Origin of the sequence: Microbacterium sp. (assembly GCF_035556355.1) — a bacterium.
Classification (GTDB): domain Bacteria; phylum Actinomycetota; class Actinomycetes; order Actinomycetales; family Microbacteriaceae; genus Microbacterium.
In genome coordinates this window covers 1-57,067 of the sequence record NZ_DATMFG010000025.1, presented here as the reverse complement: position 1 = coordinate 57,067, position 57,067 = coordinate 1, and the positions used below count along the sequence as shown (strand labels likewise).

Annotated in this window: 55 protein-coding genes and 2 tRNA genes (1 of these 57 cut by a window edge); 40 read left to right on the top strand and 17 right to left on the bottom strand. The window is 70.3% G+C overall.

Annotation, left to right across the window (positions count from 1 at the left end; translation table 11 throughout):
• The 7 genes from VNR19_RS07800 to hisS all read left to right on the top strand — a co-directional run.
• Positions 1-1,859 carry the 3' portion of an amylo-alpha-1,6-glucosidase gene (locus VNR19_RS07800; RefSeq protein ID WP_325725530.1) on the top strand. 229 nt of this gene lie to the left of the window's left edge, so 1,859 of the gene's 2,088 nt are visible here — the last part of the coding sequence; its start codon lies off the left edge, out of view; its stop codon occupies positions 1,857-1,859.
• Positions 1,859-2,188: a MerR family transcriptional regulator gene (locus VNR19_RS07795; protein ID WP_325725528.1), complete on the top strand. Its 330-nt coding sequence runs from the start codon at positions 1,859-1,861 to the stop codon at positions 2,186-2,188. The genes VNR19_RS07800 and VNR19_RS07795 overlap by 1 nt, the downstream gene beginning before the upstream one ends.
• Positions 2,189-2,253: 65 nt before the next feature.
• A complete protein-coding gene (locus VNR19_RS07790; protein ID WP_325725526.1) occupies positions 2,254-2,853 on the top strand; it encodes a gamma carbonic anhydrase family protein in 600 nt (199 codons plus the stop codon).
• Positions 2,854-2,859: 6 nt separating this feature from the next.
• Positions 2,860-4,437, top strand: coding sequence for an alanine/glycine:cation symporter family protein (locus tag VNR19_RS07785; RefSeq protein ID WP_325725524.1), 1,578 nt, complete (start codon positions 2,860-2,862; stop codon positions 4,435-4,437).
• Positions 4,438-4,551: 114 nt separating this feature from the next.
• Positions 4,552-5,895, top strand: coding sequence for a Na+/H+ antiporter NhaA (gene nhaA / locus VNR19_RS07780; RefSeq protein WP_325725522.1), 1,344 nt, complete (start codon positions 4,552-4,554; stop codon positions 5,893-5,895).
• Positions 5,896-5,948: 53 nt separating this feature from the next.
• A complete protein-coding gene (locus VNR19_RS07775; RefSeq protein ID WP_325725520.1) occupies positions 5,949-6,623 on the top strand; it encodes a nucleoside triphosphate pyrophosphohydrolase in 675 nt (224 codons plus the stop codon).
• 31 nt (positions 6,624-6,654) lie between these two features.
• Entirely contained in the window at positions 6,655-7,911 is a 1,257-nt protein-coding gene (hisS, locus tag VNR19_RS07770) for a histidine--tRNA ligase (protein ID WP_325725589.1), read from the top strand.
• A gap of 9 nt (positions 7,912-7,920) precedes the next feature.
• On the opposite strand, the gene VNR19_RS07765 is transcribed toward hisS, so the two are convergent.
• Positions 7,921-8,433: a VOC family protein gene (locus tag VNR19_RS07765; RefSeq protein ID WP_325725518.1), complete on the bottom strand. Its 513-nt coding sequence runs from the start codon at positions 8,431-8,433 to the stop codon at positions 7,921-7,923.
• Positions 8,434-8,507: 74 nt separating this feature from the next.
• On the opposite strand from VNR19_RS07765, the gene VNR19_RS07760 reads away from it, so the two are divergent.
• The 3 genes from VNR19_RS07760 to VNR19_RS07750 all read left to right on the top strand — a co-directional run bounded on the left by VNR19_RS07760 (position 8,508) and on the right by VNR19_RS07750 (position 11,124).
• Entirely contained in the window at positions 8,508-9,293 is a 786-nt protein-coding gene (locus VNR19_RS07760; RefSeq protein WP_325725516.1) for a helix-turn-helix domain-containing protein, read from the top strand.
• 68 nt (positions 9,294-9,361) lie between these two features.
• A complete protein-coding gene (locus VNR19_RS07755) occupies positions 9,362-10,960 on the top strand; it encodes a sodium-dependent transporter (RefSeq protein ID WP_325725514.1) in 1,599 nt (532 codons plus the stop codon).
• Positions 10,957-11,124: a methionine/alanine import family NSS transporter small subunit gene (locus VNR19_RS07750; RefSeq protein WP_325725512.1), complete on the top strand. Its 168-nt coding sequence runs from the start codon at positions 10,957-10,959 to the stop codon at positions 11,122-11,124. The genes VNR19_RS07755 and VNR19_RS07750 overlap by 4 nt, the downstream gene beginning before the upstream one ends.
• 1 nt (position 11,125) lies before the next feature.
• On the opposite strand, the gene VNR19_RS07745 is transcribed toward VNR19_RS07750, so the two are convergent.
• Positions 11,126-11,587, bottom strand: coding sequence for a DUF4442 domain-containing protein (locus VNR19_RS07745; RefSeq protein ID WP_325725510.1), 462 nt, complete (start codon positions 11,585-11,587; stop codon positions 11,126-11,128).
• Positions 11,588-11,663: 76 nt separating this feature from the next.
• Between VNR19_RS07745 and VNR19_RS07740 the strand changes: the two genes are divergently transcribed.
• From VNR19_RS07740 to VNR19_RS07690, 11 genes are all read left to right on the top strand, one after another.
• Positions 11,664-12,020: a GntR family transcriptional regulator gene (locus VNR19_RS07740; RefSeq protein WP_325725508.1), complete on the top strand. Its 357-nt coding sequence runs from the start codon at positions 11,664-11,666 to the stop codon at positions 12,018-12,020.
• On the top strand, positions 12,010-13,014 hold the full coding sequence (locus tag VNR19_RS07735; RefSeq protein ID WP_325725506.1) for a DUF1648 domain-containing protein: 1,005 nt from the start codon (positions 12,010-12,012) through the stop codon (positions 13,012-13,014). Before VNR19_RS07740 ends, VNR19_RS07735 begins: the two co-directional genes overlap by 11 nt.
• A 58-nt stretch (positions 13,015-13,072) precedes the next feature.
• Positions 13,073-13,759 (top strand): O-methyltransferase, encoded by a 687-nt coding sequence (locus tag VNR19_RS07730; protein ID WP_325725504.1) that lies wholly within the window; start codon positions 13,073-13,075, stop codon positions 13,757-13,759.
• Positions 13,760-13,854: 95 nt separating this feature from the next.
• The gene (gene eno, locus VNR19_RS07725; protein ID WP_325725502.1) at positions 13,855-15,135 is read left to right on the top strand and encodes a phosphopyruvate hydratase; all 1,281 of its coding nucleotides are present in this window, start codon (positions 13,855-13,857) and stop codon (positions 15,133-15,135) included.
• A gap of 91 nt (positions 15,136-15,226) precedes the next feature.
• The gene (locus tag VNR19_RS07720) at positions 15,227-15,694 is read left to right on the top strand and encodes a DUF6790 family protein (protein WP_325725501.1); all 468 of its coding nucleotides are present in this window, start codon (positions 15,227-15,229) and stop codon (positions 15,692-15,694) included.
• A 128-nt stretch (positions 15,695-15,822) separates the two neighbouring features.
• Positions 15,823-16,365 carry an FtsB family cell division protein gene (locus tag VNR19_RS07715; RefSeq protein ID WP_325725500.1) on the top strand — a complete coding sequence of 181 codons (543 nt, stop codon included), beginning with the start codon at positions 15,823-15,825 and terminating at the stop codon, positions 16,363-16,365.
• 60 nt (positions 16,366-16,425) lie between these two features.
• The gene (locus tag VNR19_RS07710; RefSeq protein ID WP_325725498.1) at positions 16,426-16,956 is read left to right on the top strand and encodes a DUF501 domain-containing protein; all 531 of its coding nucleotides are present in this window, start codon (positions 16,426-16,428) and stop codon (positions 16,954-16,956) included.
• 110 nt (positions 16,957-17,066) lie between these two features.
• On the top strand, positions 17,067-18,311 hold the full coding sequence (locus VNR19_RS07705) for a S8 family serine peptidase (RefSeq protein WP_414684131.1): 1,245 nt from the start codon (positions 17,067-17,069) through the stop codon (positions 18,309-18,311).
• Positions 18,312-18,345: 34 nt separating this feature from the next.
• Complete coding sequence (locus VNR19_RS07700) at positions 18,346-19,743, top strand: NAD(P)/FAD-dependent oxidoreductase (RefSeq protein ID WP_325725587.1); 1,398 nt, start codon at positions 18,346-18,348, stop codon at positions 19,741-19,743.
• Between the two features lie 73 nt (positions 19,744-19,816).
• A tRNA-Leu gene (locus VNR19_RS07695) sits at positions 19,817-19,890 on the top strand.
• Positions 19,891-19,926: 36 nt separating this feature from the next.
• Positions 19,927-20,958, top strand: coding sequence for a zinc-binding alcohol dehydrogenase family protein (locus VNR19_RS07690; RefSeq protein WP_325725494.1), 1,032 nt, complete (start codon positions 19,927-19,929; stop codon positions 20,956-20,958).
• A 24-nt stretch (positions 20,959-20,982) separates the two neighbouring features.
• Here VNR19_RS07690 and VNR19_RS07685 read toward each other — a convergent pair whose 3' ends face one another.
• Positions 20,983-21,597 carry a TetR/AcrR family transcriptional regulator gene (locus VNR19_RS07685; protein ID WP_325725492.1) on the bottom strand — a complete coding sequence of 205 codons (615 nt, stop codon included), beginning with the start codon at positions 21,595-21,597 and terminating at the stop codon, positions 20,983-20,985.
• A gap of 96 nt (positions 21,598-21,693) precedes the next feature.
• On the opposite strand from VNR19_RS07685, the gene VNR19_RS07680 reads away from it, so the two are divergent.
• From VNR19_RS07680 to VNR19_RS07650, 7 genes are all read left to right on the top strand, one after another.
• On the top strand, positions 21,694-22,431 hold the full coding sequence (locus VNR19_RS07680; protein ID WP_325725490.1) for an SDR family oxidoreductase: 738 nt from the start codon (positions 21,694-21,696) through the stop codon (positions 22,429-22,431).
• Positions 22,432-22,455: 24 nt separating this feature from the next.
• Entirely contained in the window at positions 22,456-23,625 is a 1,170-nt protein-coding gene (locus tag VNR19_RS07675; protein ID WP_325725488.1) for a PQQ-dependent sugar dehydrogenase, read from the top strand.
• A 106-nt stretch (positions 23,626-23,731) separates the two neighbouring features.
• Positions 23,732-24,961 carry an alanine racemase gene (locus VNR19_RS07670; protein ID WP_325725585.1) on the top strand — a complete coding sequence of 410 codons (1,230 nt, stop codon included), beginning with the start codon at positions 23,732-23,734 and terminating at the stop codon, positions 24,959-24,961.
• A complete protein-coding gene (locus VNR19_RS07665; RefSeq protein ID WP_325725486.1) occupies positions 24,958-26,271 on the top strand; it encodes a D-arabinono-1,4-lactone oxidase in 1,314 nt (437 codons plus the stop codon). The genes VNR19_RS07670 and VNR19_RS07665 overlap by 4 nt, the downstream gene beginning before the upstream one ends.
• 80 nt (positions 26,272-26,351) lie before the next feature.
• Positions 26,352-26,921 (top strand): LemA family protein, encoded by a 570-nt coding sequence (locus VNR19_RS07660; RefSeq protein ID WP_325725485.1) that lies wholly within the window; start codon positions 26,352-26,354, stop codon positions 26,919-26,921.
• A gap of 3 nt (positions 26,922-26,924) precedes the next feature.
• A complete protein-coding gene (locus tag VNR19_RS07655) occupies positions 26,925-27,812 on the top strand; it encodes a M48 family metallopeptidase (RefSeq protein WP_325725483.1) in 888 nt (295 codons plus the stop codon).
• 40 nt (positions 27,813-27,852) lie between these two features.
• Complete coding sequence (locus VNR19_RS07650; protein ID WP_325725481.1) at positions 27,853-28,950, top strand: DNA glycosylase AlkZ-like family protein; 1,098 nt, start codon at positions 27,853-27,855, stop codon at positions 28,948-28,950.
• On the opposite strand, the gene VNR19_RS07645 is transcribed toward VNR19_RS07650, so the two are convergent.
• Positions 28,951-29,874, bottom strand: coding sequence for a hypothetical protein (locus tag VNR19_RS07645; protein WP_325725479.1), 924 nt, complete (start codon positions 29,872-29,874; stop codon positions 28,951-28,953).
• A complete protein-coding gene (locus VNR19_RS07640) occupies positions 29,871-31,157 on the bottom strand; it encodes a winged helix-turn-helix domain-containing protein (RefSeq protein WP_325725476.1) in 1,287 nt (428 codons plus the stop codon). Before VNR19_RS07640 ends, VNR19_RS07645 begins: the two co-directional genes overlap by 4 nt.
• Before the next feature lie 85 nt (positions 31,158-31,242).
• On the opposite strand from VNR19_RS07640, the gene VNR19_RS07635 reads away from it, so the two are divergent.
• A complete protein-coding gene (locus VNR19_RS07635) occupies positions 31,243-32,436 on the top strand; it encodes an AI-2E family transporter (RefSeq protein ID WP_325725474.1) in 1,194 nt (397 codons plus the stop codon).
• Positions 32,433-33,659 (top strand): threonine ammonia-lyase, encoded by a 1,227-nt coding sequence (gene ilvA, locus VNR19_RS07630; protein ID WP_325725472.1) that lies wholly within the window; start codon positions 32,433-32,435, stop codon positions 33,657-33,659. Before VNR19_RS07635 ends, ilvA begins: the two co-directional genes overlap by 4 nt.
• Here ilvA and VNR19_RS07625 read toward each other — a convergent pair.
• From VNR19_RS07625 to VNR19_RS07600, 6 genes are all read right to left on the bottom strand, one after another.
• Complete coding sequence (locus VNR19_RS07625) at positions 33,656-34,651, bottom strand: IS481 family transposase (RefSeq protein ID WP_325725470.1); 996 nt, start codon at positions 34,649-34,651, stop codon at positions 33,656-33,658. The genes ilvA and VNR19_RS07625 overlap by 4 nt on opposite strands.
• Before the next feature lie 116 nt (positions 34,652-34,767).
• Positions 34,768-34,968, bottom strand: coding sequence for a hypothetical protein (locus VNR19_RS07620; protein WP_325725468.1), 201 nt, complete (start codon positions 34,966-34,968; stop codon positions 34,768-34,770).
• Positions 34,969-35,019: 51 nt separating this feature from the next.
• Positions 35,020-36,294 (bottom strand): alpha/beta fold hydrolase, encoded by a 1,275-nt coding sequence (locus VNR19_RS07615; protein WP_325725467.1) that lies wholly within the window; start codon positions 36,292-36,294, stop codon positions 35,020-35,022.
• Between the two features lie 41 nt (positions 36,295-36,335).
• Positions 36,336-38,117 carry a S8 family peptidase gene (locus VNR19_RS07610; RefSeq protein WP_325725465.1) on the bottom strand — a complete coding sequence of 594 codons (1,782 nt, stop codon included), beginning with the start codon at positions 38,115-38,117 and terminating at the stop codon, positions 36,336-36,338.
• Between the two features lie 93 nt (positions 38,118-38,210).
• Positions 38,211-39,164: a hypothetical protein gene (locus VNR19_RS07605; RefSeq protein ID WP_325725463.1), complete on the bottom strand. Its 954-nt coding sequence runs from the start codon at positions 39,162-39,164 to the stop codon at positions 38,211-38,213.
• A gap of 89 nt (positions 39,165-39,253) precedes the next feature.
• Entirely contained in the window at positions 39,254-39,946 is a 693-nt protein-coding gene (locus VNR19_RS07600; RefSeq protein WP_325725461.1) for a phosphocholine cytidylyltransferase family protein, read from the bottom strand.
• A 213-nt stretch (positions 39,947-40,159) separates the two neighbouring features.
• On the opposite strand from VNR19_RS07600, the gene VNR19_RS17290 reads away from it, so the two are divergent.
• From VNR19_RS17290 to VNR19_RS07585, 3 genes are all read left to right on the top strand, one after another.
• Entirely contained in the window at positions 40,160-41,848 is a 1,689-nt protein-coding gene (locus tag VNR19_RS17290) for an ABC transporter ATP-binding protein (RefSeq protein WP_414684129.1), read from the top strand.
• A gap of 8 nt (positions 41,849-41,856) precedes the next feature.
• Complete coding sequence (locus VNR19_RS07590) at positions 41,857-43,389, top strand: hypothetical protein (protein WP_325725459.1); 1,533 nt, start codon at positions 41,857-41,859, stop codon at positions 43,387-43,389.
• 77 nt (positions 43,390-43,466) lie between these two features.
• Positions 43,467-43,733 (top strand): DUF3039 domain-containing protein, encoded by a 267-nt coding sequence (locus tag VNR19_RS07585; protein ID WP_325725457.1) that lies wholly within the window; start codon positions 43,467-43,469, stop codon positions 43,731-43,733.
• A gap of 4 nt (positions 43,734-43,737) precedes the next feature.
• Here the strand turns inward: VNR19_RS07585 and VNR19_RS07580 are convergent, their stop codons facing one another.
• Positions 43,738-45,075, bottom strand: coding sequence for a nicotinate phosphoribosyltransferase (locus tag VNR19_RS07580; protein WP_325725455.1), 1,338 nt, complete (start codon positions 45,073-45,075; stop codon positions 43,738-43,740).
• A 43-nt stretch (positions 45,076-45,118) separates the two neighbouring features.
• On the opposite strand from VNR19_RS07580, the gene murI reads away from it, so the two are divergent.
• The 4 genes from murI (at position 45,119) to VNR19_RS07560 (ending at position 48,501) form a co-directional block, all read left to right on the top strand.
• Positions 45,119-45,964, top strand: a complete 846-nt coding sequence (gene murI, locus VNR19_RS07575) for a glutamate racemase (protein ID WP_325725453.1) — start codon at positions 45,119-45,121, stop codon at positions 45,962-45,964.
• An 83-nt stretch (positions 45,965-46,047) separates the two neighbouring features.
• A complete protein-coding gene (gene rph / locus VNR19_RS07570; RefSeq protein ID WP_325725581.1) occupies positions 46,048-46,821 on the top strand; it encodes a ribonuclease PH in 774 nt (257 codons plus the stop codon).
• A gap of 17 nt (positions 46,822-46,838) precedes the next feature.
• Entirely contained in the window at positions 46,839-47,489 is a 651-nt protein-coding gene (gene rdgB / locus VNR19_RS07565) for an RdgB/HAM1 family non-canonical purine NTP pyrophosphatase (protein ID WP_325725579.1), read from the top strand.
• Between the two features lie 91 nt (positions 47,490-47,580).
• On the top strand, positions 47,581-48,501 hold the full coding sequence (locus VNR19_RS07560) for a cation diffusion facilitator family transporter (protein ID WP_325725451.1): 921 nt from the start codon (positions 47,581-47,583) through the stop codon (positions 48,499-48,501).
• Positions 48,502-48,506: 5 nt separating this feature from the next.
• On the opposite strand, the gene VNR19_RS07555 is transcribed toward VNR19_RS07560, so the two are convergent.
• Complete coding sequence (locus VNR19_RS07555) at positions 48,507-51,065, bottom strand: ATP-dependent DNA ligase (RefSeq protein WP_325725449.1); 2,559 nt, start codon at positions 51,063-51,065, stop codon at positions 48,507-48,509.
• Complete coding sequence (locus tag VNR19_RS07550; RefSeq protein ID WP_325725447.1) at positions 51,062-53,896, bottom strand: cation-translocating P-type ATPase; 2,835 nt, start codon at positions 53,894-53,896, stop codon at positions 51,062-51,064. The genes VNR19_RS07555 and VNR19_RS07550 overlap by 4 nt, the downstream gene beginning before the upstream one ends.
• 113 nt (positions 53,897-54,009) lie before the next feature.
• Between VNR19_RS07550 and ku the strand changes: the two genes are divergently transcribed.
• Entirely contained in the window at positions 54,010-54,954 is a 945-nt protein-coding gene (gene ku / locus VNR19_RS07545; protein ID WP_325725445.1) for a non-homologous end joining protein Ku, read from the top strand.
• Positions 54,955-55,019: 65 nt separating this feature from the next.
• Here ku and VNR19_RS07540 read toward each other — a convergent pair whose 3' ends face one another.
• The 3 genes from VNR19_RS07540 to VNR19_RS07530 form a co-directional block, all read right to left on the bottom strand.
• Positions 55,020-55,796 carry a DedA family protein gene (locus tag VNR19_RS07540; protein ID WP_325033623.1) on the bottom strand — a complete coding sequence of 259 codons (777 nt, stop codon included), beginning with the start codon at positions 55,794-55,796 and terminating at the stop codon, positions 55,020-55,022.
• Between the two features lie 57 nt (positions 55,797-55,853).
• Positions 55,854-55,935: transfer RNA gene (locus tag VNR19_RS07535), tRNA-Leu, on the bottom strand.
• Positions 55,936-56,004: 69 nt separating this feature from the next.
• Positions 56,005-56,217 (bottom strand): PLDc N-terminal domain-containing protein, encoded by a 213-nt coding sequence (locus VNR19_RS07530; RefSeq protein WP_325725443.1) that lies wholly within the window; start codon positions 56,215-56,217, stop codon positions 56,005-56,007.
• Between the two features lie 110 nt (positions 56,218-56,327).
• Here VNR19_RS07530 and VNR19_RS07525 point away from each other — a divergent pair, with 110 nt between their 5' ends.
• The gene (locus tag VNR19_RS07525; protein WP_325725441.1) at positions 56,328-56,594 is read left to right on the top strand and encodes a hypothetical protein; all 267 of its coding nucleotides are present in this window, start codon (positions 56,328-56,330) and stop codon (positions 56,592-56,594) included.
• 106 nt (positions 56,595-56,700) lie between these two features.
• Positions 56,701-57,067: hypothetical protein (locus VNR19_RS07520; RefSeq protein ID WP_325725439.1), on the top strand; the 367-nt coding region annotated here is incomplete at its 3' end.

Here is a 57,067-nt window from a genome sequence, read left to right as displayed (position 1 = left end):
TGGGCCGTGCCCCCGTGCGGCCGGGCCAGGTCGAGCCGACCGTCGTCGTGGAGCGCCACCGCTACGTGGGCTCGGGCATGCGCGAGGACATCACCTTGCGCAACTACGGGCAGGAGCCGGCCGGTGTCGAGGTGCGCCTTCTCGTGGACTGCGACTTCGCCGATCTCTTCGAGGTCAAGGAGAACAGACCGGTTCCCGGACGCGACGTCCGGCGGCGCCCCGTCGGATCCGACCTGCTCGTGTGGACCGAGCACGGCGACGGACGGGGCATCCGTGTCAGCGCGCCCGACGCGACGGCGACCGAGCACGGTCTGCGGTTCACGACCGTCGTGCCGGCGCACGGTTCGTGGTCGACGCGGATCGAGATCGTCGCGAGCGTGAGCGGCGACGAGATCGACGCGCCGTTCCCGCTCCACACCGCCGTCGAGCAGACAGCGCCCGCTCGGCGCATGCAGGGGTGGCGCGACTCGATCCCCGACATCAGCGTCGAGGATCCTGCGCTCTCCCGCGCGCTCTCCCGCAGCGAGGAAGACCTCGGTGCGCTGCGCATCGTCGATCCCGAATACCCCGACGACGACGTCGTGGCGGCGGGCGCTCCGTGGTTCATGGCGCTCTTCGGACGCGACTCGCTCCTCACCGGCTGGATGACGATGCCGTTCTCGCCCGACCTCGCGATGGGCACCTTGCGCACGCTCGCGCGGATGCAGGGGACCAAGCTCGACGCGTTGAGCGAGGAGGAGCCGGGCCGCATCCTGCACGAGGTGCGTCGCGGTGCCGACCGGTCGCTCGCCCTCGGCGGCAACAGCGTCTATTACGGATCCGTCGACTCGACGCCGCTGTTCCTGATGCTGCTCGGACACGCCGTGCGGTGGGGTGTCCCGTGGGAGCAGATCGCCCCGCTGATGGGCGCCGCCGAGGCCGCCGCCCGGTGGATCGTCGAGTACGGCGATCGCGACGGCGACGGATTCGTCGAGTATCAGCGCACGTCCGATCGCGGCCTGCTCAACCAGGGCTGGAAGGACTCCGTCGACTCGATCTGCTTCGCCGACGGACGGCAGGCACACGGACCGATCGCGCTCGCGGAGGTGCAGGGCTACTGCTACGCGGCGCTGCTCGCGATGGCTCACCTCGAGGAGCGCCGCGGCGACGGTGCTGCGGCCGATCGATGGCGGGACCATGCCCAGCGGCTGCGCGAGCGCTTCCACGAAGCGTTCTGGATGCCCGAGCAGCAGTACTACGCCCTCGCGCTCGACGGCGACAAGCGGCAGGTCGACGCGATCGCGTCGAACGCCGGGCACTGCCTGTGGACCGGCATCGTCCCCGACGAGGCGGCCGCACCGGTTGCGGAGCGGCTGCTGAGCCCGGAGATGTTCACCGGGTTCGGGGTGCGGACCCTCGGCACGTCGAACGCGCGGTACAACCCGGTCAGCTACCACAACGGGTCGGTCTGGCCGCACGATTCGGCTCTCGTCGCGTCGGGACTCGCGCGGTACGGGTTCCGTGAGCACGCCCAGCGCATCAGCGACGGGCTGCTCGACGCGGCGACGGCGTTCGACGGGCGACTTCCCGAGCTGTTCTGCGGCTTCGACCGCTCCGAGCAGCCCGTGCCGGTGCGCTACCCGACGTCGTGCTCGCCGCAGGCGTGGGCGGCCGCTGTGCCGTTCGAGCTGCTGCGGATCGCCCTCGGGCTCGAGCCCTCGGGTAACGGACTCGACGTCGGCGCGACACCGCAGCGCGTCGGCTCGGTGTCGATCGACAAGCTCCGCTTCGAAGAGCGCTCCCACAGCGTGCGCGCCGACCGCAGCAGCGGCACGGTGACCCGAGAGCTCGACGCGGAGCACGACCAGGAGGAGCCATGATGACCGAGGTCGACGCGCGCGCGGCGCCGGAGGAGGGTGAACCCGTCACCGGTTCCGACGTGCCGTTCTACACGATCGGGCAGGTGGCCGAGGTGCTCGGCGTGCCGGTGGCTCACCTGCGGCGGCTGGACGACCTCGAAGTCGTCCAGCCGAGCCGCTCGCAGGGCAACCAGCGTCGGTACACGCAGAACGAGATCGCACGGCTGCGCGAGGTCATCGACCTGACGAACGACGGCGTCTCGCTCCCCGGTGCCCGAATGGTCATCGAGCTGCGACGACGCGTCGAGGACCTCGAGGCCGAGGTCGCGAGGCTGCGCGCGGATCGCTGAGCGGACGACAGAGGCATCCATCCGCGCTCGGCGGCGCTACGCTGGCGCTGACCGAGGGAGGAACAGTGCGGTTCGAGCACCTGGGGGCGCAGCCCCGCATCCATCCGGAGGCCGTCGTGGCCCCCACGGCCGTCGTGAGCGGCGACGTCCGGATCGGCCCCGGCTGCCAGGTGCTGCACGGCGCCGTGGTGACGAGCGAGGGCGGCGGGATCACCCTCGGCGAGAACGTCGTCGTGATGGAGAACGCGCTCATCCGCGCCACCTCGGTCAACCCCGTGCACATCGGATCGCACGTGCTCGTGGGTCCCATGGCGAGCATCAGCGGCGCGACGATCGCCGACGAGGTCTTCCTCGCGACGGGAACGCGCGTCTTCAACGGCGCGCGCATCGGCGAGCGCAGCGAGGTGCGCATCAACGCGGTCGTGCACCTGCGCACGGTGCTCCCGCCCGAGACGGTCGTGCCGATCGGGTGGGTCGCCGTCGGCGACCCGGCGCAGATCCTCTCACCCGACCGTCACGACGAGATCTGGGCCGCGCAGCGAGAGCTCGACTTCCCGGGTTACGTGTTCGGACTCGACCGTGACACGCCCGATCTCATGGTGCAGCTCACCGAGCGCTACGCCGCGAGCCTGGCACGACACTCGGGCGATCGACGGCTCGACTGAACCCGGATGCCGCGCACCCCCTCGCGCGGCGACCGCGGCCTCGCCATACTGTCGCGCATGGACGCGGTCAACGAATGGCTTCTGACCTGGGGCGACAACTTCTGGACGTGGGTCGTCCTGCCGGTCGTCGTCCTCCTCGGTCTGTACTTCACGATCCGCTCGGGCGTCGTGCAGTTCCGGCTGATTCCGGAGATGTTCCGCACGCTCACCGACAAGACGCCGAGGAAGGAGTCGGGCGGGCCGCAATCCGTCTCCGCGTTCCAGGCGTTCACGATCTCGGCAGCCTCGCGCGTCGGGGTCGGCAACATCGCCGGCGTCGGCACCGCGATCGCGATCGGCGGGCCCGGCGCGGTGTTCTGGATGTGGCTCATGGCCTTCGTCGGCGGAGCATCCGCATTCATCGAGTCGTCTCTCGCGCAGTTGTTCAAAGTGCGCGACGAGGAGGGCTTCCACGGGGGGCCTGCGTATTACATGCAGAAGGGGCTCGGCGCGCGGTGGATGGGCATCGTGTTCGCGATCATCCTCATCATCTGCTTCCCGATCGCGTTCAGCTCACTGCAGGCGAACACGATCCAGGCGACCATCTCGGGCAGCTTCGGGGCCGACTCGGCGGTGTGGCTGCCGTGGCTCATCGGCGGAACGCTCTCCGTGCTGATGGCGCTCGTCATCTTCGGGGGCGTGCGCCGCATCGCATCCGTGACTCAGACGCTCGTGCCGATGATGGCGTTGCTCTACCTGCTGCTCGGACTCGTCATCGTCGCCCTCAACATCGAGCGGCTCCCCGAGGTGTTCGCCGCGATCTTCACGCAGGCGTTCGGCGTCAACGAGGTGCTCGGAGCCTCACTCGGCTACATCATCCTCACGGGCGTCAAGCGCGGCATGTTCTCGAACGAGGCCGGGCTCGGGTCCGCTCCCAACGCCGGAGCGACGGCGGCGGTGACGCATCCGGTCAAGCAGGGCCTCGTGCAGACCCTCGGGGTCTACTTCGACACGTTCCTCGTGTGCTCGATCACCGCGTTCATCGTGCTCGTCTCGGTCCCCGATCTCGCGAACGCCGAGCGCGGCATCAGCCTCACGCAGGGCGCGATCGTCGGCTCGCTGGGCGAGTGGTCGAACGTCCTCCTGAGCATCATCATCTTCCTGCTCGCTTTCAGCTCGATCCTGGGCAACTACTATTACGGCGAGGCGAACATCGAGTTCATCACGCCCCGGCGCACGGCCGTGCTCGTCTACCGGATCTTCGCCGTCATCGCGGTCTTCCTCGGCGCGATCGTGTCGGCCGACCTCGTGTGGAATTTCGCCGACGGCGCGATGGGCTTCATGGCGCTCGTCAACCTCATCGCGATCGCGCTGCTGTCGGGCATCGCGATCCGCCTGCTGAAGGACTACACGCTGCAGCGGCGCGAGGGCCGAGACCCCGTCTTCACGCGGGATCGCCTGCCCGACGTGCGCGGGATCACCGTGTGGGAGGACGAGCTCACCGTGACGGGCCCGATCGACCTCATCACCAAGCGGCGACAGGCTCAGAAGCACCGCGACCACCTGCACGAGACGGATGCCGCGGCCCGCCGTCAGAACGAGTAGGACGCCCGCTCGGCGGGACGCGCGCCGACCGGCGCGCCTGACGCGGCTTGTAACCTGGAGGTGGTGGTTCGGCGCGCTGGGTCGACACCGTTCGTCGACCGATTCGGAGCGTGAATGACCTCAGCCGACCCCGACCGCGGCCCCGCTCAGGCGCCCAGCTTCCCGCAGCGGGGCAGCTATGCGGAGTCACTGCGCATCCTGCGCGTTCTGCGCAGCGAGACGGTCGGCGGCGCGCTCCTGGTCATCATGGCCGCGATCGGCATCGCGTGGGCGAACTCGCCGTGGGCGGACTGGTACTTCCGGTTGCGCGACCTCGAGATCGGGTACGCGCCGTGGCACCTCGAGCTCACCGTGGGGCAGTGGGCCTCCGATGGGCTGCTCGCGATCTTCTTCTTCCTCGTCGGACTCGAGCTCAAGCGCGAATTCGTAGCAGGGGATCTCCGCCGCATCGGCACCGCGATCGTGCCCGTGCTGGCAGCGGCGGGCGGCGTCGCCGTCCCCGCGCTGTTCTACGTGCTCATCACGTTCCACGACCCTGAGCTGCTGCGCGGCTGGGCGATCCCGACCGCGACCGACATCGCCTTCGCGGTCGCGGTGCTCGCCATCATCGGCTCGCACCTGCCGAGCCCGCTGCGCATCTTCCTGCTCACGCTCGCGGTGGTCGACGACCTCATCGCGATCGCGATCATCGCGATCTTCTACACCGAGTCGATCGAGGTCGTCCCGCTGCTGCTCGGGCTCCTCACGATCGCCGTGTACGGCGTGATCGCGCAGCGGTACCGGCAGTTCTTCCACCTCAAGCCCGCCGCCGCGTGGCTCATCCTCCTGCCGATCGGCGTCGTCGCGTGGGCGTTCGTGCACGCATCCGGGATCCACGCGACCATCGCGGGCGTGCTCCTCGGCTTCACGATCCCGGTGCTCCACCGCAAGCGCGACGACGTGCCCGAGGACGAGCCCGGCCTCGCCGAGGTGTTCGAGCACCGCTTCCGACCCTTGTCTGCCGGGTTCGCGGTGCCCGTCTTCGCGTTCTTCTCCGCCGGGGTCGCGATCGGCGGTGCGGAGGGTCTCATGTCCGCGCTCGCCGACCCGGTGCTCGTCGGGGTCATGATCGGGCTCATCGTGGGCAAGCCGATCGGGATCGTGGCCACCACCTGGATCGCGACGCGGGCACGCCACGCGCGTCTCGATCCGGCGGTCACGTGGATAGACCTCTTCGGCGTCGGTCTGCTCGCGGGTATCGGGTTCACGGTGTCGCTGCTGGTGACCGAACTGAGCTTCGATGAGGCGGACGCCCACCACGACCATGCGAAGGTCGGGATCCTCCTCGCGTCGATCGTCGCCGCCGCGCTCGCCTCGGTCCTCCTGGGCGCCCGCAACCGCCGATACCGCAGAATCGAACAGGAGGAGTCGGCCGACGAAGACGGCGACGGCATCCCCGACGTCTACCCGACGCCATGACGGATGCCGCGGCCCTCCGGCTCCACACCTCACCGACCGCCAGGGAGCGCCCGATGGCCGACACCCACCCCGACCCGCTGCGCGAGGCCGCCCACGTCATGCGCACGGTCCGAGACCGCTGCGTGTGGACGCAGCGGATCGACCATCGCGACCTCGTGCCGTACCTCGTCGAGGAGAGCGCCGAGCTCATCGACGCCGTCGAGACGGGCTCGCGCGGCGAGCTGCGCGAAGAGCTCGGCGACCTGCTGTGGCAGGTGCTTTTCCACGCCGAGATCGCCTCCCGCGACCCCGACGACCCGTTCGACATCGACGACGTCGCGCGAGGGCTCACCGAGAAGATGGTGCGGCGGCATCCGCACGTCTTCGGCGACGCCGTCGCGAACACGCCCGAAGAAGTGCTCGTGCACTGGAACGCGGCGAAGGCGCTCGAGAAGCACGAGCGACGGTCGGTGCTCGACGGCGTGAGCGAGCGGATGCCGAGCCTCGCGCTCGCGCAGAAGCTGCTGGGTCGTGCGGCGGGGACAGCCGATGCCCGGGCGTTGGGCGAGCGCAGCGAGACGGAACGCGCGCCCGCCACCGAAGCGGAGCTCGGCGATGCGCTCCTCGCGCTCGTCGCGACGGCACGTGAGAACGGCTGGGACGCGGAGCGCGCGCTGCGCGAGCGCGTGCGCCGATTGCAGGACGAGGTGCGGGCGGCGGAGGCATCCGGGTCGGATCTGGAAAACTAGGCGGGTGGCTTCCGTCAATCCGCCGCGCGGCATGCGCGACTTCCTCCCCGCCGACAAGGCCCGTCGCGAGCGTGTGCTCGCCGTCATCCGCGAGCGGTACCGCGCACACGGGTTCGATGAGATCGAGACGCCCGTCGTCGAGGATTACGACCGCCTGCATGCCGGCATCGGCGGCGACAACGAGAAGCTCGCCTACAACGTGCTCAAGCGCGGCCTCGATGCCGACGCGATCCGTGCGGCCGCCGACGACCCTCGCGCACTGTCCGATCTCGGGCTCCGGTACGACCTGACGGTTCCGCTCGCACGCTTCTACGCGAGCCACCGCGCCGAGCTGCCGACGGTGTTCCGCGCGATCCAGATCGCGCCCGTCTGGCGGGCGGAGCGGCCGCAGAAGGGCCGCTACCGCCAGTTCATGCAGTGCGACATCGACATCATCGGCGACGCCTCCCCGCGCGCCGAGGCCGAGCTCGTCGTCGCGACGCTCGACACGCTCGACGCGCTCGGGCTCGAGGGAGGCAGCGTGCGCATCAACGACCGGCGTGCGCTGGATTGGATGCTCGACACGTTCGGATTCGCGTCCGATGAGCGTGCGGGTGTTCTCATCACGATCGACAAGCTCGACAAGATCGGCCCCGACGGGGTCGTCGCCGAGCTCCGCGAGCGCGGTGCCACGGCATCCGCGGTCGACGCGTTCGAGGCCTTCCTCAAGCGCCCGCAGACCCGCGAGTTCCGGCCCTACGGTGAGCGTCAGATCCGCAAGGCGCTGCCCGAGGGCGCACCCGACGACGTCGTGGCGCACCTCGTGGGCATCGGCGAGGCGGTCGCGGCGGCGCGCGGCGGAGGCGACATCCCGCTCGTGTTCGACGCGTTCCTCGTGCGCGGCATGGGCTACTACACGGGCACGATCTTCGAGCTCGCGCACCCCTCCGTGACGTACTCGCTCGGGGGCGGCGGCCGCTACGACGGCATGATCGGCCGTTTCCTCGGTCAGGACGTCCCCGCGGTCGGCTTCTCGATCGGCTTCGAGCGCATCGTCGACCTGGTCGAGGCGAAGACGGACGCCGACGAGCGCGCCATCGTGCTCGTGCACGACCGCGACGTGCCGCTCACCGAGCTGCTCTCGCTCAAGAGCGCGTTCGTCGCGGACGGCCTGCGCGTTCGCCTCGAGCAGCGCACCAAGAACCTCAAGGCACTGCTCGACCGCGCCGCCGCGGACGGGTACACCGCGTTCGCGACGGTCGCGGCCGGAGCCGGCATCGACGACCTCGAGGTCAAGCCGCTGTCGTGAGGGCGTGCGTCAGCTTTCGCCGCCCGACCCGAGCTGCGCCGCCCACTCGGCGACGCGCCGTGCGCTGTCCTCTTCCGAGAGGTCCTCGACGCGCGTCATGATCGACCACCGCACACCGAACGGGTCGCGGATGCTCGAGAACCGGTCGCCCGACACGAACGTGGTCGGAGCTTCCCGGATCGTCGCACCGGCCTCCGCCGCGCGCTCGGTGAGCGCGTCGACGTCGGGGCAGTACAGCCCCATCGAGTAGCAGTCGTCCTCGCCCTCGGGCGGCGGGACGAGGTGGTAGTCCGCGACGGGCTCGCCGAGCTGCAGGTGCCCGTTCCCGAAGTCGAGCTGCGCGTGGAACACGACGCCGTCGGACTCCGTCACGTCGACGACCCGTGCGCCGAACACGTCGCGGTAGAACGCGATCGCCTCCTTCGCGCGCGGGATCGCGAGGAACGGGGTGAGGCTCGTGAGCCCGTGCGGGATGCCGTTCGTCGTGTGGCGGCCGCTCGCCGCCGTTGTCGTCTTCTCCATGTCCGGCACGCTACGGATGCCGCACCCGCCTGCGCTTGGAGATACGCGACACGTCCGCGCCTACTCTGAAGAGCATGGATCCGACGCGAGGAATCCTGTACCCCGCTCGGCTGCCGCGCCTCACGCGCGTGCCGCCGGCCGCCGAGGCGACGGACCTCGTGGAGTGGTTCTGGATCCCCGAGTGGGATATCGCGCCCGGCCGCTCGTCACGGCAGGAGATCGTCGCGTACCCCGCGTCCAACCTCGTCGTGGAAGGCGGCGACGTCGGCCTCTTCGGACCGACGACGCTCCGCTCCCACCGCGACCTCACGGGGCGCGGCTGGGCGGTGGGTGCGCTCCTGCGGCCGGCGGCGCTCGGGGCGCTGACGGCGGATGCGGCGGCATTGGTCGATGCATCCGTCTCGATCGACGCCCCGGAGCTGGTTCGCGCCGTCTCCGAGGCGATGGGCGACCCGGATGCCGCGATCCGCCACGCGCGGGCCGTCGAGGCGTTCTCGTCGTGGCTCGCGCGGAGGGTCGGCGCACTCGACGACGAGCAGCGCCTCGCTAACGACGCGGCTGCGCTGCTCATGACGGACCCCGAGATCCTGCGCGTCGAGGACGCCGCGGCGCGACTCGCGGTCTCGGTGCGCACGCTCCAACGGCTCGCACGAAGGTACGTCGGACTCACTCCGTCGGCGATGATCCGCAGACGGAGGCTGCAGGAGGCGGCGCAGCGCGTGCGCGACGATCCCGACGCCGATCTCGCGGCGATCGCGGCCGAGCTCGGCTACGCCGACCATGCCCACCTGACCAACGACTTCCGCACCGTGCTCGCGTTCACACCGAGCTCCTATCGACACGCGACGACCCTCTCGTGAACGTGCGGCGGTACTGCTAGCGTGCCGAGCACCGAGCACCTTTGCCGACGCAGCCGAAGGGAGCCCCCGTGACCGACGCAGCAACGAATGCGCCCACAGGACCCAGCTCGACCAAGCCCCGCGAGGAGTGGACCGGACAGATCGGATTCATCCTCTCCGCCATCGGGTCGGCGGTCGGGCTCGGCAACATCTGGCGGTTCCCGGGTGTGGCGTATGAGAACGGCGGGGGTGCGTTCCTCATCCCGTATCTCGTCGCGCTCATCACCGCCGGCATCCCGATCCTGTTCCTCGATTACGCGATCGGTCACCGCTTCCGTGGTGCCGCGCCGACCGCGTTCCGTCGGCTCGGCGGCCCGCGCGGGCGATGGCTCGAGACGCTCGGATGGTTCCAGGTCGCGATCGCGTTCGTGATCGCGATCTACTACGCGGTCGTGATCGCGTGGGCGCTGAGCTTCTTCGTCTTCTCGTTCGACCTGCGCTGGGGCGACGATCCGGCCGGGTTCCTGCTCGGCGATTACCTGCGCGTGGGCGACCCCGGAGTGAGCTTCGAGTTCGTGCCCGGCGTGCTCATCCCGCTGCTGATCGTGTGGGTCGCGACGATCGTCGTGCTCGCCGCCGGCGTCGCGAAGGGGCTCCAGCGCGCGAACGTCATCGCGCTGCCGGTGCTGCTCATCGCGTTCCTCGTGCTCGTCGTTCGTTCACTGTTCCTCGACGGGGCGGCCGAGGGCCTCAACGCCTTCTTCACGCCGAACTGGGAGGCGCTCGGCAACCCGAACGTGTGGATCGCCGCGTACAGCCAGATCTTCTTCTCACTGTCGATCGCGTTCGGCATCATGATCACCTACGCCTCCTACCGGCGCCGCCGCGCGAACCTGACCTCTCCCGGACTCGTCGTCGCATTCGCGAACTCGTCGTTCGAGCTGCTCGCCGGCATCGGCGTGTTCGCGACGCTCGGCTTCTTCGCCTTCCAGCAGGGCATCCTCGTGGGCGAGCTCGAAGGCCTCACGGGCGTCGGCCTGTCGTTCATCACGTTCCCCGCGATCGTGGCCCAGATGCCGGGAGGGCCGATCTTCGGATGCCTGTTCTTCGGGTCGCTCACGCTCGCGGGCTTCACGTCGCTCATCTCGGTGCTGCAGGTCGTGTCGGCGGGCATCCAGGAGAAGTTCCGGCTCACGCCGCGTGTCGCCGCCATCATCCTGGGCGTCGTGTGCACGCTGCTCTCGGTCCTGCTGTTCTCGACGACGACGGGGCTGATCGCGCTCGACGTGACGGACCAGTGGGCGAACAACATCGGCATCGTGGCATCGGCGGTGCTCATGTCGATCTTCGTCATCTGGGTGTTCCGTCGCGGACCCGAGCTGCGCCACCACTTGAACGCGGTCTCCACCTTCAAGGTCGGGCGCATCTGGGTGCTGCTGGTCGGCCTCGTGGCACCCGTCGTGCTGGGCTACATGCTCATCTCGCGCATCATCACGCTTCTCGTAGACGGATACGAGGGGTACCCGGCGTGGTATCTCGGCCTCTTCGGATGGGGCACCGTCGCCCTCATCGTGGTCCTCGCGATCGTGGCGTGGCTCATCCCGTGGCGTGAATCGCCGGACGACTTCGCGCCGTGGCCACCGCTTCCCGAGGCATCCGCCGATACGCGCACGGAGGTGACACGATGACCGGTCTCGCGATCTTCTTCCTGATCCTCGCGATCCTGCTCGTGTGGGGAGGGCTCGTCGCCAGCGCGATCTACCTCGCACGGCACCCCGAAGTGGCGTCGTACCCGCCGGGCGGGACCGATGACCACCGCGAGGACGCGGGGATCATCGAGCACGACACGTGAGTCAGGCGGCGGCCCGCCGCTTCTCGCGCACGTAGACCTCGCGGCGCACGCGGGCGACGACGTCGCCCGAGGCATCCGTGATCTCGGTCTCGAACCATTCGCGCACCGGCGCGCCGCCCTTCGCGCGCTCGCGCAGCTCCTGCGCCTTCTCGCGCGGGACCTCGAAGTGCGCGGTCAGCACGCCGCGACCGGGCTTGACGAACGCGATCTCGCCGCGCGTGTCCCACACGATGTAGTCGCGCCCGAGCTGGTGCATCACGAGCATGAAGTAATACGGGTCGGTCATGGCCGACATCGAGCCGCCGAACGCGGTCTTGACGTAGTTGCGCGTGAAGACGTTGACGTGCAGCTCGACGGTCGCGCTCGTCCAGTCATCGGCGAATCTCTTGACGCGGATGCCGCTGAAGAGGTTCGGAATCCACAGGCTCATGCCGATGGCGAGACGTCGCGGGGTCATGCGCATGGGTCACAGTGTCGCGCGTGCGCCGGGGAGTGGGCGAATCGGCGCCCCATATTTCTATTTGTCATAGAATAATGGCGTGCTGTTGAAGGTCGATGCAACCAGCGACGTGCCACTGTTCGCGCAGATCGCCGCGTCGGTGCGTGCGGATGCCGCAGCCGGCCGCCTGCGCGCGGGCGACAGGCTTCCGCCCGCGCGCGAGATCGCCGCGGTCGTCGGGGTGAACCTGCACACCGTGCTGAGGGCGTACGCCGACCTGCGCGATGAAGGTCTGCTCGACCTGCGTCGCGGACGCGGGGCGGTCCTCACGGATGCCGCCGCGCGACTGTCCGACGTGCGCGACGAGGTGGCCGCCCTCGTGCGCACCGCCCGAGATGCCGGCCTGTCGGCCGATGCGCTCGCCTCTCTCGTGAAGGAGACCTGGAATGCCGAATGACCGTGCCGCTCACGCTGTGCGCCAGTTCGTGTGGTGCGCGATCGTCGCGCCCCTCGTGCTGACGATCGTTTCCGTGGCGGTGCAGCTCGCGATGCTGCCGCGCCTGCCCGAGCCGATCGCGATCCATTGGGATGCCGCGGGCATCGCGAACGGCTTCGCGCCCGCGTGGGTGCAGACCCTCGCGACGGTGGCTCTGGGGCTCGGCATCCCCCTCCTCATCGCGCTGACGGCCTTTCCCGGTCTGCGACGCGGCGACCGCGGCGGGTCGTACCGGTTCATGGGCGCGCTCGCGTGTGCGGTGTCCGCGCTCGTGGCGCTCCTCATGACGGGCACGCTCCTCGGGCAGGTCGGCCTCGCGAGTGCGGAGGACGCGCCATCCGTCGTGCCGGTCCTGATCGCCGGCTTCGGCGCCGCGATCGCCGTCGGCGTCGTCGCATGGTTCGTCCAGCCGGCAGAGAAGCCGCTGCGCACGGACGTCGACCGCGTGCGTCCGCTCGAGCTCGCACCGGGTGAACGGGCCGTGTGGTTCGGATCGTCCACGATCGCGCGGCCCGCGCTCATCGCGGTGACCGTGGCGTCCCTCGTCATCTCGGCCGCGGCGGTTGTGGTGTGGTTGAGCGGCGATGCTGTCGCCGCGGCGATCGCCACGTTCGTCGCCGTGGTCGTCGTCGCGCTCGCGATCACGACGACGGCGTTCCGGGTGCGGATCGACGACAGCGGCCTCACGGTGACGTCTGTCGCGGGCATCCCGCGATTCCACGTGCCGACAGACGACGTCGTCTCGGTCGCCGTGCGCGATGTCACCCCGATGGGCGAGTTCGGCGGGTGGGGGATGCGCTCCGTGCCCGGTCGGTTCGGCGTGGTGATGCGCACCGGCCCCGGTCTGGACATCGAGCGACGCTCCGGTCGCCGGTTCGTGGTCACGATCGACGAGGACGCCGTCACCGCGGGGGCACTCCTGGCGGCGCTGACCCAGCCGGTCGGCCGCCGCTGACGATCTCCTGAGCCGGGTGCGGCTTGACGGGCCGGATGCCCCTGGCAAGGCTGGCCGTGTGACCCAGCAGCCCACACCCGAGACTTGGCGTCGCGTCGACGCCTACTTCAGCGAGACGCTCGTCGGCCACGACGAGGCCCTCGAGTCGGCCGTCGCCGATCAGAACGCGGCGGGACTTCCGGCGATCGAGGTCGCCCCGGTCAACGGCAAATTCCTGCACCTGCTCGCACGGATGAGCGGGGCGCGCCGCGTGCTCGAGATCGGCACGCTCGGCGGCTACTCGACGATCTGGCTCGCGCGCGCGGTCCCCGACGACGGACGCGTCGTGACGATCGAGGCGGAGCCGCGCATCGCCGAGGTCGCGCGCAAGAACTTCGACCGTGCCGGCGTCGCGCACAGAATCGACGTGCGCGTCGGGCGCGGTGAGCACGTGCTGCCGACGCTCGTGGACGAGGAGCCGTTCGACTTCGTGTTCATCGACGCCGACAAGGAGTCCAACACGCTCTACCTCGACTGGGCCGCGCGCCTCGGGCACCCCGGAACGGTCGTCGTCGTCGACAACGTGGGCCGCGGGGGAGAGGTCGCGAATCCCGCGACGACGGTGTCCAACGTGATCGGCACGCAGCGCGCACTCGAGATGCTCGGGCGCGATCCGCGCTTCGATGCGACGGCGCTGCAGACCCTCGACGCGAAGGGGTGGGACGGCGTCGCGATCGCGCTCGTCACGGGCGAAGGCGACAGATGACGGATGCCTCTGGCAGCCGCTTCCGCGGTCACTAGACTCGGGGGCGGACCGACGGCGCTCCGCAGAACCACCCTCCACGAAACAAGGAGTCCCCTGTGGCACTTATCGAGGCAGTCAACGCGCGCGAGATCCTGGATTCGCGCGGCAACCCGACCGTCGAGGTGGAGGTGCTCCTCGACGACGGCATCGTGCAGCGCGCCGCCGTGCCCTCGGGCGCGTCGACGGGGGCGTTCGAGGCGTACGAGCTGCGTGACGGCGACAAGGGCCGCTATGGCGGCAAGGGCGTGCTGAAGGCCGTCGCCTCGGTCGTCGACGAGCTCGGACCCGCCGTCGAGGGCGTCGAGGCGAGCGAGCAGCGCATCGTCGACGAGATCCTCATCGAGGCGGACGGCAGCGAGAACAAGTCGCGCGCGGGTGCGAACGCGATCCTCGGCGTCTCGCTCGCCGTCGCGAAGGCCGCCGCCGACAGCGCGGATCTGCCCCTCTTCCGGTACCTGGGCGGCCCCAATGCGCACGTTTTGCCCGTCCCGCTCTTCAACGTCATCAACGGGGGCGAGCACGCCGACAACGGCATCGACTTCCAGGAGTTCTTCCTCGCGCCCATCGGCGCCGACACCTACCGTGAATCGCTGCGCTGGGGCACCGAGGTGTACCACGTCCTCAAGGGAGAGCTGAAGGCCGCGGGCTTCGCGACCGGCCTGGGCGACGAGGGCGGCTTCGCGCCCGACCTCCCCAGTAACCGCGAGGGCCTCGACTTCCTCATCCAGGCGATCGAGAAGGCGGGCTTCACCCCCGGCAAGGACATCGCGGTGGGCCTCGACGTCGCGGCGACCGAGTTCTTCGACGACGGCGTGTACACGGTCGAGGGCAAGGCCTGGTCGGCCGAGAAGCTCACCGACTACTTCGCGGATCTCGTCGACAGTTACCCCATCGTCACGATCGAGGACGCCCTCGCCGAGGACGACTGGGACGCGTGGAAGGCGCTCACCGACAAGATCGGCTCGAAGGTGCAGCTCGTCGGCGACGACCTGTTCGTCACCAACCCGACGCGCCTGCAGAAGGGCATCGACCTCGGCGTCGCGAACGCGCTCCTGGTCAAGGTGAACCAGATCGGCACGCTCTCCGAGACGCTCGATGCGATCGCGCTCGCCACGCAGAACGGCTACCGCTCGATGCTTTCGCACCGTTCGGGCGAGACGGAGGACACCACGATCGCCGACCTCTCGGTCGCGGTGAACTGCGGCCAGATCAAGACCGGCGCGCCCGCTCGCAGCGAGCGCGTCGCGAAGTACAACCAGCTCCTGCGCATCGAGGAGGAGCTCGGCGACGCCGCCGTGTTCGCCGGCCGCTCGGCGTTCCCGCGCTTCAAGGGCTGAGTCGCCGACATCCGTCCAGAGGAGGGCTGCGCAGCGCATCACGCCGCGCAGCCCTCCCATTTCACGCGTCGGCGATGCCAGATTAGAACGCATGAAGTACCTCGTTCTGATCGCCCTGACCGTGGTCCTTCCGATCATCTTCGGAGTCTCCGAAGCGGTGAGCACGGGCGGCGACGCCATCCTGATCCTCGGCAAGTGGTGGGTGTTCTGGGGCATCGGCGCGCGACTGGCCGGCGCCGGGGTCATGCAGCTGCTGAACCCCTCGTTCACGACCAAGATCCTCGGCACGGCGCAGCCGACAGGATCGGAGCTGCAGGTCGTGCGCGAACTGGGCGCGGCGAACCTCGGCATGGGCCTGGCCGGACTCCTCGCGCTCGTGCAGGACTGGTTCGTGCCGGCCGGTCTCGCCGGGGGCGTCTTCCTGCTCATCGCGGGCATCATGCACGTCGCCAAGCGAGGCAAGGGCGCGTACGAGACGCTCGCCACGTGGACCGACCTGCTCGTCGCCGTCGTGTACGCGGTGTCGGCGGTGTGGTTCACGATCCACACACTGAGCTGACGCACGCGGCCCGCGCCCCCGGCTCGCGACACTCGGCGCCCGGGCGGCATCCGCTGCGCGCGCTCCACGTACGATCGAGGAGCAGCCTCGCGAGGATCGCGAACGTGTCGTAGGGGGGATCGTCCACTGTGAAGACGACGGCTCCGCCTTCCCGCCCCGTCGGGACGCGCCGTGCGCCTCGAAAGCCCGTCGACGTGCGGGCGTGGCTCGGCGGCATCCGCTTCTCGGGTTTCATGGCGATCATGCTCGGCCTCGTCGTGCTCGCCGCGTTCGTGCTCGTGCCCACGGTCGGCACGTACGTCGATCAGCGCCAGCAGATCGCGGCTCTGCAGCAGGCGGTGCAGGCCACCGAGGAGGAGGTCGCCGCGCTCGAGACGCAGCGCGACCGGTTCGACGACCCCGCCTACATCACCGCGCAGGCCCGGGAGCGGCTCTACTACGTGCGTCCGGGCGAGGTCGTGTACCTCGTCGACAACGACCTTCCCGATGAGCTCCTCCCGCGTGAGCAGGAGCCCGTGAGCGACGACGTCGAGGTCACGCGCGCCGACTGGATGGCGCAGTTCGTGCGGACGCTCACCGAGGCCGGCATCGCGCAGACCGTCGCCCCGATCACGATCGGCGTGCCCGACAAGCCCGATCCCGATGAGACGGATGCCACGCCCGCGCCCTGACCTCGGGTGACCCCTGTCCTCGCCAGCGTCCGCTCAGCCCGGAACGGTACCCTGGGCGCCGTGACCACGCCGCCGTTCCCGCCCGTGTCCGAGGTCGACCTCGACGTGCTCCGCGAGCAGCTGGGCCGGCCCGCGCGCGGCGTCGTGGGCATCGCCGCGCGGTGCGTGTGCGGCAACCCGACCGTGGTGGCGACCGCGCCGCGACTGCCCGACGGCACGCCTTTTCCGACGTTCTACTACCTCACGCACCCGGCGGCCACGGCGGCCATGTCGGCGCTCGAGGCCGACCACGTCATGCGCGAGCTGAACGACGAGCTCGCCGAAGACGAAGAGCTGCGCGCCCGCTACCGGGCCGCGCACGAGGCGTACCTGCGCGATCGCGCGCACTTCGGCGAGGTTCCCGAGATCGAGGGCATCTCGGCGGGAGGCATGCCGACGCGCGTCAAGTGCCTGCACGCGGTCGCCGGCCACGCGCTCGCGGCCGGTCCGGGGGTGAATCCCATCGGCGACCGCGCGCTCGAGCTCGCACCGTGGTCGCCCGACCGCTGCGTCTGCGCGACGCCCGGACCGAACCTGGGCGGGGCCGCGTGACACGCTCGACGCGCGTCATGGCGCGCGCGGCGGCCGCGGTCGTCGCGCTCGCGGTGCTGGTCGCGCCGTCCGCGGCGGCCGGGGCATCGACGGATGCCGCGGCGTCCGTCATGGGCTCCACCGCAGGTCTCCACGCTGTCGCCCCGCCGACGGAGACCCCCGAGGCGGACGCCGAGGACCCGGTCCGCGCCGCGGAGTACTGGCTCGACGACTACGGCATCCGCGAGGCGTGGGCGACCACGCGCGGTGCGGGCGTGCGCATCGCGATCATCGACACGGGTATCGGGCGCGGCCCGGTCGAGTTCCAGGGCGCCGTCGTGGGCGGCACGGATGTGTCGGGCGTCGGCACGGATGACGGACGCACGCCCATCGGCGCGGTCGACGCGAGCCACGGCAGCTGGGTCGCCTCGCTCGCGGCGGGGCGGGGGACGGGCCCCGACACGGGCATGATCGGCGTCGCCCCCGAGGCCGAGCTGCTGTCCATCTCGGTCGGGTTCGGGGCGTCCGCACCCGTTCCGTTCACGGAGCAGATCGCGGAGGCCATGGTGTGGGCCGTCGACCACGGCGCCGACATCATCAACCTCTCACTCACCACGAACACACCCGACTGGGACCGCAGCTGGGACGACGCTTTCCTCTACGCGTACGAGAACGACGTCGTGGTCGTCGTCGCGGCGGGGAACAGGGGGAGCGGCACGACGCGCGTCGGCGCCCCGGCGACGATCCCCGGCGTGCTGACGGTCGGCGGCGTCGATCCCGCGGGCCGCGCCAGCGTCAACGCCTCGACGCAGGGCATCACGATCGGGGTGTCGGCGCCGAGCGAGGACCTGCTCGGCGTCTCGGCCGACGGACGGCTCGTGCAGTGGGACGGCACGAGCGGCGCGGCCCCGATCGTGGCGGGCATCGCGGCGCTCGTGCGGGCGGCGCATCCGGACCTCGACGCGGCGAACGTCATCAACCGCATCATCCGCACGGCGCGCCCGCCGGCCGGCGATCGCGACCTGCCCGATCTGCTCTACGGGTACGGGCTCGTCGACGCAGCGGCGGCTGTGTCGGCCAACGTGCCGCGCGTGTCGGAGAATCCGATGGGCAGCCTGGAGGAGTGGATCCGGCTGTACCGGCGCGCCGAGGCGACGCCCGCCCCGACGCCCACCGAGGCGGTCGTGACGGTGCCGCCGCTGCCCTCGGCGGACGAGGCGCCGCCCGAGACGTCACCGCTGCTGCCGTCGTCCGATACGCTCCTCTACGGCACCCTGCCGCTGCTGGGTGTGACTGCCGCGGGTATACTTGTTGCGCTCGGCGTCACCGCAGCTGTCCGACGCATCCGTATGGCGTCCCGGACGCCACGCCGCTGACTCAGGAGGAGTTCTCCCCACCGTGACGAACACCGTGCCCAAGATCCTCATCGTCGGTGGCGGCTACGCAGGCTTCTACACGGCGTGGAAGCTCGAGAAGCATCTCCGCAAGGGCGAGGCAGAGGTCACCATCGTCGACCCGCTGCCGTACATGACCTACCAGCCGTTCCTCCCCGAGGTCGCGGCCGGTTCGATCGAGGCCCGTCACTCTGTGGTCGCCCTGCGCCGTCACCTCAAGCGCACGAACGTGCTCGCCGCGAAAGTCACCGGCATCGAGCACGCCCGCAAGGTCGCGACGATCACCCCGATCGCGGGCGACCCGTTCGAGTTCGAGTACGACCACATCGTCGTGACCGCCGGTTCCGTGTCGCGCACGTTCCCGATCCCGGGCATCGCCGACAACGCGATCGGCCTCAAGACGATCGAAGAGGCCGTCGCGATCCGCGACCGCCTCATGTCGAACTTCGACAAGGCGTCGGTGCTCCCTCCCGGTCCCGAGCGCGACCGGCTGCTCACGACGGTCGTCATCGGCGGCGGCTTCGCGGGCATCGAGGTGTTCGCCGAGCTGCGCTCGCTCGCGTCGGCGCTCGTCTCGAGCTACCCGGAGCTCTCGTTCGAAGACACGCATTTCCACCTCATCGAGGCGATGGGCCGCATCATGCCCGAGGTCTCGCTCAAGACGAGCGAATGGGTTCTGAAAGATCTCGCGAAGCGCGGTGCCATGGTGCACCTCGACACGCAGGTCACCGGCGCGGTCGACGGCAACGTCGAGCTGTCGACGGGCGAGGTCATCCCGAGCGACCTCATCATCTGGACCGCGGGCGTCATGGCGAACCCGACCGTCGTGCGCGGCAGCGACCTCCCCGTCGAGGAGCGCGGCCGCATCCTGACGCGCGCCGACCTGCGCGTCGGCACCGACGAAGAGATCGTGCAGGGCGCGTGGGCGGCCGGCGACGTCTCGGCGGTGCCCGACCTCTCGGGCGGCGGCGTCGGCGGCTACTGCGTGCCGAACGCCCAGCACGCGGTGCGCCAGGCGAAGCTCCTCGCGAAGAACCTCACGGCGGTGCTCCGCGGCGAGCTGCCGCGCGAGTACTACCACAAGAACCTCGGCGCGGTGGCAGGCCTCGGCCTCTACAACGGCGTGTTCCAGTCCGGCAACCTCGCACTGAAGGGCTTCGTGGCGTGGCTCGCCCACCGCGGCTACCACGGCCTCGCGATGCCGTCGTGGGAGCGCAAGTGGCGCGTGCTGTGGGGCTGGTGGAACAACCTGTGGCTGGGTCGCGATCTCGTGAACCTCTCCACGGTGCAGAACCCGCGCTACGTGTTCGAGGAATACGCCGCGCGTCCGCGCCCGCAGGTCGTCGCAAACCCGGCCGACGACAAGCCGGCGAAGAAGGCGGCGAAGGGCGAGAAGGTCGCCGCGTCGCGCTGAGCGCGCGCATCCGTCTCTCTCATCGGCACCGCCCGCTTCGCACTAAGGTGAGCACGTCGCCGTGATCCGGCGCGCCCCCGTAGCCCAACCGGCAGAGGCAGGCGGCTTAAACCCGCTCCAGTCTGGGTTCGAATCCCAGCGGGGGCACGCGTTCATGCGGCTCGAGGGACGGGAGGATCGATGATGGGCGACGAGACCACCGCTTCCGGGACGATCGCGGCCGTCGTGTCGCGCGCCGGCGGCTCGATCGACGGGCCGGAGAGCCTTGTGGATGCGACCATCCCGGCGCCCGGCGACCCGACCGGGCACGACCTGCTCGTGGACGTGAGAGCCGTCTCGGTGAATCCGGTCGACGTCAAGAGGCGTGCCGCGGGAGCCGCGGGTCAGGAACGCGTCCTGGGGTGGGACGCCGCCGGCACCGTCGTCGCGGTGGGCGACGAGGTCACCCTCTTCCAGCCCGGAGATGAGGTCTTCTACGCGGGAAGCATCGACCGGCCCGGCTCCTACGCTCGTCGACAGCTCGTCGACGAGCGCATCGTCGGCCGCAAGCCCACGACCCTCGACTTCGCTCACGCCGCGGCTCTGCCGCTCACATCGCTGACCGCGTGGGAGGCGCTGTTCGACAAGCTCCGCTTCGATGCCGAGTCGACCGGATCGATGCTCGTGCTCGGCGCCGCGGGGGGAGTGGGCTCGATCCTCATCCAACTCGTCAAAGAGCTCACGGGCGTCCGCGTGCTCGCGACGGCATCTCGCCCCGAGTCACGTCAATGGGTCGAGTCTCTCGGCGCCGACGTGATCCTCGATCATCACGCCCCCGACTTCGAGCAGCAGATCCTCGATGCCGCTCCCGTCGGCGTGGACTACGTGTTCACGGCACAGAGCAGGGGCCGCATCCCCCTCTTCACGAAGGTCGTGCGCCCGTTCGGGCAGATCGTCGCGATCGACGACGAACGCGACCTCGACCTTTTCGCGCTGAAGGACAAGGCGATCTCGTGGCACTGGGAGGCGATGTTCGCACGGTCTCGACACAACTGGGACCCCATCGCGCAGCACCGAATCCTCGAGAGCATCGCCGAGCTCATCGAAGCCGGCCGCCTCCGCTCGACGCTCACCCGGACGCTGTCGCCGGTGAACGCCGCGAACCTGCGTGAGGCGCATCGCATCATCGAGTCCGGACGCGCGGTGGGCAAGATCGTCGTGGCGCAGCCCGACTGAACCGCGAGAGTCGGCGCACCGAGCTCAGTGCGCTCGCGGAGCCGCCCCGTAGAGCGCGTGGTCGACGAGCCGCGGCACGAGCGTCTCGTCGAAGGGCACCTTGAGCACGAGCAGCCGGTGATAGCAGGCGCCCCACAGCTGGTCGACGATCACGTCGAGGTCGGCGTCCTCGCGCAGCTGCCCCTCCTGCTGGGCCTCTTGCAGGCGCACGCGTGCGAGCTCGCGACGCGGTTGCGCGTACAGCTCCGCCCATGCGCGGGCGACCTCGGGGTCGATCTGCGCCGCTCCGATCAGCTCTGAGACCGGGGCGGCCGCACCTTCTACGGTGATCCATCGCACGAACGCGGTGAGCTGCGCGATGAGGTCCGCACGGATGTCGCCCGTGTCGGGGAACGTCAACACGGGTGCGCTCTCGGCGAAGTACGCCTCTGCGGCCAGGACACCGGGGGAGGGCCACCACTTGTAGAGCGTGACCTTGCTCGCGCCCGACTCGCGGGCGACCCGGTCGAACGTCACCGCCCGAAGACCCTCGTGCAGCAGCAGGTGACCCGCTGCGGCGAGCACCTCGGCGCGAACCTCGGCGGCGGGTCGCCGACCGCGACCGCGTCGTGGACGGGCCGGAACCTCTTCTTCGGTCATGCGCGCTCCCGCGTTCGCTGTATGTGAACCAGATGTACATTTCGGAACATCGGACGTAATGTACATGTTGTTCATATGGTAGCGAAAGGACCAGATATGACCAGCACCAACGACCGTGTCGCGATCGTGACCGGAGGTTCCGGAGGGATCGGCCGCGCCTCCGCGCTTCGACTCGCCTCCGACGGGGTCGCGGTCGTCGTGCACTTCCACGGCAACAAGGCGCGCGCCGACGAGACCGTCGCCGCGATCACCGCGCAGGGCGGCCGCGCCATCGCCGTCGGCGGTGACATCGCCGAGGAGCAGACAGCCGCAGAGCTGTTCGACGCGGCGGAGCGCGAGTTCGGCGGCGTCGACGTGCTCGTCCACACCGCCGGCATCATGCCGCTCTCGCCGATCGCCCAGCTCGATCTCGACGAGTTCGACCGCATCCACCGCGTCAACGTGCGCGGCACGTTCGTCGTCGACAAGCTCGCAGCCCAGCGCATCCGCCCGGGCGGGGCGATCATCAACTTCTCCACGTCGATCACGCGGCTGCAGGCGCCGACCTACGGCGCATACGCCGCGTCCAAGGGCGCCGTCGAGGCCATCGCGCTGATTCTCGCGCGCGAGCTGCGCGGGCGCGACATCACCGTCAACACGGTCGCCCCCGGTCCCACCGCGACGCCGCTGTTCCTCGACGGCAAGAGCCCCGAGCTCATCGAGCAGATCGCACGCAACAACCCGTTCGAGCGGCTGGGCACGCCCGAGGACATCGCCGAGACGGTCGCGTTCCTCGCCGGACCCGCGCGCTGGATCAATGGGCAGACCATCTTCGTCAACGGCGGCGCCGCGTAGGGCCGCATCCGCCGAGAAGCAGACATGCGAACCCTCCATCACCGCACATCGATGCGCGCGAGCGTCGCGGCAGCGGCCCTCGTGAGCCTCAGCCTCGCCCTCGCGGGCTGCACCATCGGGGCATCCGTTTCACCCACCACACCGCGGCCGCAGGCCACCGCCGGTGCGGACCCGACTCCTCGACCCGGATCCATCGCGTCACTCGGCGAACCCGAGGAGCTGACGACGGGACTCGAGGCCCCGTGGGGACTCACGTTCCTCCCCGACGGGTCGGCGCTGGTTTCGGAGCGCATCAGCGGCCGCATCCTGCGCATCCCCGCCGGCGGCGGCGAGGCCGAGCCGGTCGGCATCGTCCCCGGAGTGGAGGTCTCGTCCGAGGGCGGTCTGCTGGGCATCGTCGCGTCACCGGAGTTCGCCGCGGACCGCACCGTCTTCGCATCCGTCTCGGGCGCCGATCAGAACCGGATCGTCGCGCTCACGATCGACGAAGACTTCGGTTCGCTCACGCTCGACCGCATGCTGCTCGACGGCATCCAGACCGCCGACCGGCATCACGGCGGCCGACTCGCGATCGGGCCCGACGGTCACCTGTGGATCGGGACCGGCGACGCGTTCGAACCCGAGAACGCCGCGACCGACGACTCGCTCAACGGCAAGATCCTGCGGATCGCGACCGACGGATCCGTTCCGGAAGACAATCCGGATGCCTCGCCGATCTACTCGAGCGGTCATCGCAACGTGCAGGGGCTCGCGTTCGGACCAGACGGCACCGCGTACGCGTCGGAGCTCGGCCACCGCACGTGGGACGAAGTGAACGTCCTGCGGCCGGGCGAGGACTACGGGTGGCCCGAGACCGAGGGCATCGCCGGCGACACGGGCATGCCTCCGATCGCGACGCTCCACCCCGACGACGCGAGCCCCTCGGGCATGGCGTACGCCGCGGGTTCCCTGTGGATCGGCGCGCTCGGCGGTCAGCGGCTGTGGCAGCTGCCGGTGGACGGCGGCACCGCGATCGCCGACCCGATCGAGCACTTCGTCGGCGAGTACGGGCGCATCCGCACGGTCGAGGTGGCGCCCGATGGTGCGCTGTGGCTCATCACGTCGAACACCGACCGCGCCACGTGGGGCGGCACCGACCCGCGACCCGGCGACGATCGCATCCTGCGCGTCCCCATCGTGCGGGCCGGGGCGTGAGCGGGTGCCCGGGCGTCGCGGCACGCCCGGGCACCGCCGCCGAATCGGAATCCGATCGCTCATCGCCCTAGGCTGGGGCCATGTGCTCGCATCCGAAGCGGCGACGATGACGCTGGATCTGCTTTCCGCACCAGAGGCGACGCAGCCGTGGGGCGATGCCGCGGCCTATTGGCGATCGATGACGGATGCCGTCGCCGACGTCTCCGGCCCGGTCGCGGCGATCAACGTGTCGGCGCTGCGCTTCAACGCACTCGACATGGTCGTCCGCTCCGCCGGGGTTCCGATTCGCGTCGCGAGCAAATCCGTGCGCGTGCGCGAGGTCATCGACGCGACGCTCGACATCGCCGGCTACCGCGGGATCCTCGCGTTCACGCTGCCCGAGGCGCTGTGGCTCGCCGAGACGCACGACGACGTCGTGCTCGGCTACCCGACGGCCGACCGCGCCGCGATCGCCGCCCTGACCACCGACGAGGACGCCGCAGAACGCGTCACGCTCATGGTCGACGACCTCGCCCAGCTCGACCTCGTCGACGCGGTCGCCCCGCCCGGGGAGCGCCCCGAGATCCGGGTCGCGATCGAGGCGGATGCGTCGTGGCGCGCACCTGGTCTGGGCCACATCGGTGTGCGGCGGTCGCCCCTGCACGGTCCCGCCGACGTCGCCAACCTTGCTCGCGCGATCGCCGCGCGGCCGGGATTCCGGCTCGTCGGGCTCATGATGTACGAGGCGCAGATCGCCGGACAGGGCGACGCCACGGGATCGGGTGACGCCGTCGTCCGGTGGATGCAGCGCCGCTCCGCACACGAGCTGCTCGAGCGTCGCGCGGCCGTCGTGGCAGCGCTGCGCGACATCGCGCCGCTGGAGTTCGTGAACGGCGGCGGGACGGGCTCGCTGGAGCTCACGGCATCCGATCAGTCCGTCACCGAGGTGACCGCCGGAAGCGGCCTGCTCGCCGGGCACCTGTTCGACGGCTATCGCGCGTTCGACCCGGCGCCCGCGGCGGCGTTCGCGCTCGAGGTCGTGCGAAAGCCCGCGTCCGACATCGCGACGGTGCTCGGCGGCGGATGGATCGCGTCGGGACCGGCGCTCGCGTCGCGTCAGCCGAAGCCGGTGTGGCCCGCGGGACTCGCGACGCTGCCGCGCGAGGCGGCCGGCGAGGTGCAGACGCCGCTGCATGGCGAGGCTGCGCGGGATCTGCGGGTCGGGGACCGTGTGTGGTTCCGGCACGCGAAGAGCGGCGAGCTCGCGGAGCGCGTCGATCGATACCTACTCGTGGACGACGGTGCGGTCGTCGGGGAGGTTCCGACCTATCGAGGAGAGGGCAAGACGTTCCTGTGACACGACTCGGCGGTGCATGGCAGAACTGGGCGCGATCGGTGTCGATCCGTCCCCAGCGCATCGAGTTCCCCCGGACGGTGGGAGCGGTGCGGCGCGCGGTGCAGTCCGCGGCGGCGCGCGGGCTGCGCGTCAAGGCGGTCGGCTCGGGGCACAGCTTCACCGCGATCGCCGCGGCCCCGGGGGTGCTCCTCGATCTCACCGACCTCTCCGGAATCGTCGACGTCGACCGCGAACGGTCGCGCGTGCGCCTGCTCGCGGGCACCCGCCTCCACCGGATCCCGTCGCTTCTGGCCCCGTACGGGCTCGCGATGCAGAACCTCGGCGACATCGACCGTCAGTCGATCTCGGGCGCCATCTCGACGGGGACCCACGGAACGGGCGCTCGCTTCGGCGGCATCGCGACGCAGGTCGTGGGGGCAACGCTCGTGACCGCCGACGGCGAGCTTCTCACCGTCGATGAGAACGAGAACCCCGAGCTGCTGCCCGCCGTCGCCCTCGGGCTGGGCGCCCTCGGGGTGCTCGTCGACGTCACGATCCAGTGCGTGCCCGCGTTCGTACTGCACGCCGTCGAGCGCCCCGAGCCCCTGGGCGACGTGCTCGATTCGCTCGACGAGCGGGCCGAGGGATCCGATCACTTCGAGTTCTACTGGTTCCCGCACACCGAGCGGGCCATGACCAAGACCAACACGCGCCTGCCCGAGAGCGCACCGCGGCATCCGCTGTCGCCCGTGGGCAAATGGGTCGACGACACGCTCGTCGGGAGCGCGCTGCACCAGGTGGCGTGCAGCGTGGCGCGGATGCTGCCTGCCACCGTGCCCGCGATCAACGGCACGTCCGTGCGCGTGTGGGGCGATCGCGAGTTCACCGACCTGTCGCACCGCGTGTTCGCGACGAGCCGCACCGTGCGGTTCCGCGAGATGGAGTATGCGCTTCCGGCGGAGAAGGTCCGGTCCGCGTTCGACGCGCTGCGGGTGCTGATCGACGAGCGCGGCTGGCGCATCTCGTTCCCCGTCGAGGTGAGGTTCGCCGCAGCCGACCAGCTCTGGATGTCGACCGCGCACGGCCGCGACAGCGGCTACATCGCGGTGCACCGCTATTGGCGCGAGGACCCGACGGAGTACTTCGAGGCGGTCGAGGAGATCATGGTCGCCCACGGCGGCCGTCCGCACTGGGGCAAGATGCACACTCTCGATGCGGGAGTGCTGCGCGAGCGCTACCCGCGCTTCGACGACTTCGTCGGACTGCGCGACCGGCTCGACCCGAACCGCATGTTCCAGAACGCGTATCTCGAACGCGTGCTCGGTGAGTAACGTCTGGGAGTAACGGTCCGGGCCCGGTGGCGACGGGGACACGCCGCTAGGATGACGGTGATACGAACGGAGTCACAGGTATGTGGGAATGGCTGATCCCGGTTCTCATCGTGGTCGCGCTCGTCGTCATCGTCGGAATCTACCTGTGGGCGACGTACAACTCGCTCGTGCAGCTGAACGTCCGGGTCGATGAGGCATGGAGCGACATCACGGTCCAGCTCAAGCGAAGGGCCGATCTGCTCCCGAACCTCATCGAGGCGGTCAAGGGCTACGCGGCGCATGAGAAGGCGGTCTTCGAGAACGTCACGCGAGCGCGCGCCGAGACGCTGAGTGCGTCCGGACCGGCCGAGGCGGGAGTCGCAGAAGGGCACATGCAGCAGGCGCTCAAATCGCTGTTCGCCGTGGCGGAGGCCTACCCGCAGCTGCAGGCGAGCCAGAACTTCCTCCAGCTGCAGCAGGCGATCGTCGACACCGAAGACAAGATCCAGGCATCGCGTCGGTTCTACAACGGCGGCGTGCGCGAGCTGAACACGAAGATCAAGGTCTTCCCGAACAACCTGTTCGCGCGCAACCTCGGCTTCCACGAGCGGGAGTTCTTCGAGGTGGTCGACGGCGCCGCCATCTCGGAGCCGCCGCGCGTCCAGTTCTGACGCGTGTACTCCGCGATAGCCCGCAACAAGCGGAACACGTGGTTCATCCTCATCGCGTTCATCCTGCTGCTGGGCGCGATCGGCCTGCTCGCGGGCTGGCTGATGAACAACAACTGGTGGGTGACGGCGTTCGTCCTGATCTTCGCCGCGGGCTACGCGGCGTTCCAGTACTTCTTCGCTGACCGTGAGGCGATCGCGATGTCGGGCGCGGTCGAAGTCGGCCGCGAGGACGCGCCGCGCTACTACCGGCTCGTCGAGAACCTGTGCATCACGACGGGCACGCCGATGCCCAAGCTGTACGTCGTCGACGATCCGGCGCCGAATGCGTTCGCCATGGGGCGCAAGCCCGAAGAGGCGTCCATCACGGTGACCACGGGCCTCTTCGAGCTCATGACCGACCGCGAGCTCGAGGGCGTCCTCGCGCATGAGCTGGGGCATATCCGCAATTACGACATCCGGGTGTCGCTCATCGTGTTCGGCCTCGTCGTCGCCGTCGGGATCCTCGCCGACATCCTCCTGCGCGTCGCGTTCTTCGGCGGCGGCCGCCGGGGCGGCAACAACCAGGCGCAGATCATCTTCCTGCTGTTCGGCGTGGTCGCGGCGATCGTGGCGCCGCTGCTCGCCGGGGTCGTGCAGGCGGCGATCTCGCGACAGCGCGAATACCTCGCGGATGCCACGAGCGCCATGACCACGCGCGACCCGGACGGGCTCGCATCGGCGCTCGCGAAGCTCGAGCAGTACGGTCGACCCTTGCGGAGGGCCAACACCTCGATGGCGCACCTGTGGATCTCGGACCCGCTGCGGCCCGGTGCGCTGTCGCGCCTGTTCGCGACGCATCCGCCGATCCCGCAGAGGATCGAGCGCCTGCAGACCATGGGCGGTCGCTTCTGACCGTTGCGTCCGCGTCGGATGCCCGCGCTAGGGTCGCGGGATGACTCATCGTCTGTCGCGTGACGAGGCCCGCCGCATCGCGATCCGGGCCCAGCTGCTGACGGCCGAGCGGCCCGCGGGCATCGTCGAGACGATCGACGCGCTGACCATCGTCAACATCGAGCCCACCGCCGCGATCGCGCCGAGCGCCGACCACGTCCTGTGGAGCCGGCTCGGGTGGCCGTACGACCCCGCAGATCTGGCACGCCTCGTCGAAGAGGACCGTGCGATCTTCGAGTGGGGCGGCTTCTATCGCACGATGGCCGATCTGCCCCTGCTCATCCCCGAGATGCGCAAACGACCGCAATCACGCGAAGCGCGTGAGTGGCTCGCGGCGAACGACCGGTTCCGCCGCGACATCCTCGACCGGCTGCGCGCCGACGGCCCGCTTCGTCCGGCCGACATCCCCGACACGGCGCAGGTCTCGTGGCGCTCTTCCGGCTGGACGAACAACCGCAACACGCTCCAGATGCTCGAGATGCTCGTGCTGCGCGGCGACGTCGCGATCTCGGGACGCGACGCGAAGGGACGCCTCTTCGACCTGGCCGAGCGCGTGTACCCCGCCGATGTGCCCGAGCTCTCCGACGAAGAAGCGGCGCGCGAGCGCGCCGAGCGGCGCCTCGGATCGCTCGGCATCGCGCGTGCGCGCAGCGTGAGCCAGCCCATCGAGCCCATCGACGTCGGCACGGTCGGCGAGGAGGCGGTCATCGACGGCATCGACGGCCGCTGGCGCCTCGACCCGGCGGCGCTCGACGGCCTCGACGATGTGACGCCCCGTACCGCGCTCCTCTCCCCCTTCGATCGGCTCGTGTTCGACCGCAAGCGGCTCGAGGAGCTGTTCGGCTACGAGTACCTGCTCGAGATGTACAAGCCCGCCGCCAAGCGGCGGTGGGGCTACTTCGCGCTCCCGATCCTGCACGGGGATCGGTTCGTCGGGAAGCTCGACGCGAAGGCCGACCGCAAGGCGGGTGTGCTGCGCGTCAACGCGATCCACGAGGACGAGCCGTTCACGGCCGAGATCGCCGAGGGCGTGCAGGCCGAGATCCGCGATCTCGCGCGGTGGCTGGGGCTCGAGGTGCAGGGCGTCGCCGTCGCGTGATCAGCCGACGGCGAGCACCATCTCGTCGCCTTCGAACGACACCGTTCCGCGCAGCGCCCAGTCGTCGGCGCGGTACGTGAACGACGCCGTGGCTCCGTCGCGCGTCGTGCCCGTCGCTGTGGCGACCACGACGCCCCCGGTCGCGTCGAACGCCGTCGCCTCGGGGGAGAGGGTGAGCTGCGGCATCCGCTCTATGCGGAACGCGATCGAATCGAGGGTCGCGAGATCCGCTGCCCACGGCACGCGCAGGCCGCAGCTGGCCGGCACAGCGTCGGCGAGCTCGGCACACGCCCGCGCGTACTCTTCGACCTGCGCCTGCGCGCGCTCGGTCGCCTGAGGCGAGACGGATGCCTCGACCACCGCGTCCGCGGTGTCGCCCGGCAGCACGACGACGATCGTCTCGCCCTCCAGCAGCCCGCGTGGGGCGGGCGCGACCGCGTACTGCGCCGGGAGAAGCGGGTACGGCTCTCCCGCCGGGAAGACGACGTCGCCGACGGCGACCGAGTCCCCGATCGTCGTCGTGGCCGCCAGCGTGCCGAGGGCGTCGAGGTCGATCCGCCAGCCGTCGGGCGTCTCGACGAGTCCGAAGGCGGCGTCGCGCGGCTCATCCGCGAGTTCGAACCTCACCTCGGCGCGCGCCGAGCCTTCGTCGCCCGCCGACACGCTCTCGATCGTCCACGACTCGAGCGTCGCGGCGGCAGCGTCATAGGCGTCGGCGATGTCGGCCGCATCCGCTTCATGATCGACGACGAGCTCCACCGCTCGTGTGCCGTCACGTGCTTCGAGGGCTGCGAGGAACTCGCGCGCGACATCCTCCGGCCCCGTGGGGGCGCTCGGCCGCGCAAGTACCCACCACAGCGTCGCGCTCGCGGCGACGGCGACGACCGCGCCGGCGGCGATGCCGATGACGGCTCCTCGTGTCACGCCTCAACGCTAGCGGTCGGCTCATCGGGTGCGAGCGCCACAGTCTCGCGCAGGCCCGCTTCATGGCGCGACGCCTCGGGAAGCACCCTCGTGAGGTCGTCGGTCGCGTCGCCCCACCGCGAGACCGAGATGGACTCGAGGCCCTGCCACCGCGCCGCCGCGCGCAGCTCGTCGGCGAGGCGCTCGGCCGCGTGGTCGGGTGCGCCATGCTCCCACCATGCCGACTGGACGAGCAGCGTCGACGCGGCCCGGTCGGCCTTCAGATCGACGCGGCCCACGAGGTCGTCGCCCACGAGCACGGGCAGCGAGTAGTACCCGTATCGCCGCTTGGGCGCCGGCGTGTAGATCTCGATGCGGTACTCGAATCCGAACAGGCGCTCGGCGCGATCGCGGAACCACACGACCGGATCGAACGGGGTGAGGATCGCCGTCGCGTCGACGCCGCGCGGGATCGTCGCGTCACGGTGGAGCCACGCCTTGGCCGGTCGCCCCGCAGTCATCCATCCTTCGACCGTCACGGGCGTGAGCTCGCCCGCGTCTTCGAGGTCGCGGATCGAGGCGACGACGCGGGGGCGGTCGCGGATGCGCCAGTAGTCGGCGATGTCGGATGCTGTGGCGACCCCGTACGCACGCGCGGCGCGGCGCACGAGCTCGCGGATCGCGTCGTCGCGCGGCACCGACCACTCGAGCGCTGCGCGCGGGAGGACGTCGGCGGCGAGCCCGTACGTGCGCTCGAACCCCCGTCGGCCCGCGATCGCCACCTCGCCGAACATCCACAGGTGCTCGAGCGCCTCCTTGACCACATCCCAGTCCCACCACGGCCCGCGCGCCTTGCGCTTCGCGCCTCGCTCGATCTGGGCGGGACGCAGAGGCCCGCGCGCGGCGAGCTCGGAGCGGACCCACTCGACGGTCTCGCGGTTGCGCGCGAACCAGGTGTCGTCGCCGCCGTACTTCGCGCGCATGTCGTCCATGCGGAACCGGAACAGCCCCCAATCCTCGGCGGGGATGAAGGCCGCGACGTGTGCCAAGTACTCGACGTACGGAGCGCGGCGGGAGAACAGGAGCCGGTCGAGGGCTTTCTGGTCGTACGGGCCGAGCCGGGAGAACAGCGGAAGGTAGTGCGACCGCGCGAAGACGTTGACCGAGTCGATCTGCAGCGTGTGCATCCGTCGCAGTGTCGTGTTGAGCAGGCGCGTGCCGGGCGCCTCGGGACGCGCGCGTTTGAAGCCCTGCGCGGCGAGGGCGACGCGGCGCGCCTCAGAGGCGCTCAGGGAGCCGTTCACCCGCGTCAGCCTAGACCCCGGCTCCGACACGACTTCGGGCGCCTCACGCACCGGACACGCGCCCGCGCGCCCGTAGACTGGCGGGATGAGCGGCCCAGACGACAAGGCCCGCGGAGGGATCTTCGACGCGATCCGCGACCGCAGCCGGGTGGTTTCCACAGAGCTGTCGCCGACCATTCCACGCGGGCTCCGCATCGCGACCGCGTACTCCTGGCGCTTCCTCGTCGTCGCCGCGGCGATCGGCGTGGGCATATGGCTCGTGATCCAGCTGCGGCTCCTGGTCGTCCCCCTGCTCATCGCGATCCTCGTGACGGCCCTCCTCTGGCCGGCGTTCTCCTGGATGCTGCGTCACCGCGTGCCGAAGTGGCTCGCGATCGTCATCGTCGTCGTCGGGACGCTCGCGGTCGTCACCGGCCTGCTGTGGCTGGCCGTGTGGCAGATCACGCGCCAGTGGTCCGACGTGCAGGTGCGCACGATCGAGGCGACCGAGCAGCTCCGGCAGTACCTGATCGACGGCCCCCTGCATCTCACAGCCGAGCAGATCGACGACCTGCTCGCGCAGGCGGGCGCGCTCATCCAGGAGCAGGCCGAGCTGCTGTGGTCCGGCGCCCTCGCGATCGGCTCGACCGTCGGGCACGTGGCCACGGGCACCCTGCTCGCCCTGTTCATCCTGCTGACGCTCCTCGCCGACGGCCCCGGCATCTGGCGCTGGACCCTGCGGCTCTTCCCGCAGAAGGCGCGCCCCGCGGCCGACGCCTCCGCACGCGCGGGCTGGGTCACCGTCGTCAACTACGCGCGCACGCAGCTCCTCGTCGCGACGATCGACGCGATCGGCATCGGGCTCGGCGCCTTCCTGCTCGGCGTCCCGCTCGCGATCCCGATCGGCGTGCTCGTGTTCCTCGGCGCGTTCGTGCCGATCGTGGGTGCGGTCGTGACCGGAGCGCTCGCGGTGTTCCTCGCCCTCGTCTACAACGGCCCCTGGATCGCGCTGTGGATGCTCGTCGTCGTGCTCGGTGTGCAGCAGCTCGAAGGCCACGTGCTGCAGCCCCTGCTCATGGGCTCGGCCGTCAAGGTGCATCCGCTCGCCGTCGTGCTCGTGGTCGCCGGCGGCGCCCTCATCGCGGGCATCCCCGGAGCCCTGTTCGCGGTGCCGCTCGCGGCCTTCATCAACGTCGTCGCCGTCAACATCTCGCGCCGGACATGGCAGACCGGTGAGAGACCACCGCCGGCCGATCTGATCTGGAGCACGGTCCCACGCACGAGGAGGAAGCCCGCTTGACCACGCCCACCCTGGCGGAGTTCGAGGGCGCCGCCGCATCACTGGCGGGCGTCGTCTCGCACACGCCGCTGGACGCATCCCTTCACCTGACCGAGCTCATGGGCGTGCCCGTCCACCTCAAGCTCGAGAACCTGCAGCGCACCGGGTCGTTCAAGATCCGCGGGGCGATGTACCGGCTCTCGCGACTGACCCCCGAGGAGCGGGCGCGCGGCGTCGTAGCGGCCTCGGCCGGCAACCATGCGCAGGGCGTCGCGTTCGCCGCGCAGGCGCTCGGCATCCCCGCGACGATCTTCATGCCGCTGGGAGTGCCGGTGCCCAAGCTCCTCGCGACGCGCGGCTACGGGGCGGACGTCGTGCTCGAGGGCACGGCGGTCGAGACGCCGCTGAGACTCGCGGCCGAGTTCGCGGAGCGCACCGGCGCCGTCCTCATCCCCCCGTTCGACCATCGCGACATCATCGTCGGACAGGGCACGCTCGCGCTCGAGATCATGGACGACATCCCCGACGTCGAGACGATCGTCGTGGGCGTCGGCGGCGGCGGCCTCATCGCGGGCGTCGCGGCGGCCGCCAAGGCTCGGGCCGCGGCATCCGGAAGATCCGTCCGGATCATCGGCGTCCAGGCCGAGAACTCGGCCGCGTACCCGCCCTCGCTCGCGGAGGGCCGGCCGGTCCAGATCGAGACGACGCCGACGATCGCCGACGGCATCGCCGTCGCGCGGCCGGGCGACATCCCGTTCGAGATCATCCGCGAGCTCGTCGACGACGTCGTCACGGTGAGCGACGACGACATCGCGAGGGCCATCGTGATGCTCCTCGAGCGCGCGAAGCAGGTGGTCGAGCCGGCGGGCGCCGCGGGCGTCGCCGCGATCCTCTCGGGCAAGGTCGAGGCGTCCGGACCGACGGTGTCGATCCTCTCGGGCGGCAACATCGACCCGCTGCTGCTGCAGCGCGTCGTGGCGCACGGGCTCGCGGCATCCGGTCGGTACATGACGCTGCGGATCCCGCTGCCCGACCGGCCCGGTCAGCTCGCACGCGTGTCGGAGCTGCTCGCCCACGCCGGCGCGAACGTGATCGAAGTGCTGCACACGCGCCACGGACAGGGGCTGCAGATCAGCGAGGTGATCCTTCAGCTGAGCGTCGAGACGCGTGGCGAGGAGCACCGCGCCCACGTCATCGCCGTGCTCGAGGAGGCCGGCTTCACCCCGACCGTGGTGCCCGACTAGGTGTGATGTCCAGGCAGGTTGTTGAGTCTGCTGATGGGTGGTCCGCCGATGGCGGAGTGGATCCGATGATGATTGTAGAAGTGCAACCATCCGGGGAGTGCGGCGCGGCGCTCGGTCTCTGAGGTATAGAAGCGCGCGTAGGCCCATCCGTCAGCCAGGGTGCGGTGCAGGCGCTCGATCTTTCCGTTGGTCTGTGGCCGGTAGGGTCGGGTGCGTTTGTGGCGGATCCCAAGTCCGGCGCAGGCGTCTCGCCAAGCGTGGGATCGGTAGGCCGATCCGTTGTCGGAGAGCACGCGCTCGACGGTGACTCCGCGGTCGGCGAACCAGGCGACGGCGCGTTCGAGCACGCCGATCGCGGTGACGGCCTTCTCATCTGGGCAGATCTCGATGTAGGCGACGCGGGAGTGGTCGTCGATCACGGTGTGCAGGAACGCGGTGCCGATGAGAGGGCGGTAGTGGTGGCCGCGTTCTCCGGTCCGGATCGCTTGGTCGCGTGCGTTGGCTTTACTCTGTTGCCGGCTGAGGAACTTGTGCCCGCCGCCGTCGGGGATGTTGCCGAACTTGGTGACGTCGACGTGGATCAGCGACCCCGGGTGCGGATGTTCGTAACGTCGGATCGGCTCCCCGGTGACGCGGTCGATATGGCTGAGCCGGTTGATCCGCGACCGCACGAGCACGGCGTGAACAGTTGACGCCGGCACTCCGAGCTCCCCGCCGATCTGCACCGGTCCAAGGCGTCGCCGCCATCGAAGTCGGACGATTCGTTTGACGACGTCGGGCGGCGTCCTGGTCGGCATCGACCGTGGTCGACTGGAGCGATCCGCCATCCCCGCGGCGCCTTCTGCCCGATACCGGGCCGCCCATTTGCGGGCGGTCACGGGCGAGACCATGAACATCTTGGCCGCGACGATCACCGGCCATCGATCATCGACCACGAGCCGCGCTAACCGAAGTCGAGCGCGCGGAGTCAGAGCAGCGTTAGCGTGGGACACGAAGGCCTCCTGAGTGCGTGAAGCGGTTCCTAGACAGCTCCACTCTCGCAACGGGAGGCCTTCGCCCGTCAGCAGATCACACGCGATTCACGCAACAACGTCCCTGGACATCACACCTAGTCGGCGTCCCCGTCCGAACCCACCGGCGGAACCGGGATCTCGATCGAGGTCACACCTGCCGCGGCATCCGGGATCACCAGCGCATCGACCGCGGGCGCGGCGTCGCCCAGCTGCTCGGCGGGCGTCGGCTCGACGGGCTCGGACGGGAGTCCCGCCCACTGCTCGTTGTGCTCCGGTCGCTGCGTGAACAGGCCCATGCGTCAACGATACGTCGGGCCTGGCGGCCGCGGCTCGCCCCTGCCCGGCGGCTACGCCATCACGGCCGACAGCACCGCGTATCCGACCTGTCGCCCGGTGACGGCGGAGTGGCCCGAGATGAAGTCGTCGGACTTGAGCGACCACACACCGGGACCCGAGAAGTCGTACCGCCCGCCGACGTCGAGCATCGTCGCGGTCTTGGCGCCCTTCGTCTTGAGGGCTCCGTTGCGACCGATGCCGCCGTACGGGTCGTTCTCGTCGCCGAGCCCCTGTCCGATCTGACGCGCGAGGCGGGATGCGATCGGATACGCGAGCCCGACCGCCTTGTCGCGGTGCGTGTGCGTCACGATGATCGGCCCGCTGATCTTCGACGGAACCTTCGCGAACATTCCGTTCGTCCCCGAGCCGTCCCAGTCGGTGGCCATACCGAAGTGGCTGTACGCCGCCTGCAGCAGCGACATCGACGCGATCGGCGCCTTCGTCGCGAGCGCCGCGGCGGTGACGGCCCGCCCGCCGAACGAGTGCCCGACCAGGTGGATCCGAGCGTCATCCGCTTCATCGTGCACGTGATCGAGCAGTACGGCGACGCCCTTCTTGCCGACGACTCCGGCGCGCTCCTTCATCGTGTAGTAGGTCGTGATGTTCAGGAGGTTCCGGCCCATCTGTATCACGTTGTCGAACAATCCCGCACCGCCGCCGTCCTCCGGCAGCGGCGGCAGACCGCTCGGGTCGATCGACGCGGCGCCTCCGGCCGCCGCGGGAGCGGCGTCTTCGGCACCCAGGGTCTTCGCGGCCGCGATGACCTCCTGCGGGTCGGCCTCTTTGAGGGCCGTGAACGCGGCCACGTCCTCGCCCTTCGTCGACTTCGGCAGCGTCTCGCGCAGCAGCTCGAGGAACTCCTCCTGAGCAGCCGACGAACCCTCGAGCCTCGGTACGAGCGCGACGAGCCGGTCGGCGATCGCGCGGTCTTCGACGCGCTCGCGGATCTCCGTCTCGAGCTCCGCCGCGGAGTCTCCGACTCCCGCGCCGGCGCCCGAGTTCTCATCCGGCGCCCACTGGATCGACGGCCACAGCACACCCACCACGACGAACCTCCGCTGGCGCGCACCGGCGACCTTCCCGCGCACGGCGACGATCGAGTCGACGAGCTGGTCGTACAGCGCGCGGGCCTGGCCCTGGGTGTTGTTCCAGCCGTGCGAGATGACGATCACATCGGTCGGATGCTTCTGCGTGAGCAGCGCGTCGAGCTCCTCGAGCTGCGTCCGGTCGACGAGCCCGCCTTTCTTGTCGAACTCGACCTCGGCGTACGGCAGCGACATGGCCATGGCCGACCTCCTCTCACCTCGTCCGCGGCGCCGTCGCCGCGTCACACGCTCTGGATCGCACGCATCGCGTCGACGAGCCCGCGACCCTGAAAAGTCGTATCGCGCCCGAGGTCGTTCGCGGAGTCCATGAGGATCCGCTTCACGTCGTCGGGCTTGCCGATGAACTCCCTGTGCACCGAGAGGAAGGCAGCCGCCACTCCTGATACATGCGGAGCCGACATCGAGGTGCCCGAGTCTTCGACGTAGGTGATGTCGGATGCCTTCTCACCGGGCTTCAACTGGACGTTGGCGCGCGCCCGGTCGAGCAGCTCGCCGGCGCCCGCGCTCACGACGCGCTCACCGGGCGCCACGACATCCGGCTTGCGACGACCGTCCCCGGTCGGTCCTTTGGACGAGAAGTACGAGACTCCCGTCGAATAGGGCTTGATCGACGTGGATCCCACGGTGATCGCCCGTGCGGCGTTGCCCGGGTCGTTGATCGTCATGCCGAACCCGAGGCGCATCTCGCGTCCTGCGGTGTCACGGGCGGCTCCGTAACCGGTGTTCCCCGCCGACACGACGACGCACACGCCATTCGCCACGAGCCGATCGACTTCGCGACACACGGGTGAGAGGCCGGTCGCGAACCAGGACGGATCGAACGGATAGCCCAGCGAGAGGTTCACACCGTGGACGTTGAGCTCGCGCCCCGACAGGTTGAGCTCCTCGATGTACTCGAGTGCCTCGAGGAGCGACGCGACATCGCCCGTGCGGTCGTCGCGCAGCACCTTGATCGACAGGATCTTCGTCCGCGGGGCCATGCCCATGATGCGGTCGAGCTCGACCCGTTCGACCCCTGTGCCGCCCTCGGCGGTCCGATACCACGTCGCGGCGCAGATCCGCTTGCCACGCGGTTTGGCGATCTGACCGCCGGCGATGATGCCGGCGACGTGGGTTCCGTGGCCGTTCGGGTCGCGCAGCGCGTCGGCATCCGTCGTGTCCGACACGAAGCTCCGCGGTCTCAGCGTCTCGGGCAGGTCGAGCGTCTCATAGGTCTGGAAGTGGGCGTGCCTCCGATCGACGCCGGTGTCGAGCACCGCCCACACGACTCCCTCGCCCGTCGCCGCGAACGACCGCACCGCGGCATCCGCCTTCATCGTCGTGACCGAGCGATGGATCGTCGCGCGCACCTCGAAGTTCGGCCACACGCGGTTGATGAAGCTGCGCGGCGCGGTCTTCTGCTCCTGCCGGTCGCGCGCGGGAGTCCGGCCCTTGTCGGCGTCGATGCGGACGAGCTCGAGGATCTCATCCGCCGTGAGCGCCGCCATGACGTAGTGGTTCGTCGCCGTCGAGTACGCCTCGAGAGCGCGACCGCCGCTCGCGATGCGGATCATCGCGAGCAGCTCCTGCGCGGCGTTCTCGGGCGGAATCCCGCTGTCGGTGCGCAGTTCGACGACGATGCCGATCAGTTCCTCCCTGCTCGCCGACGCCATGCGCTCGGCGAGCGGGCGCGTGATGACCGAGTCCGTCACGAGCGAGACGGTGCGCGGCACGTCCGGCAGCGGGAACGCAGGCGCCGTCGGCGGAATGCGAGGGGGAGGGGTCGGCCCCTCCTCGGAGCTCGGCTCCTCGTGCTCGGCTTCTCCCTCGCCTTCGGGAGCGCCTTCTTCGGGAGGCCCACCGGGCGCGGCGCCACGAGACGGCACGGGCCTCTTGCCGCCGCCCGGCCCCTCGCCGCGCGGCCTCGGACGCGGCGGCTCCGGCTCGAGATCGGCGTCCGCCTCGATCGCGGGGAACTCGCGCGGCAGCGCCGTGCGGTTGTCGTCGTCGGATGATCGTGCCACGGCGCCCCCCGAGCGTCGATCCGTCCCCCGCGGTGAGCGTACCGCCGGACGGCCGCGGGTGCTACGGGGTCTCGCGCGCAGGCGCGGAGCGGCTCAGTCGAGTTCGAACTCGTCCTCATCGGGCTCGTCGCCCGCGGCCGGGAGTGCGCTGCGTCGCCGGAACGCGCCGCCCACCTTGCGCGCGGCGCCGCCGACCGCCGTCGCGCTCTTCGTGACGCCGTCGGCGATGACACCGCCCGCACGGCGGAACGTCTGCGCGGCGGCCGACTCGATGCGCGTCGCGCCCGGCCGGGGCTCGAGCTCGGCAGGCATCGCGACGGGTGCGACGCCGAACGCACGGCGCGAGTTCACAAGCACGCGGCGGCCGAGGATGTGGTTGCCCGCGCCGCCGATGACGGCACCCACGCCGAACGGCAGCGCCTTGCCGATGAAGGAGGCTCCGCCCTTCGCGGCGAACTGGCGCGTGAATGCGGTCTTGAGGCGGTCGACGAGAGGACCCATCGCGGCCCGCGGGAGCGTCTTCGTGATGAGCTCGCCCCAGTAGCGGTCGCGCGTGACACCTTTGCCCGCCGCCTGCCGCGCGAGCTGTGCGACGAGGTCGACACCCTCCTTGCCGAGCATGAGCGTCAGCACGAGGGCGCGCGCACGATCGGGATCCGACACGGGAATGCCGTGCACCTCGGCGACCGACTGCGCGAACAGCGCGGTCGCCTCGAGGAATGCGACCGTCTCGACGCCGCTGAGCGTGAGCGTCACGCCGGTCCCGATCCCCGGGACGACTGCGGTCGCCCCGACCGCCGCACCCCCGGTCGTCACAGCGGCGAGGTAGCGGCGTTCCAGCATCCGGATCACCTCGGTCGCCGTCGCATCGGGGTTGCGAAGCCGGATGCTGCGCAGATGGGCGAGCACGACCGGCCGCTGGATCGCGAGCACCTTGTCGAGGGCGCGGACCGTGCGCGGATGCTCCGTCGAGCCGGCAGGCGGAAGGCCCCCGTCCCACGGCGCTCCGTCGGGCAGGGAGTGGATGCGGTGCACCTTCTCGGCCATCAGGCCGATCCTAAGCACGCGGATCTGGCCGGAACCTGTGGAACGCCCGACGAACCGGAATCAGCGAGTGCCCCGGGGGCTCGGCCGGTTCAGACGAAGAGGTTCGCGCGCTCGAGGTCTTCGGCGAAGTCGACCTCGACGGCGTAGAGGTCGGAGATGTCCATCGGCGCGAGGCGCAGGCCGTCTTCGGCGATCGCGAGCTCGAGGCCGCGCTCGAAGTAGTCCTGGTCGTCGACGCGCTGAAGCTGGCGCATGAACGCCTTCTTGTCGGCGGCCGAGATGTAGTTGATGCCGACCGCCTCGCCGATGCCGTCCTTGACGGTCTTGGACAGCTCGGCGATGTACCCGCGGTCGTCGATCGTGTACTTGACCTCTTCGTCGCTCACCTTGGCGGTGTTGACGGTGACGAACGACTGTTCGCGCTCGATGAGCGACACGGCGCGGCCGAGGATGCGCGGATCGAAGACGACATCCCCGTTCATCCAGAGCACGCCCGCGCGGCCGGTCGCGTTGAGGGCGCGCAGAAGGCTCTTGGAGGTGTTCGTCTGGTCGTAGCGGTCGTTGTAGACGTAGTCGACGTGCGGGAACGCCTCGACGATCGTCTCGGCCCGGTAGCCGACCACGGTCGTGATGCGGGCGTCGTCGCCGAAAGCAGCACGGATGTTGTCGTGCTGCTGCTGCATGATGCTCCGGCCGTCGCTGAGCTCGGTGAGGGGCTTCGGAAGGGCCCGGCCGAGCCGCGAACCCATGCCGGCCGCGAGAATGACGGTCTGAAGTGTCACGGTTGGTCTCCTGGAGTGCTCGTTCGGCGTCAATTCACTGACGCGACACTCCTTCGTGCCTGGTTCATGGTAGCGAGAGCGCCTGAAAGGGCGCACAATGTCCGCCGTCCGTTGTCGTTTCGTGACATAACGCGCTGTTGTCGACAAACCGTGCCCCAGTGGGGAGTTTCACAGCGCGGTTGATACGTTGGACAGGTGACTCCCTCTCTGCCGGTGCCACACGAATCCGCTCCGGACGACCCGGAACGGCCCGATGAGAGCGCCCAGCTGCGGGACCTTCTGATCCTCCCGCCTCGGCCGCCCCTGCCGAGCGACAGTCAGGAGCAGGCCGAGGCGACCGCTGAGACGGATGCCGCCGCCGCAGAGTCCGCGAAGCCCGAGGCCGCGTCGCAGCAGGCCAAGCCCGCCGATCGCCCGCGCAAGCCGAAGAACAGCAAGGGCAAGGGGCGCGGCAAGCGCCGCCCCGCCGCGAAGGCCGATCCCGGTCCGCCGCCACCGCTTCCGCCCGATGTCGCCGCACCCGAGGCCGCAGAGCCCGCACCGCAGCCCGCGGCAGAAGAGGTCGTGATCGACGGCGAGATCGCCGTTCCACCCAAGCCGCCGCTTCCGGCGGCAGCGCTCGTCTCGCCCGATGTCGAGATCGACGTGCCGCCGCCCCCGCCGCCGCCCGTCCCCGCCGCCGAGGTCGCGGCAGCCGTCGTCGCCGAAGAGCACGCGGACGCGCCGGTATCCGAGGATGCCGTCGCGGCAGACGAGGGGACGGTCGAGGAAGAGGCGCAGGTCGCCGTCCAGGCGGAGGCGGAGGCAGCGGAGGCGGAGCCGGAGGTCGCCGAGCCCGAGCCTGTGGACGCCGAGCCCGAGCCCGTGGACGCCGAGCCGGAGGCCGTGGAAGCCGAGCCGGAGAAGCCCGAGGCCGACGAGGCCGAGCCCGAGCTCGAGGAGCAGGACGCAGCGGATGCCGCGGATGCCGCGGACGCCGCGAATGCCGTCGAGGCCGAGCCCGACGTGCTCGAAGAGCAGACGACCGAAGCCCCGCTCGCGCCCGAGACCCCGGAAGAGATCGCGCACGCGGCATCCGTCATCGAGCCCAAGCCGCTCGAGCACGTGCCCGACGTCCTGACCGTGTCGGACGTCGATCCCTCCCAGGCCGCGCTCGTGCTGCGGGGCGTGTCGAAGTCGTTCGGCGGAGCACTCGCGGTCGACGGCGTGGACCTCACCGTTCCGGCCGGCACGTTCTACGGACTCGTCGGCCCCAACGGAGCCGGCAAGACGACGACGCTGTCGATGATCGCGGGCCTGCTGCGCCCCGACCGCGGCTCGGTGCATGTGACGGGCATAGATGTGCGCGCCAACCCCCGCGGAGCGAAGCGCCGCATGGGCGTGCTGCCCGACCGGCTCCGCACGTTCGACCGGCTCACCGGTCGCCAGCTGCTCTATTACTACGGCGTGCTGCGCGGTCTTCCGCCTGCGGTGGTCGAGAGTCGCACCGCCGACCTCGCGCGTGCCTTCGACCTCACCGATGCGCTCGGCCGCGTCGTGGCGGACTACTCCGCCGGCATGGCGAAGAAGGTCATGCTCGCGGGGGCGATGATCCACTCGCCGCGTCTGCTCGTGCTCGACGAGCCGTTCGAGGCGGTGGACCCCGTCTCGAGCGCGATCATCCTCGACATCCTCTCCACGTACGTCGCGCACGGAGGAACGGTCATCCTGTCGAGCCACGGCATGGAACTCGTCGAGCGCGTGTGCTCGCGCGTCGCGGTGCTCGTCGCGGGGCAGGTGCTCGCAGAGGGCACGATCGACGAAGTGCGCGGCGAGCTGACGCTCGAGCAGAGGTTCATCGAGCTCGCCGGCGGCCTCAGCGACGTGGAGGGCCTGGAGTGGCTGCACACGTTCTCCGACTGAGGGTCGCGATGCTCCTCGGAGCACTCCGCGGAGACATCGAGTCCGTCACGCGCACGATCGCATGGCTGATCCTCGTCGTCGGGTCGACGGCGCTCGTGTGCTGGGGACTGCTGACCCTCGCGGATGCGGGCACCGACGTCGCCCTCACCGTGACCGTCCTGGGCGGATCCGCCGTCACCGCCGGCTTCGCGATCGCCCCGATCGTCGGCGGAGTGGCCGACCCGCTCGACCCCCGCCGCTTCGCGCTCATCGGACTCCCGAACGGACCCCTCGCCGCGATCCTCGCGGTCGCCGGACTCATCAGCGTGCCGATCATAGCGCTGCTGGCGGTCGCGATCAGCTCCGCGATCATGTGGAGCCAGGTCGGCGTCCCGTGGGGAGCGGGCGCGGCATCCGTCGTCCTCGGTGTCGTCACGTGTGCGCTCCTGGCCCGCACGTGCATGGCGCTCACCTCGCTGTTCCTGCGCGAGCGGCGATCGCGCGAGCTTTCGGGCGTGTTCCTGCTCGCGGTGGTCGTGGTGGTCGTGCCGGTCGGCGTGTTCCTCGCGTCTCTCGAATGGGGTCGTCGCGTCCCGCCGCAGCTCGTCGAGGCGGTCGAGATCCTCGGCCGCACGCCGCTCGGCGCCGCGTGGGCGTTCCCGGGGCTCATCGCCCAGGGGGGTGACGCGGGCTTGAGCCTGTTCGTCGCGATCGCGACGGTCATCGTGCTCGCGGGTCTGTGGGCGCTGCTCGTGCACCGACTGCTCACGACGACCGAGCGTCCCGCATCGGTGCGCGAGCGCGGCGGGCTCGCCTGGTTCGCCGTGGCGCCCGGCACTCCGGGCGGTGCGATCGCGGCACGGAGCCTCTTCTACTGGCTGCGCGACCCGCGGTACCTCGTCAACATCGTCATCATCCCGGTCGCCGCGGCCGTCACGACGATCCCGCTGCTGATCGCCGGCGTGCCGCCCGCGATCGTGGCGCTCGTGCCCGTGCCGTTCATCGCGCTGTTCCTCGGATGGCTGCCGCACAACGACGTCGCATACGACTCGACCGCCGTGTGGATGCACGTCGGCAGCGGCGTGCGGGGGTTCTCCGACCGCATCGGTCGTCTCGTGCCCGTGCTGTTCATCGGAATCCCGCTGCTCGCGATCGCGATCCCGGTCGCGATCGTGTTCCACGGGCGCTGGGCGATCCTGCCCGCCCTCGTCGGCGTGTGCGCATCCCTCTTCCTGTCGGGCCTCGGGCTGTCGAGCATCTCGTCGGCGCTCGCGCCCTACGCGGTGTCGCACCCGGGCGAGAGCCCGTTCGAGCAGCCCCAGCGGATCGGCGCGACCGGCGCGATCGCCCAGAGCGTCGTGCTGTTCGGCGCGATCGTCCTGAGCATCCCCGCACTGTGGTGGGGCTGGCTTGCGATCGACGGCGACGCCGAGGCGGCGACGACCGCCCTGTGGGGTGGCGCCGGCATCGGGTTCGGCGTGTTGGTCGTCGGTCTCGCGGTCGGCTCGGTCCTGTTCGAGCGACGCGGCGGCCGCATCATGGAGTTCGCCGAGACGACGTGATGCGAGTGGCGAAGTGACGGATGCCGCGGTATCCGCCACCGCCTCCGGTGGCGAGCCCGCGGGTAGACTAACCGTCCATGAGCACCCCCCTCGAAGGCCCTGACCAGGGCGGACTCGCCACTCTCGATCGCGAGCTCGAAGAGCTCATCCGCGAAGAGACCATCGAGCCGGGTGACCACGAGCGCTTCTCGCACTACGTGAAGAAGGAGAAGATCCTCGAGTCGGCCCTCACCGGCAAGCCGGTGCGGGCGCTGTGCGGCAAGAAGTGGACGCCTGGGCGCGACCCCGAGAAGTTCCCCGTATGCCCGACGTGCAAGGAGATCTACGAGTCCATGGGCGGCTGAGCCGTCACACCTCGTCGGCGTCGACGTAGACCGTGGGGATGGCCGGATCGGACCGGCTGAGCGCGAGGGCGCGCACCGGCAGCTCTTCGCGCACGCGCGCGTGGTGGCGGCGAGCCGCGTCGACGCCCTCGGGGCCCTCGAACGACGCATCCGTCTCGCCGTCGACCACCAGCGGAACCTGAAGAGCGCGTGCGCCGGGATGCCGGTCGGGGGTGTCGATCTCTTCGAAGCCGTCCGAGACGACGATGAGCTCGCTCGTCGCGGTGCCCGCGTCGAGCGTGCGGAAGGCGGCCTTGCGTCCGCCACGAGACGTCTTGTCGGCCGACGTCTTCTCGACTCCGACCCAGCCGCCCGCGCTGTCCTGTCGGGCGACGAGCTTGTAGACCATGCCGGCGGTCGGCGTGCCGGATCCCGTCACGACCGACGTGCCGACACCGTACGAGTCGACCGGTGACGCCGCGAGCGCCGCGATGGCGTATTCGTCGAGGTCGCTCGTGACGGTGATCTTCGTGCTCGTCGCGCCGAGCTCGTCGAGGAGCTCGCGCACCTCGGCGGCGACGATCGGCAGGTCGCCCGAGTCGATGCGGACACCGCCGAGCTGCGTGCCCGCCACGCGCACCGCCGTCTCGACGCCCTCGCGGATGTCGTACGTGTCGACGAGGAGCGTCGTGTCGACGCCGAGGGTCTCGACCTGCGCGCGGAAGGCCGCCTCCTCGCTGTCGTGCAGGAGGGTCCACGCGTGGGCGGCCGTGCCCATCGTCGGAATGCCCCAACGGCGGCCCGCCTCGAGGTTCGACGTCGCGCTGAACCCCGCGATGTAGGCGGCGCGGGCGGCGGCGATCGCGGATGCCTCGCCCGCGCGGCGCGAGCCCATCTCGGCGAGCGGACGGTCGCCCGCGGCGACGCTCATGCGGGCCGCGGCGGTCGCGACGGCCGAGTCGTGGTTCAGCACGCTCAGCGCGAGCGTCTCGAGCACGACGGCCTCGGCGAACGTGCCCTCGACGGTGAGGATGGGGGAGCCGGGGAAGTACAGCTCGCCCTCGCGGTACCCGGTGATGTTGCCGCTGAAGCGGTAGCGCTCGAGGAAGTCGATCGTCTCGGCGTCGACGACGCGCTCATCGCGCAGAAAGCGCAGCTCGTCGTGGCCGAAGCGGAAGTCGCGCAAGAGGGTCAGGAGGCGCCCCGTGCCCGCGACGACGCCGAAGCGGCGGCCTCCGGGGAGTCTTCGCCCGAAGAGCTCGAACACGCAGCGGCGCTTGGCGGTCCCGTCGCGCAGGGCGGCGTCGAGCATCGTGAGCTCGTAGCGGTCGGTGTGCAGGGCGGAGCTCGTCCAGGCCGTCATGCGGTCAGCCTAGTGATCAGGCGCTGGCGTAGGCTGGCTGATCGTGACCCTTCGACAGACTCGCGACGGCGCCGACGCGCCGATCGGAATCTTCGACTCGGGAGTGGGCGGACTCACGGTCGCACGTGCGGTCTCGGCGATGCTTCCGCGCGAGTCCATCCTCTACATCGGCGACACCGCCCGCTCGCCCTACGGTCCGAAGCCGATCGCCGACGTGCGGCGGTACTCGCTCGAGGTGCTCGACACGCTCGTCGAGCAGGGCGTCAAGATGCTCGTGATCGCGTGCAACACCGCATCCGCCGCCGTCCTGCGCGACGCGCGCGAGCGGTACGACGTCCCGGTCGTCGAAGTCATCGGGCCCGCCGTGCGCACCGCCATATCGACCACCCGCAACGGCCGCGTCGGCGTGATCGGCACGGCCGGCACGATCGGCTCGGGCGCCTACCAGGACATGCTCGAGGTCAACGAGCGCCTCACCGTCTTCGCGCAGGCGTGCCCGCGCTTCGTCGAGTTCGTCGAGGCCGGCGTCACCGGCACGCCCGAGGTGCTCGCGGTCGCCGAGGAGTACCTCGCGCCCCTGCGCCACGCGGGCGTCGACACGCTCGTGCTCGGCTGCACGCACTACCCCTTCCTCGAAGGGGCGATCAGCTACGTGATGGGTCCGGACGTGTCGCTCGTGTCGAGCGACACCGAGACCGCGAAGGACGTCTACCGTCAGCTCGTGTCGCGCGACCTGCTGGCGGGGCCGGATGCCACGCCCACCCACGTCTACGAGGCGACGGGCGCGTCCGCCGACGAGTTCCTCGACCTCGCCCACCGGCTCATGGGCCGCGAGGTCTCGGCGGTGCGGGTCGTGCAGACCGGCGCGATCGATCTGCCCACCGGCTGAAACGCCGGCCGAATATCGTTCTTCACCCCCGGTTCGACGACGACAAGGAGACCCCCGTGACGCTTCCCTCCGCCGATGCCCCGATCGTCCGCAGCGACGGCCGCGCGCCCGACGAGCTGCGGCCCATCACGATCGAGCGCGGCTGGAGCGCGCACGCCGAGGGATCCGCGCTCATCTCGTTCGGCGGAACGAAGGTGCTGTGCACGGCGTCGTTCACGAACGGCGTGCCGCGGTGGCTCACCGGCAAGGGCAAGGGCTGGGTCACGGCGGAGTACGCGATGCTCCCGCGCGCGACGAACGAGCGCAACGACCGAGAGGCGGTCAAGGGACGCATCGGCGGCCGCACCCACGAGATCTCGCGTCTCATCGGCCGCGCGCTGCGCGCGGTCGTCGACACGAAGGCGCTCGGCGAGAACACGATCGTGATCGACTGCGACGTCCTGCAGGCCGACGGCGGAACGCGCACCGCCGCGATCACCGGCGCGTACGTCGCGCTCGTCGACGCGATCGAATGGGGGCGGCAGAAGAAGTTCATCGCCCAGCGCTCGGACGTGCTGCTCGACTCCGTCGCGGCGGTGTCGGTGGGCATCATCGACGGCACGCCGATGCTCGACCTCGCGTACGTCGAGGACGTGCGCGCCGAGACCGACATGAACGTCGTCGTCACCGGCCGAGGCCTGTTCGTCGAGGTGCAGGGCACCGCCGAGGGTGCGCCGTTCGACAAGCGGGAGCTCGACGCGCTGCTCGAGCTCGGGGTCGCGGGGTGCGCGTCGCTGCGCGAGCACCAGCTCGCTGCCCTGGCCGACACAGCCGACGGCGACACGGAGAGCGCCGGGACCGTCGGGAGCCCCGCGTGACGGCGCATCCGAACGAGATGGCGGATGCGGTCGCCGACGTCGCCGGCGAGCCCGAGTCCGCCGAGCTGCGGCAGATCGTGCTCGCGACCCACAACCCGCACAAGGTCGAGGAGTTCCAGGCGATCGTCGCGGCGACCCGCCCCGATCTGCACGTCATCGCATACCACGGCCCCGAGCCCGTCGAGGACGGCGTGACCTTCGCCGAGAACGCGCTCATCAAGGCGCGCGCGGCCGCTGAGCACACCGGCCTTCCGGCGCTCGCCGACGACTCCGGCATCTGCGTCGATGTGCTGGGCGGCGCGCCCGGCGTCTTCTCGGCGTATTGGGCCGGCCACGCGAAGGACGCAGCCGCGAACGTGAACCTCTTGCTCGACCAGCTCTCCGACATCGCCGACCCGCACCGGACGGCGCAGTTCGTGTCGACGATCGCCCTCGTCGTGCCCGGTGACGCGTCGAGCGAGAGCGTCGTCGAGGGGCGTTGGCCGGGGCGCCTCGCCCTCGCCCCCGCGGGGGAGGGCGGATTCGGCTACGACCCGATCTTCATCCCCGACGGCCAGGAGCCGGGCAGCGAGCGCACGGTCGCCGAGATGTCCGCCGCAGAGAAGAACGCGCAGTCGCATCGCGCCCGCGCCTTCGCCGAGCTCACGCCGCTGCTCGAGCAGCTCTGACCTCACGCGCGCCCGGCCGGTGATAATCGGGATCATTCCCGACAGGCTCGGCGCGCCCTCGCGACGCAACCGTCCGGCCTAGCCTGGAGACATGCACGACCACGCGAAGGACCCCGCCCGGGGCGTCCGTGGTGCGAGCAGTCGGCGTCTTCTCGCGGTGTCGCTCGCGATCACGTCCGTCGTCATGGTCGTGCAGATCGTGGGAGCGGCCCTGTCGGGATCGCTCGCCCTGCTGGCCGACGCGGCGCACATGTTCACGGATGCCGCGGCCCTCGTCATCGCGCTCATCGCGAGCACGGTCGCCGCACGCCCCGCGAACGACCGCCGCACGTTCGGCTACCAGCGCGCGGAGGTGTTCGGGGCGCTCGTGAACGCCGTGATCCTCATCGTCCTCTCGGGGTGGGTCGCGATCGAGGGCGTGCGACGGCTCGTCGAGCCGGGCGAGGTCGAGGTCGCGGGCGGGCTCATGCTCGTCGTCGCGATCGTGGGCCTCGTCGCGAACGGCGTCGCGATGTGGCTGCTCGGCGCGGCGCAGCGCACGAGCATCAACGTGCGCGGCGCGTACCTCGAGGTCATGGGCGACCTCATCGGGTCCGCCGCCGTCATCGTCGCGGCGATCGTGATCGTGACGACCGGTTGGGTGCAGGCGGATGCCATCGCGTCGCTGTTCATCGCGGCGATGATCATTCCGCGGGCGATCGGCTTGCTCCGCGAGGTGATGTCGGTGCTCGCGGAGTCGGCGCCGAAGGGCACGCACGTCGCCGAGATCCGCGACCACATCCTCTCGACGCCAGGCGTCGTCGATGCGCACGACGTGCACGTGTGGCAGCTCACGCGCGGGGCGCCGGTCTTCACTGCTCACGTCGTGGTCGAGGACGAGGCTCTGCGCGACGGGCGGGCGGCGGGCATCCTCACGCGCCTGCAGTCGTGCCTGTCGGACCACTTCGACGTCGAGCACTCGACGTTCCAGCTCGAGCCCGCGGGTCACATCGAGCACGACGCCCACGCATGACGGGGCTAGAACGGCGGCAGATCCTCGCGGACGACCTCGTCCGGGCTCTTGTCGGGCCGCAGCCCGCGCCAGCGCGGGTGCCGGAGGATGCCGGCGGGCGTGAACTCGCCGTACTCGACCTCGCCGACGAGCTCGGGTTTCACCCACAGGGCGTCGCGCGCGTCCAACCGCGGCACGCCCACGAGCGGGTTCTCGTCGGTGCGCAGCGGCGTGAGCTTCGTCATGAGCATCCGCAGCGTGGAGTCGCTGAACCCGGAGCCGACGCGCCCGGCGTACTGCAGTCCGTCCGGGCCGGGGATGCCGAGCAGGAGCGACCCGAACGTCGAACTGCGTCCGCCCTGGCCGGGGCGCATGCCCGCGATCACGACCTCCTGCGTGCGTGTGAGCTTGACTTTGAGCCATGACTCCGACCGCACGCCGCGCAGGTAGAGAGAAGACGGATCCTTGACGACGATGCCCTCGAGCCGCAGCGTCTTGCTCGTGTCGAGGGCGACGTCGACGTCGTCGAACACGGGCGGCACCGCGATCGCCGGGATGACGCCCTGCGCGAGGCGTTCGAGCTCTTCTCGCCGCTCGCGCAGAGGCAATCCCGCGAGGTCGTGCCCTGCGATCGCGAGGACGTCGAACAGGTAGTACCGCACGGGCGTGCGGCGCGCCTCGCGTGTGATGTCGCCCGCGCGCTCGAGATTCATGCGCGTCTGCAGCAGCGGGAAGCTCGGGCGCCCATCGGGCTCGAGGGCGACGAGCTCGCCATCGACCACGCACGGCTCATCGCCCAAGCCGGCGTCGACCTCGGTCAGCTCGGGGTAGCGGTGGGTGATGTCGTTGCCGCTTCGGGCGAACAGGCGCAGCCGGTGGCCGTCCCACACGCCGACGGCGCGGATGCCGTCCCACTTCGCCTCCGCCCACGCGAGGTCGCCCCACCGCGCAGCCGCGCGTCGCGCGGCATCCGGGGTCGCAGCCGTCGCCCGCATGACGCGCACGGCGTCCTTGCCCTCGGGGGCGCGCGGAAGCTTCGAGAGGTCGCGGCCCGAGGCCGTCTTGACAGGCTCAGGGGCCGTGTCGACGGGCCGATGAGCCGCCCCGCGCGCTCGGCGCCGCCGCGGCTCGTCGGCCTGATCGCTCGCGACGACGGGTTCGCCGTCCGGCTGCGGGCGGCCGTCGGCATCCGTCTTCATGCGATGGAGCAGCCAGCTCGACTTCTCGCCCTCGCCCTCCGTCCTGATGAGCGCGAGCCGCACGCGGCCGAGCGGACCGCCGGGGCGGCCTTCGAGCGTCACGATGATCTCGTCGTCGCGCCACTTCTCGAGGTCGTAGCGCCCGTCGTCCCAGATCGTGACACTGCCGCCACCGTACTCGCCGGCGGGAATCGTACCCTCGAAGGTCGCGTACTCCATGGGGTGGTCCTCGGTCTGGATCGCGAGGTTGTTGCGCTTGTACGTGTGCGGCACGCCGCGCGGCACGGCCCAGCTCTTGAGCACGCCGTCGTGCTCGAGCCGGAAGTCCCAGTGCAGGGCGGTCGCGTGATGCTCCTGGATGACGAAGATCGGCTTCTCGGTGCCGGTGCCCGTGGGGGCTGCGCCGAGCGGATTCGCCGGCACGGGCTCGGGTGTGCGATCGGCGCTGCGCTTGGCGATGTACGCCGACAGCGGACCCGACTCCGCCTCGCGCCCGCCCGCGTGGAAACCGAGCGGCGCCATGGGATCGCCGATCTCCTGGATGCGCTCGAGCACCTCGGTGAACTCGAGATGGCGCAGGTCCGGGTCGTCGAGCTCTTCCCACGTGCGGGGCGCGGCGACGGTCGGATGCGGGCGCCCCCGCATCGAGTACGGCGCGATCGTCGTCTTCGAGCCGTTGTTCTGACTCCAGTCGATGAGCACCTTTCCCTTGCGCTCGGCCTTCTTCATGCTGCTCACCACGAGGTCGGGGTGGTCGGCTTCGATCGCGCGGGCGAGCTCATTGGCGAGGGCGGATGCCTGCTCGGGGGTCTGCCCGGGCGGAAGAGCGGCGTAAAGGTGGATGCCCTTGCTGCCGCTCGTGACCGGGTAGGGCTCCAGGCCCATGCCCTCGAGGATCGTGCGCGCCCAGCCCGCGACGACGGCGCACTCGGGGAGCCCCGTGCCCGGGCCCGGGTCGAGGTCGAGCACGAGGCGGTCGGCGAATCCGCGGTCGCCGTCGGGCGTGAAGCGCCACTGCGGCACGTGCAGCTCGAGGCTCGCGACCTGCGCGAGGTACACGAGCGTGGGGACGTCGCCGACGAGCGGGTACTCCTTGGGTCCGCCGGAGTGCTCGATCGGCATCCGTCTCACCCACGACGGCGCTCCGCGCTCGAGATCCTTCGCGAAGAAGACCATGCCGGGGTCGTCCGCAGTGCCTACGCCGTCGGGCCACCGCTTGCGCGTGACGGGACGCCCCACGACGTGGGGGATCATGACCTCGCCGATGCGGGTGTAGTAGTCGATGACCTCGCCCTTGGTCGTGCCTGTCTCGGGGTAGAGCACCTTGTCGAGGTTCGTGAGCCGCAGGCGGCGGCCCCCGATCGTCACGAGCTGCGGAGCGCTCATCGGGTGGCGACCCCGTCCGGCGCGACGCGTGCGGTGCGCGCCCGCACGATCGCCTTGCGCACCTCTTCGACCCAGATGACGAGCGACGCGAGCCCGACGCACACCGCCCAGTGCACCGGGTCGAGCGCGGTGGTGCCGAACGCGGCCTGCAGGAACGGGACGTACACGACGGCCACCTGCAGCGCGACCGCAAGGGCGAACGAACCCCACAGCACGCGGTTGCGGAAGAGGCCGCTCACGACGCTCGCGCGATCGGAGCGCGCGTTGAATGCGGTGAGCAGGGCTGCCAGCACCATCGTCGTGAACCCCGCGGTGCGGGCCGTGTCGAACGTGTCGGCGCCGCCGGGCACGAGGCCGCCCGGAAGGAAGATGTCCATCGTCAGGAGCGTCGCGATCGACATCGTGAGGCCGGTCGTCGCGATGATCGTCCACATCGAGCCGTCGATGGCGCGGTCGCCCGGGCCGCGCGGGGGCCGCGCCATGACGTCGTCGACCTCAGGGTCGACGCCCATCGCGAGGGCGGGCGCGGAATCGGTCACGAGGTTCGTCCACAGGATCTGCGTGGCCAGCAGCGGCAGCACGACCGCCTCGGGGCTCGCCTGCGTGAATCCGAGCGCGCCCGCGAACACGACGCCGAAGAACACCGTCAGCACCTCGCCCATGTTCGAGCTGAGGAGGTACCGGAGGAACTTGCGGATGTTGTCGAAGATCACGCGCCCCTCGCGCACGGCGGCGACGATCGTGGCGAAGTTGTCGTCGGTGAGCACCATGCGGGCCGCCTCCTTCGTCACCTCCGTCCCCGCGATGCCCATCGCGATGCCGATGTCGGCGGACTTCAGCGCCGGTGCGTCGTTGACCCCGTCGCCGGTCATCGCGACGATCTCGCCATGCTCCTGCAGCGCGTCGACGATGCGCAGCTTGTGTTCGGGCGCGACGCGTGCGAACACGGACGTCGTCGCGACGATGTCGCGGAGCCGCGCGGCATCCGCGTTCTCGAGGTCGACGCCGGTCGCGACCGGGTCGCCCTCGCGCGCGAGGCCGAGGTCGCGCGCGATGCGGGAGGCGGTGGCCGGGTGGTCGCCGGTGATCATGATGACGCGGATGCCGGCGCGATGCGCCTCCTCGATCGCCGCCGCCGCCTCGGGGCGGGGCGGATCGATGATGCCGACCGTGCCCACGTAAACGAGATCGTGCTCGTGCGACTCGTCGAACGCGGCGCCGTCGGTCGCATCGACCTCCTCGGGCGCGATCCGGTACGCGACGCCGAGCGTGCGGTATGCCTGCGCCGAGAGCGCCTCGACCGCCTCCATCGCCCGGCGGCGTCCCTCGTCGTCGAGGGGGACGGCCTCGTCGCCCACCCGCTGCTCGGTGCAGCGCGCGAGCAGCACGTCGGGTGCGCCCTTGCTGAAGACGTACACCGGACCGCCCTCCTCGCGGTGCGCGGTCGACATCATCTTGCGCTCCGAGCTGAAGGGCACCTCGCCGATGCGGCCGAAGCGCCGCGGCGACGGGCGCTCGCTGTCGAGCCGGTGCGCCGCGAGCAGGAACGCCGTCTCGGTGGGGTCGCCCTCCGCCTGGAGTCGACCCTCCTCCTCGACGAGCCGTGCATCGTTCGCGAGCGCCCCCACGCGGAGCGTGAGCTCGGCTTCGCGCATCGCCGCCTTCGTCGTCTCGTCGGCCGCGTCGAGATCGCGGAAGGCGGCGGTCGCCGAGACATCCGTCTCACCCGAAGCGGTCACGACCCGTTCGATCCGCATGCGGTTGGTCGTGAGCGTGCCGGTCTTGTCGGTGCAGATGACGGATGCCGAACCCAGCGACTCGACGCTCGACAGGTTCTTCACGATCGCGTTGCGCTTCGCCATGCGCTGCACGCCGAGGGCGAGCACGATCGACAGGAGCGCCGGCAGGCCCTCCGGCACGGCCGCGACGGCGAGCGAGACGCCGAGCAGCAGCACCGTGACGAGATCGGCGGGCGAGGTGATGCCCTGCACGAGGGTGATCGTGATCATCACGACGATCGCGATCGAGATCACGATGATGCTGAGCGTCCGGCCGAGCCGCGAGACCTCGCGCTGGAGCGGCGTCGCCTCGGCCTTCGTCTCGGCGAGGAGGTCGGCGATCGCGCCGGTCTCGGTCTCCATCCCCGTCGCCGTGACGATCGCGCGGCCGTTCCCGCGCGTGACGGCGGTGCCGGCGAACACCATGTTCGCGCGGTCTCCCAGCGGCACGAGCGACGGCAGTGCCGCGGCGTCCTTCTCGACGGGCGCGCTCTCGCCGGTGAGCGACGACTCCATCGTGTGGAGGGAGTGCGTCGTGATGAGCCGCGCGTCGGCGCCGACGCGGTCGCCCTCCGCGAGCAGCAGGATGTCGCCGGGCACGAGGTCGGCGCTCGACGTCGATCGGATGCGCCCGTCCCGCACCACGGTCGAGTGGGCATGCGTGAGGGAGGCGAGTGCCGCGACGGCGCGGTCGGCGCGCGCCTCCTGCGCGAGCCCGATGATCGCGTTGAGCACGATGATCGCGCCGATGACGATCGCGTCGATCGGCACGGGCTCCTCGCCCTCGATGACCCACGCGACCACCGACACCCCGGCGGCCACGAGCAGCAGGATGATGAGCGGATCGGCGAACTGTGCGAGCGCGCGCCTCCACAGCGGTGTGCGCGTGGCGGCGCGCAGCTCGTTCGGCCCGTACTGTGCGAGGCGTCTGGAGGCCTCGGCTTCGCTCAACCCCGTCTCGGGATCGGTGCCGAGCTCACGGGCGACGTCCCGGGCATCGCGCGTCGACGGATGCTCGGTCGACAGCGGGGTCGAGCTCTCCGGTATCGCCACGCTCTCATCCTCGCGGTCGGTCGTCGAGGCGGGCAAGGCGACGGGGCCGAGCGGGCGCACTTCCGGAATGCAAGCCCTAGCCGTGAAGGCTGTGACCGGTGTGTACTGGTGGGATGAGGGCGATCTGGAAGGGCGCGCTGACCTTCGGCCTGGTGAACGTGCCGGTGAAGGTCTATTCGGCGACCGAAGACCATGACGTGCCGCTGCACCAGGTGCACGCCAAGGACGGCGGGCGCATCCGGTACCAGCGCATCTGCGAGATCGACGGCGAGGTCGTGCCGTATCAGGACATCGACAAGGCCTACGACGACGGCGAGCACACGGTGATCCTCACGAAGGAGGACCTCGCGTCGCTGCCCTCTGAGCGCAGCCGCGAGATCGACGTCGTCGAGTTCGTGCCGAGTGACCAGGTGGACCTCCTGACGCTCGACCGCGCGTACTACCTCGAGCCTGACTCGGCGTCGCCGAAGGCGTACGTGCTGCTGCGCAAGACGCTCGAGCAGACCGACCGCACCGCGATCGTGCGCTTCTCGCTGCGCCAGAAGACACGGCTCGCGGCGCTGCGCGTACGCGGCGACGTGCTCGTGCTGCAGACGCTCTTGTGGTCGGACGAGGTGCGCGAGGCGTCGTTCCCGGTGCTCGACGAGCCCGTGCGCATCTCGGCGAAGGAGCTCGAGCTGTCGTCGGCGCTCGTCGAGAGCTTCGCGAGCGACTTCGACCCGTCCGAGTTCGAGGACGAGTACCAGGCCGAGCTGCGCACGCTCATCCAGGCGAAGCTCGAGAAGGGCGACGCGGTCGACACGGCCGAGACGTTCGGCGAGCAGGAGGAGGAGACCGGCGGCGAGGTCATCGACCTCATGGCGGCGCTGCGCGCGAGCATCGAGAAGTCGCGCGAGGCTCGCGGGGGGTCGAAGAGCGGGTCATCGACGTCGGATGCCGCGTCCAAGAGCTCGCCGAAGAAGTCGACCTCGTCGAGCAAGACGGCCGCGAAGAAGACTCCCGCGAAGAAGACCGCGTCGAAGTCGGAGCCCAAGAAGAAGACGGCGAAGGCGTCCTGACCTCGGGCAGGCGGGCGCCGCAAGGGCGTGCGTGACCGAGTGGCCGCAGTCGCGGCATCCGGTTCTCACGCCTTGTGGTCGCCCTCGTGGTGCTCGGGGCCGCGCTCGAAGACCTCGGGGTCGAGCACGAGTTCGCGCGCCTCTTCGGGATCGGTGACGACGTCTTCGCCCGCGGCGGCAGCCTTCTTGGCCTTGCTGCGCTCGCGCAGGTAGTGCCACAGCGTCACGAGGGCGGTGCCGCCGACCGCGGCCAGGAGGATGAGGTCGATGTAGTGCTCGACGAAATCGGCGATCGGCGGGATGAAGCCGATGAGGTAGCCGAACATCGTGAGGCCGAAGCCCCAGATGACCGCGCCGATGAAGTTGTAGAGCGTGTACTTCCACTTGTTCATGTGGCCGACGCCGGCGGCGACGGGCGCGAACGTGCGGACGATCGGAACGAAGCGGGCCAGGATGATCGTGAGCCCGCCGAAGCGCTCGAAGAACGCGTTCGTGCGTTCGACGTTCTTGACGCTGAACAGGCCCGATTCCTTGCGCTCGAACACGGCCGGGCCGCCCTTGTGTCCGATGTAGTACCCGACTTCACCGCCGACGAACGCGGCGAGCCCGATGAGCAGGGCGACCCACCATACGCTGATGCCGAACACGCCGTGCGGGGCGTACGACTGCGGGTGCGAGAGCAGACCCGAGATGACGAGCAGAGTGTCGCCCGGCAGCAGGAACCCCACGAGCAGGCCGGTCTCGGCGAACACGATGAAGCAGACGACGGCGAGGGCCCAGGGGCCCGCCCACCCGATGATCGCGGCGGGGTCGAGCCAGGGGATGAGGGCTGCGTAGTGCAAGAGGATTTCCCGTCGGTCGGATCGGTCGGCGGCGGATGCGGCGCTGAGCGCACCTCGTGCGGAAGGTGGGACTTGAACCCACACGCCCGAAGGCACAGGAACCTAAATCCTGCGTGTCTGCCAGTTTCACCACTCCCGCGGGTGGGTTCAGTCTACTGAGGCGGGTGGGAAGCGGCTGGGGGGTCAGCCCCCGGATCGCGGGGTGGGTTCAGCGCCGGATGCCGAACATGAAGTACGTCGTCGGTCCGATCCAGTTGACGAGGATGACCGGGATCCACGCGGGTTTGGGGCCGCGGATCTCGTCGCGGTCGCGATGCGAGAGGTCCCAGAACGCGAGGAACGCGAACACGGCCTGCAGGATCGCGCCGACGCCCACCGCCGCCTTCGCGCCCGGGCTGAGCTGCTTCTTCGTCTTGGTCATGGTCAACCTCCGCTCCGGTCTCATCCTGCCCGGTGTCCGGCCTGAGCGCACGAGGGCCCGCCTGTGGATAACTTCGCGATGGTCGCCGTGCACCGGGTGAGGATGCTTCGGTGACTCCCGCTGCCCCGCCCGCCGTCGTCGAACGCGTTCGCGATCGGCTGCGGGCCGAGCGGGTCGACACCTCGCGCGACGCGTCCGCCGCGCTGAGCATTGCGCGCGACGAGGTGCGTCGGCACAACGACTTCGCGCTCGCGCGCGGGCTCGCGCCGATCGACGACGAGGCGGCGTGCGTGCGCGAAGTGCTCGCGCGGGTGACGGGGTACGGGCCGCTGCAGGCGTACCTCGACGACCCGACGGTCGAGGCAAATTGGGCGTAATGCCAAAGTGCGCCGTGCGAACAGCGACTGCTCGATGACGTCGCCTGCTTTCTGGTCGGCACACCGGAAAGGGTGCGACGCCCCATTAGTGAGTAGTGTGAGCCGCGTGGCGAGGGTGATAGTGCCGGGATTGGTCGGCGCGGACATGGCGGTCGTAACGGCGCGGGCGAAGTTGCCGGACGATCTTGCCTTTGAGGAGTATCACCGGATTATCGACGATCTCCGTGTGGCCGTCTCCTTCGCGGAGTTCCTTGAGTCCAGTGGCGAAGCGCGTTGGGATGAATCAAAGCTGCCCGCCACGACACTCGTAAGGGCACAGTACGGGAGCGATTTTCTCTGCATCATTGCGGTCGGCGGCGCCGGCCTCACCGGGCTCAAATTGGTCGCTGGGATCGTGAAAACCGTCGCAGAAGCAGTCCGCGCGAGTGCGGAGGCGCGGCGGGCGGACGCGGAGGCGCGGCGGGCGGATGCGG

Bases quoted from the DNA above. Each gene is read 5' to 3' on its own strand.
- hisS (WP_325725589.1), top strand. From the start codon at position 6,655: ATGCGCGACTTCCTCCCCGCCGACAAGGCCCGTCGCGAGCGTGTGCTC.
- VNR19_RS07765 (WP_325725518.1), bottom strand. From the start codon at position 8,433: ATGGAGAAGACGACAACGGCGGCGAGCGGCCGCCACACGACGAACGGC.
- VNR19_RS07680 (WP_325725490.1), top strand. From the start codon at position 21,694: ATGACCAGCACCAACGACCGTGTCGCGATCGTGACCGGAGGTTCCGGA.
- VNR19_RS07530 (WP_325725443.1), bottom strand. From the start codon at position 56,217: ATGACCAAGACGAAGAAGCAGCTCAGCCCGGGCGCGAAGGCGGCGGTG.
- VNR19_RS07555 (WP_325725449.1), bottom strand. From the start codon at position 51,065: ATGAGCGCTCCGCAGCTCGTGACGATCGGGGGCCGCCGCCTGCGGCTC.
- VNR19_RS07650 (WP_325725481.1), top strand. From the start codon at position 27,853: ATGACTCATCGTCTGTCGCGTGACGAGGCCCGCCGCATCGCGATCCGG.
- VNR19_RS07590 (WP_325725459.1), top strand. From the start codon at position 41,857: ATGCTCCTCGGAGCACTCCGCGGAGACATCGAGTCCGTCACGCGCACG.
- VNR19_RS07785 (WP_325725524.1), top strand. From the start codon at position 2,860: ATGCCGCGCACCCCCTCGCGCGGCGACCGCGGCCTCGCCATACTGTCG.
- VNR19_RS07605 (WP_325725463.1), bottom strand. From the start codon at position 39,164: ATGGCCGAGAAGGTGCACCGCATCCACTCCCTGCCCGACGGAGCGCCG.
- VNR19_RS07745 (WP_325725510.1), bottom strand. From the start codon at position 11,587: ATGCGCATGACCCCGCGACGTCTCGCCATCGGCATGAGCCTGTGGATT.
- VNR19_RS07720 (WP_325725501.1), top strand. From the start codon at position 15,227: ATGAAGTACCTCGTTCTGATCGCCCTGACCGTGGTCCTTCCGATCATC.
- VNR19_RS07670 (WP_325725585.1), top strand. From the start codon at position 23,732: ATGACGCTGGATCTGCTTTCCGCACCAGAGGCGACGCAGCCGTGGGGC.
- VNR19_RS07585 (WP_325725457.1), top strand. From the start codon at position 43,467: ATGAGCACCCCCCTCGAAGGCCCTGACCAGGGCGGACTCGCCACTCTC.
- ku (WP_325725445.1), top strand. From the start codon at position 54,010: ATGAGGGCGATCTGGAAGGGCGCGCTGACCTTCGGCCTGGTGAACGTG.
- VNR19_RS07635 (WP_325725474.1), top strand. From the start codon at position 31,243: ATGAGCGGCCCAGACGACAAGGCCCGCGGAGGGATCTTCGACGCGATC.
- nhaA (WP_325725522.1), top strand. From the start codon at position 4,552: ATGACCTCAGCCGACCCCGACCGCGGCCCCGCTCAGGCGCCCAGCTTC.
- VNR19_RS07685 (WP_325725492.1), bottom strand. From the start codon at position 21,597: ATGACCGAAGAAGAGGTTCCGGCCCGTCCACGACGCGGTCGCGGTCGG.
- VNR19_RS07735 (WP_325725506.1), top strand. From the start codon at position 12,010: ATGCCGAATGACCGTGCCGCTCACGCTGTGCGCCAGTTCGTGTGGTGC.
- VNR19_RS07760 (WP_325725516.1), top strand. From the start codon at position 8,508: ATGGATCCGACGCGAGGAATCCTGTACCCCGCTCGGCTGCCGCGCCTC.
- VNR19_RS07615 (WP_325725467.1), bottom strand. From the start codon at position 36,294: ATGGCCATGTCGCTGCCGTACGCCGAGGTCGAGTTCGACAAGAAAGGC.
- VNR19_RS07675 (WP_325725488.1), top strand. From the start codon at position 22,456: ATGCGAACCCTCCATCACCGCACATCGATGCGCGCGAGCGTCGCGGCA.
- VNR19_RS07560 (WP_325725451.1), top strand. From the start codon at position 47,581: ATGCACGACCACGCGAAGGACCCCGCCCGGGGCGTCCGTGGTGCGAGC.
- VNR19_RS07775 (WP_325725520.1), top strand. From the start codon at position 5,949: ATGGCCGACACCCACCCCGACCCGCTGCGCGAGGCCGCCCACGTCATG.
- VNR19_RS07705 (WP_414684131.1), top strand. From the start codon at position 17,067: ATGGGCTCCACCGCAGGTCTCCACGCTGTCGCCCCGCCGACGGAGACC.
- VNR19_RS07660 (WP_325725485.1), top strand. From the start codon at position 26,352: ATGTGGGAATGGCTGATCCCGGTTCTCATCGTGGTCGCGCTCGTCGTC.
- rdgB (WP_325725579.1), top strand. From the start codon at position 46,839: ATGGCGGATGCGGTCGCCGACGTCGCCGGCGAGCCCGAGTCCGCCGAG.
- VNR19_RS07750 (WP_325725512.1), top strand. From the start codon at position 10,957: ATGACCGGTCTCGCGATCTTCTTCCTGATCCTCGCGATCCTGCTCGTG.
- VNR19_RS07620 (WP_325725468.1), bottom strand. From the start codon at position 34,968: ATGGGCCTGTTCACGCAGCGACCGGAGCACAACGAGCAGTGGGCGGGA.
- VNR19_RS07690 (WP_325725494.1), top strand. From the start codon at position 19,927: ATGGGCGACGAGACCACCGCTTCCGGGACGATCGCGGCCGTCGTGTCG.
- VNR19_RS07580 (WP_325725455.1), bottom strand. From the start codon at position 45,075: ATGACGGCCTGGACGAGCTCCGCCCTGCACACCGACCGCTACGAGCTC.
- VNR19_RS07795 (WP_325725528.1), top strand. From the start codon at position 1,859: ATGACCGAGGTCGACGCGCGCGCGGCGCCGGAGGAGGGTGAACCCGTC.